Annotated in this window: 50 protein-coding genes, 3 tRNA genes and 2 pseudogenes (1 of these 55 running past the window's edge); 23 read left to right on the top strand and 32 right to left on the bottom strand. The window is 42.9% G+C overall.

The genetic code is table 11. The annotated features are described in order from the left end of the window. The 3 genes from atpB to FTU38_RS04000 all read right to left on the bottom strand — a co-directional run. Positions 1–302, bottom strand: the start of a protein-coding gene (gene atpB / locus FTU38_RS04010) for a F0F1 ATP synthase subunit A (RefSeq protein ID WP_078194024.1). The gene continues 574 nt to the left of window position 1, outside the view; 302 of the gene's 876 nt are visible here — the first part of the coding sequence; its start codon is at positions 300–302; its stop codon lies off the left edge, out of view. A 103-nt stretch (positions 303–405) separates the two neighbouring features. After that, a complete protein-coding gene (locus tag FTU38_RS04005; RefSeq protein ID WP_078194025.1) occupies positions 406–804 on the bottom strand; it encodes an ATP synthase subunit I in 399 nt (132 codons plus the stop codon). A 170-nt stretch (positions 805–974) separates the two neighbouring features. Then, positions 975–1,814 carry a metal ABC transporter solute-binding protein, Zn/Mn family gene (locus tag FTU38_RS04000; RefSeq protein ID WP_180110610.1) on the bottom strand — a complete coding sequence of 280 codons (840 nt, stop codon included), beginning with the start codon at positions 1,812–1,814 and terminating at the stop codon, positions 975–977. Between the two features lie 139 nt (positions 1,815–1,953). Here FTU38_RS04000 and FTU38_RS03995 point away from each other — a divergent pair, with 139 nt between their 5' ends. From FTU38_RS03995 to znuB, 3 genes are read left to right on the top strand one after another with little or no spacing between them, the layout of a single operon-like run. Next, positions 1,954–2,451 carry a transcriptional repressor gene (locus tag FTU38_RS03995; RefSeq protein ID WP_168378806.1) on the top strand — a complete coding sequence of 166 codons (498 nt, stop codon included), beginning with the start codon at positions 1,954–1,956 and terminating at the stop codon, positions 2,449–2,451. A gap of 2 nt (positions 2,452–2,453) precedes the next feature. Next, entirely contained in the window at positions 2,454–3,215 is a 762-nt protein-coding gene (gene znuC / locus FTU38_RS03990; protein ID WP_373683079.1) for a zinc ABC transporter ATP-binding protein ZnuC, read from the top strand. A gap of 3 nt (positions 3,216–3,218) precedes the next feature. Beyond that, on the top strand, positions 3,219–4,019 hold the full coding sequence (gene znuB / locus FTU38_RS03985; RefSeq protein WP_078191483.1) for a zinc ABC transporter permease subunit ZnuB: 801 nt from the start codon (positions 3,219–3,221) through the stop codon (positions 4,017–4,019). 105 nt (positions 4,020–4,124) lie between these two features. Here the strand turns inward: znuB and FTU38_RS03980 are convergent, their stop codons facing one another. Next, positions 4,125–4,745, bottom strand: a complete 621-nt coding sequence (locus FTU38_RS03980) for a LysE family transporter (protein ID WP_180005346.1) — start codon at positions 4,743–4,745, stop codon at positions 4,125–4,127. 159 nt (positions 4,746–4,904) lie between these two features. Between FTU38_RS03980 and FTU38_RS03975 the strand changes: the two genes are divergently transcribed. Beyond that, on the top strand, positions 4,905–5,825 hold the full coding sequence (locus FTU38_RS03975; protein ID WP_180010769.1) for a Dyp-type peroxidase: 921 nt from the start codon (positions 4,905–4,907) through the stop codon (positions 5,823–5,825). A 42-nt stretch (positions 5,826–5,867) separates the two neighbouring features. On the opposite strand, the gene FTU38_RS03970 is transcribed toward FTU38_RS03975, so the two are convergent. From FTU38_RS03970 to FTU38_RS03955, 4 genes are read right to left on the bottom strand one after another with little or no spacing between them, the layout of a single operon-like run. Beyond that, the gene (locus FTU38_RS03970; protein ID WP_180005344.1) at positions 5,868–6,518 is read right to left on the bottom strand and encodes a hypothetical protein; all 651 of its coding nucleotides are present in this window, start codon (positions 6,516–6,518) and stop codon (positions 5,868–5,870) included. After that, positions 6,515–8,827: a hypothetical protein gene (locus tag FTU38_RS03965; RefSeq protein ID WP_180010771.1), complete on the bottom strand. Its 2,313-nt coding sequence runs from the start codon at positions 8,825–8,827 to the stop codon at positions 6,515–6,517. Before FTU38_RS03965 ends, FTU38_RS03970 begins: the two co-directional genes overlap by 4 nt. Further along, positions 8,811–9,392, bottom strand: coding sequence for a hypothetical protein (locus FTU38_RS03960; protein ID WP_180003511.1), 582 nt, complete (start codon positions 9,390–9,392; stop codon positions 8,811–8,813). Before FTU38_RS03960 ends, FTU38_RS03965 begins: the two co-directional genes overlap by 17 nt. Before the next feature lie 11 nt (positions 9,393–9,403). After that, positions 9,404–12,718, bottom strand: coding sequence for a type VI secretion system Vgr family protein (locus tag FTU38_RS03955; protein ID WP_180003512.1), 3,315 nt, complete (start codon positions 12,716–12,718; stop codon positions 9,404–9,406). Between the two features lie 229 nt (positions 12,719–12,947). Here FTU38_RS03955 and FTU38_RS03950 point away from each other — a divergent pair, with 229 nt between their 5' ends. From FTU38_RS03950 to FTU38_RS03940, 3 genes are all read left to right on the top strand, one after another. Beyond that, positions 12,948–14,102, top strand: a complete 1,155-nt coding sequence (locus tag FTU38_RS03950; RefSeq protein ID WP_180003514.1) for a methionine aminotransferase — start codon at positions 12,948–12,950, stop codon at positions 14,100–14,102. 147 nt (positions 14,103–14,249) lie between these two features. Continuing rightward, on the top strand, positions 14,250–15,617 hold the full coding sequence (locus tag FTU38_RS03945; protein WP_180003516.1) for an MATE family efflux transporter: 1,368 nt from the start codon (positions 14,250–14,252) through the stop codon (positions 15,615–15,617). A gap of 254 nt (positions 15,618–15,871) precedes the next feature. Next, a complete protein-coding gene (locus tag FTU38_RS03940) occupies positions 15,872–17,236 on the top strand; it encodes an LLM class flavin-dependent oxidoreductase (protein ID WP_180003518.1) in 1,365 nt (454 codons plus the stop codon). 165 nt (positions 17,237–17,401) lie between these two features. Here the strand turns inward: FTU38_RS03940 and FTU38_RS03935 are convergent, their stop codons facing one another. Both FTU38_RS03935 and FTU38_RS03930 read right to left on the bottom strand, forming a co-directional pair. Beyond that, complete coding sequence (locus FTU38_RS03935) at positions 17,402–18,226, bottom strand: ABC transporter ATP-binding protein (protein WP_078194037.1); 825 nt, start codon at positions 18,224–18,226, stop codon at positions 17,402–17,404. 45 nt (positions 18,227–18,271) lie between these two features. Next, complete coding sequence (locus FTU38_RS03930; protein WP_067765474.1) at positions 18,272–18,487, bottom strand: molybdopterin-binding protein; 216 nt, start codon at positions 18,485–18,487, stop codon at positions 18,272–18,274. 230 nt (positions 18,488–18,717) lie between these two features. On the opposite strand from FTU38_RS03930, the gene FTU38_RS03925 reads away from it, so the two are divergent. Continuing rightward, positions 18,718–19,812: a sigma-54-dependent Fis family transcriptional regulator gene (locus tag FTU38_RS03925; protein WP_078194038.1), complete on the top strand. Its 1,095-nt coding sequence runs from the start codon at positions 18,718–18,720 to the stop codon at positions 19,810–19,812. A 173-nt stretch (positions 19,813–19,985) separates the two neighbouring features. Here the strand turns inward: FTU38_RS03925 and FTU38_RS03920 are convergent, their stop codons facing one another. The 9 genes from FTU38_RS03920 to FTU38_RS03880 form a co-directional block, all read right to left on the bottom strand. After that, the gene (locus FTU38_RS03920; RefSeq protein ID WP_180003520.1) at positions 19,986–20,816 is read right to left on the bottom strand and encodes an ABC transporter permease; all 831 of its coding nucleotides are present in this window, start codon (positions 20,814–20,816) and stop codon (positions 19,986–19,988) included. A gap of 20 nt (positions 20,817–20,836) precedes the next feature. After that, positions 20,837–21,670: an ABC transporter ATP-binding protein gene (locus FTU38_RS03915; RefSeq protein ID WP_180003522.1), complete on the bottom strand. Its 834-nt coding sequence runs from the start codon at positions 21,668–21,670 to the stop codon at positions 20,837–20,839. Positions 21,671–21,672: 2 nt separating this feature from the next. Next, a complete protein-coding gene (locus FTU38_RS03910) occupies positions 21,673–22,728 on the bottom strand; it encodes an ABC transporter substrate-binding protein (protein WP_257225673.1) in 1,056 nt (351 codons plus the stop codon). Between the two features lie 12 nt (positions 22,729–22,740). Then, a complete protein-coding gene (locus FTU38_RS03905; RefSeq protein WP_180110609.1) occupies positions 22,741–23,535 on the bottom strand; it encodes an ABC transporter permease in 795 nt (264 codons plus the stop codon). Then, positions 23,532–24,380 (bottom strand): ABC transporter permease, encoded by an 849-nt coding sequence (locus FTU38_RS03900; protein WP_180073556.1) that lies wholly within the window; start codon positions 24,378–24,380, stop codon positions 23,532–23,534. Before FTU38_RS03900 ends, FTU38_RS03905 begins: the two co-directional genes overlap by 4 nt. After that, entirely contained in the window at positions 24,377–25,630 is a 1,254-nt protein-coding gene (locus FTU38_RS03895) for an MFS transporter (protein WP_180110608.1), read from the bottom strand. The genes FTU38_RS03900 and FTU38_RS03895 overlap by 4 nt, the downstream gene beginning before the upstream one ends. Before the next feature lie 9 nt (positions 25,631–25,639). Then, a complete protein-coding gene (locus tag FTU38_RS03890) occupies positions 25,640–26,695 on the bottom strand; it encodes an ABC transporter substrate-binding protein (protein ID WP_180003529.1) in 1,056 nt (351 codons plus the stop codon). A 33-nt stretch (positions 26,696–26,728) separates the two neighbouring features. Beyond that, the gene (locus FTU38_RS03885) at positions 26,729–28,210 is read right to left on the bottom strand and encodes a carbohydrate porin (RefSeq protein WP_180110607.1); all 1,482 of its coding nucleotides are present in this window, start codon (positions 28,208–28,210) and stop codon (positions 26,729–26,731) included. A 537-nt stretch (positions 28,211–28,747) separates the two neighbouring features. After that, positions 28,748–29,578, bottom strand: a complete 831-nt coding sequence (locus tag FTU38_RS03880) for an SDR family oxidoreductase (RefSeq protein ID WP_180085654.1) — start codon at positions 29,576–29,578, stop codon at positions 28,748–28,750. 224 nt (positions 29,579–29,802) lie between these two features. On the opposite strand from FTU38_RS03880, the gene FTU38_RS03875 reads away from it, so the two are divergent. The 3 genes from FTU38_RS03875 (at position 29,803) to phoR (ending at position 32,808) form a co-directional block, all read left to right on the top strand. Next, a complete protein-coding gene (locus tag FTU38_RS03875) occupies positions 29,803–30,486 on the top strand; it encodes a TetR/AcrR family transcriptional regulator (RefSeq protein ID WP_180003536.1) in 684 nt (227 codons plus the stop codon). Between the two features lie 229 nt (positions 30,487–30,715). After that, a complete protein-coding gene (phoB, locus tag FTU38_RS03870; RefSeq protein ID WP_078194048.1) occupies positions 30,716–31,426 on the top strand; it encodes a phosphate regulon transcriptional regulator PhoB in 711 nt (236 codons plus the stop codon). A 23-nt stretch (positions 31,427–31,449) separates the two neighbouring features. Beyond that, positions 31,450–32,808, top strand: a complete 1,359-nt coding sequence (gene phoR, locus FTU38_RS03865; protein ID WP_078191505.1) for a phosphate regulon sensor histidine kinase PhoR — start codon at positions 31,450–31,452, stop codon at positions 32,806–32,808. Here the strand turns inward: phoR and FTU38_RS03860 are convergent. The 3 genes from FTU38_RS03860 to FTU38_RS03850 all read right to left on the bottom strand — a co-directional run bounded on the left by FTU38_RS03860 (position 32,805) and on the right by FTU38_RS03850 (position 35,048). Next, entirely contained in the window at positions 32,805–33,482 is a 678-nt protein-coding gene (locus FTU38_RS03860; protein ID WP_180003539.1) for a glutathione S-transferase family protein, read from the bottom strand. The genes phoR and FTU38_RS03860 overlap by 4 nt on opposite strands. Positions 33,483–33,633: 151 nt before the next feature. Then, positions 33,634–34,032 carry an OsmC family protein gene (locus FTU38_RS03855; RefSeq protein WP_180110606.1) on the bottom strand — a complete coding sequence of 133 codons (399 nt, stop codon included), beginning with the start codon at positions 34,030–34,032 and terminating at the stop codon, positions 33,634–33,636. Positions 34,033–34,100: 68 nt separating this feature from the next. After that, a complete protein-coding gene (locus FTU38_RS03850; protein WP_180110605.1) occupies positions 34,101–35,048 on the bottom strand; it encodes a pirin family protein in 948 nt (315 codons plus the stop codon). A 393-nt stretch (positions 35,049–35,441) separates the two neighbouring features. Between FTU38_RS03850 and FTU38_RS03845 the strand changes: the two genes are divergently transcribed. After that, complete coding sequence (locus FTU38_RS03845) at positions 35,442–36,617, top strand: GGDEF domain-containing protein (protein WP_180110604.1); 1,176 nt, start codon at positions 35,442–35,444, stop codon at positions 36,615–36,617. A 144-nt stretch (positions 36,618–36,761) separates the two neighbouring features. After that, complete coding sequence (locus tag FTU38_RS03840) at positions 36,762–38,096, top strand: GGDEF domain-containing protein (protein ID WP_180110618.1); 1,335 nt, start codon at positions 36,762–36,764, stop codon at positions 38,094–38,096. A gap of 46 nt (positions 38,097–38,142) precedes the next feature. On the opposite strand, the pseudogene FTU38_RS03835 reads toward FTU38_RS03840, so the two are convergent. The 3 genes and pseudogenes from FTU38_RS03835 to FTU38_RS03825 all read right to left on the bottom strand — a co-directional run bounded on the left by FTU38_RS03835 (position 38,143) and on the right by FTU38_RS03825 (position 41,443). Further along, positions 38,143–39,078, bottom strand: a pseudogene (locus FTU38_RS03835) (restriction endonuclease). A 161-nt stretch (positions 39,079–39,239) separates the two neighbouring features. Continuing rightward, on the bottom strand, positions 39,240–40,808 hold the full coding sequence (guaA, locus tag FTU38_RS03830; RefSeq protein ID WP_180110603.1) for a glutamine-hydrolyzing GMP synthase: 1,569 nt from the start codon (positions 40,806–40,808) through the stop codon (positions 39,240–39,242). A 212-nt stretch (positions 40,809–41,020) separates the two neighbouring features. Then, positions 41,021–41,443 (bottom strand): DoxX family protein, encoded by a 423-nt coding sequence (locus tag FTU38_RS03825; protein ID WP_180003548.1) that lies wholly within the window; start codon positions 41,441–41,443, stop codon positions 41,021–41,023. 194 nt (positions 41,444–41,637) lie between these two features. On the opposite strand from FTU38_RS03825, the gene FTU38_RS03820 reads away from it, so the two are divergent. Then, positions 41,638–42,264 (top strand): DedA family protein, encoded by a 627-nt coding sequence (locus FTU38_RS03820; RefSeq protein WP_180003550.1) that lies wholly within the window; start codon positions 41,638–41,640, stop codon positions 42,262–42,264. A gap of 19 nt (positions 42,265–42,283) precedes the next feature. Here the strand turns inward: FTU38_RS03820 and FTU38_RS03815 are convergent, their stop codons facing one another. From FTU38_RS03815 to FTU38_RS03795, 5 genes are all read right to left on the bottom strand, one after another. Beyond that, the gene (locus FTU38_RS03815) at positions 42,284–42,877 is read right to left on the bottom strand and encodes a LysE family translocator (protein ID WP_168378830.1); all 594 of its coding nucleotides are present in this window, start codon (positions 42,875–42,877) and stop codon (positions 42,284–42,286) included. Positions 42,878–43,184: 307 nt separating this feature from the next. After that, positions 43,185–43,589 (bottom strand): hypothetical protein, encoded by a 405-nt coding sequence (locus tag FTU38_RS03810; protein WP_180003552.1) that lies wholly within the window; start codon positions 43,587–43,589, stop codon positions 43,185–43,187. Positions 43,590–43,602: 13 nt separating this feature from the next. Continuing rightward, a complete protein-coding gene (locus FTU38_RS03805; RefSeq protein ID WP_180003554.1) occupies positions 43,603–44,439 on the bottom strand; it encodes a ParA family protein in 837 nt (278 codons plus the stop codon). A 63-nt stretch (positions 44,440–44,502) separates the two neighbouring features. After that, complete coding sequence (locus FTU38_RS03800; protein ID WP_168378832.1) at positions 44,503–44,895, bottom strand: SirB2 family protein; 393 nt, start codon at positions 44,893–44,895, stop codon at positions 44,503–44,505. An 8-nt stretch (positions 44,896–44,903) separates the two neighbouring features. Then, entirely contained in the window at positions 44,904–45,215 is a 312-nt protein-coding gene (locus FTU38_RS03795) for a BolA family transcriptional regulator (protein WP_180110617.1), read from the bottom strand. A 242-nt stretch (positions 45,216–45,457) separates the two neighbouring features. On the opposite strand from FTU38_RS03795, the gene FTU38_RS03790 reads away from it, so the two are divergent. The 3 genes from FTU38_RS03790 (at position 45,458) to FTU38_RS03780 (ending at position 45,775) form a co-directional block, all read left to right on the top strand. Further along, a tRNA-Gly gene (locus FTU38_RS03790) sits at positions 45,458–45,530 on the top strand. A 47-nt stretch (positions 45,531–45,577) separates the two neighbouring features. Beyond that, positions 45,578–45,653, top strand: a tRNA-Gly gene (locus tag FTU38_RS03785). A gap of 46 nt (positions 45,654–45,699) precedes the next feature. Further along, positions 45,700–45,775, top strand: a tRNA-Gly gene (locus FTU38_RS03780). A gap of 473 nt (positions 45,776–46,248) precedes the next feature. Here FTU38_RS03780 and FTU38_RS03775 read toward each other — a convergent pair. Next, positions 46,249–46,476, bottom strand: coding sequence for a helix-turn-helix transcriptional regulator (locus tag FTU38_RS03775; RefSeq protein WP_180110602.1), 228 nt, complete (start codon positions 46,474–46,476; stop codon positions 46,249–46,251). A gap of 111 nt (positions 46,477–46,587) precedes the next feature. Between FTU38_RS03775 and FTU38_RS03770 the strand changes: the two genes are divergently transcribed. The 6 genes and pseudogenes from FTU38_RS03770 to FTU38_RS03745 all read left to right on the top strand — a co-directional run bounded on the left by FTU38_RS03770 (position 46,588) and on the right by FTU38_RS03745 (position 50,657). Next, the gene (locus FTU38_RS03770; RefSeq protein WP_180110601.1) at positions 46,588–46,797 is read left to right on the top strand and encodes a hypothetical protein; all 210 of its coding nucleotides are present in this window, start codon (positions 46,588–46,590) and stop codon (positions 46,795–46,797) included. A 19-nt stretch (positions 46,798–46,816) separates the two neighbouring features. Further along, positions 46,817–47,998 (top strand): Arm DNA-binding domain-containing protein, encoded by a 1,182-nt coding sequence (locus FTU38_RS03765; protein ID WP_180110600.1) that lies wholly within the window; start codon positions 46,817–46,819, stop codon positions 47,996–47,998. Then, positions 47,991–48,239: a hypothetical protein gene (locus tag FTU38_RS03760; RefSeq protein ID WP_180053788.1), complete on the top strand. Its 249-nt coding sequence runs from the start codon at positions 47,991–47,993 to the stop codon at positions 48,237–48,239. Before FTU38_RS03765 ends, FTU38_RS03760 begins: the two co-directional genes overlap by 8 nt. A 67-nt stretch (positions 48,240–48,306) precedes the next feature. Beyond that, entirely contained in the window at positions 48,307–48,885 is a 579-nt protein-coding gene (locus FTU38_RS03755) for a DUF1376 domain-containing protein (protein ID WP_180110616.1), read from the top strand. A gap of 10 nt (positions 48,886–48,895) precedes the next feature. Then, positions 48,896–49,642 carry an ATP-binding protein gene (locus tag FTU38_RS03750; RefSeq protein WP_180053790.1) on the top strand — a complete coding sequence of 249 codons (747 nt, stop codon included), beginning with the start codon at positions 48,896–48,898 and terminating at the stop codon, positions 49,640–49,642. Between the two features lie 343 nt (positions 49,643–49,985). Next, positions 49,986–50,657: pseudogene (locus FTU38_RS03745) on the top strand (cysteine desulfurase family protein). Positions 50,658–50,939: 282 nt separating this feature from the next. Here the strand turns inward: FTU38_RS03745 and FTU38_RS03740 are convergent. Next, the gene (locus tag FTU38_RS03740; protein WP_373686430.1) at positions 50,940–57,656 is read right to left on the bottom strand and encodes an Ig-like domain-containing protein; all 6,717 of its coding nucleotides are present in this window, start codon (positions 57,654–57,656) and stop codon (positions 50,940–50,942) included. Positions 57,657–57,671 lie beyond the last annotated feature (15 nt).

The raw sequence follows: 57,671 nt of genomic DNA, 5'->3' as shown, positions 1-57,671 counted from the left end.
AAAGTGTCACGGACACTTGAGTCAACGAACTCGATAATCATTTCGATTGCAGACTGGAACTTGGTCGGAACACCAGAGTTTGCAGCTTTCGCCACAACCCAGAACAACAAACAGAAAACAATACCAAGGCCGATAGACCAACCCATTGAATCCAAGTGAATAGCAGTGAACCCCATCTCTTGAGCTTCTTTAGCAGTCTCAGCTAACTTCCAAGTACCATCTGGCATTTTGCCATAGGTCATGTTAGTCAAGTGATGCTGAATGTACTCGGTCGAAGTAAGGGCATGTTCTTCAGCAGCCATAAATCACACCTGGTCAATGTCAAAACTAATAGAGAAAACGAATATCGCGTGCTGCCTGATATCTCGTTACTCTCCAAAAAACTTTTCAATTTTTTTGTTGTGTTTATACTCGTTTTTTTAAGCGTGTTGCCCAAAAAGGAGCGACCCACGACATACTTTGTACGAGCATAAAACCACAAAACAATGCCACCGCTGACAACGGTTTGACATTGATCAAAATCAAAATGAATCCAACAATCACGATTGCAAACTTGCCCATTAAGCCACGATACATGTTTGACAGCACCTGTTTAGAGGCGCGGGCACCAGCCGCACGAAACGACTGCCATGAAAAGTAGCTACTTGCTAGCCAGCATACCAACGCACCCAAAGCTGCACTATATGCTGTGATTGTGTCTTTAAGGACCCAACCAATCAGGGCTGAAACAGGAATCATTACTGCTTGTAAGATGACTAAAGCTTTCGCTAATCGTCGATCAATCATGCGACTAGTTCGACTCATTTTTGTTCACTCACAGCAATTCTGCTTGACAAGTTTAACTGATGATTATTTTTAATCGCAGGCATTATAGAGTTACACCCCTTAACTTGCAATCTTTTCCCGACCTTAGTCGTGTTTTTTTAAATTGGTAAACTGCTTTCAAACTAATCAATAGTTGTTTGTTTTTTACATTACTTTCGCGCATTTAGTGTGCATTTCAGGGTTTTATCAGCCAACATCTTCCATGCTGTTACAAAATCCCCTGCCCCACTCATGGTTTCGTCCACCGGCTGAAAGACGATGCCACCGAGCTTTTGATACTGATTTTGGCTGGCATGTGCTTCTGCAAGTAAGCATACTTTTGGCTGTGCACGATGGTCTTTCAGGTATTTGATTTGTGCCAATGTCGGTGCGACATGTGGATCATCTGTCAACGCACCGGTAAATTTCAAATTCAGTGAGCGCTCAAGATATTGATAGGCATCGTGGTAAGACCAGTAAGGTTGAGCACGGCTCGACACATCTGTTTTTTGGGCTGTGATCAAGAGTTTCTGCGCAAATGCACGCGCATTAGCCCAATATTTTTCACGATGTTCTGGAAACTGTTGTGAACGTAAAGCAGCAATAAAAAAGCCGATTCGAACCGCATTGTTAGGTTCAAGCCAGACATGGGTATCGATTGTGCCTTTTAATGCATTGCCTCGGACATCCCGTAATGGCAAAGCACTGATAATGCCTGAGTCTAAAATAGCGATACTTTTGCCACTTTCACCCAACATTTTTGCTAAAGGTGCTTCGTGTGCATGGCCTAACCATAAAACGAGATTAGCATCTTGCACGGTTTTACGGTGCGCAGGCGTCAAACTCACATCATGTCCAGATTGATGGTCAAGCAATAGTTTTGGCTGCTCTACACCCTTGAGTACATCCTTCGCGATTAGATAAATCGGTTGTGTAGAAACAACGAGGCCTTGCGCCCAGCTCATCACACTAAATAAAGCCAAACCACAAAAAAGAAATACACGGGACATGGGAAGAGAGCACCATAAAATGAATAGTGTTATAATATAACAAAATCGTAAAAAAACCTACGTCTGTTCGTAAGTCCTTACGCTTCATGTTAAGATTTAAAGTCTTTTTCTTTATACAGTTTCGTACTCGAGGTTGGCTATGAGCGCATGTTCACACGAACATCATAATGCTTTGCATGGTGTACACGATCATCATAATGTCGAACAGCGCCTTGCTGAAGCTGAGAGTCTCTGTAGTGCGACGGGTGCTCGGCTTACTCCCTTGCGTAAAGAAGTATTAGAACTGATCTTAAATGCAACAGGACCAATGGGCGCTTATGACCTTTTGGCTAAAATCAAAAGTGAGTCTGACCGACCTGCAGCTCCACCGACAGTGTACCGTACGCTGGATTTTCTGCTTGAAAAAGGTTTGATTCACCGCCTAACGTCGATTAATGCTTATATCCCATGTTGTCATCCGCGCGAAGGACATCAAGCTGCATTTCTGATTTGCACCGATTGTAAATTAGTCAAAGAAGCATCTGCTCAAGGCTTGATGGCGCAACTCGATGAATTGTCTGCATCCGATGGCTTTACTGCACATCACAGTATTATTGAAATTTCAGGGATCTGTCAGCAGTGCCGCAGCAAACACTAAATATGAAGCCCATTGTGGCTTTAGAGCATGTTCATGTCCGAATCGATGAACGTGACATTTTAAAAAATGTAGATTTCGCCTTACACGAAAAAGAAATTGTCACCTTAATCGGTCCCAATGGTGCAGGCAAATCCACGCTCATCAAAGTGTTGTTAGGTATTGTAAAACCTGTATCTGGCAAAGTGATCAGCACACAAAAATTAAAATTTTCATATGTGCCACAAAAATTTAATCCATCACACAGCTTACCGCTACGTGTGTGTGATTTATTGGCCCTAGAAAAATGTGATGCCAGCATTAAGCAAGAAATTATTCGTGATACAGGCATTGCCAAGTTACAACAATCTAAAGTTCAGCAATTATCGGGCGGCGAACGTCAACGCGTTCTGATTGCACGGGCTTTATTGCGTCAACCGAATGTATTGGTTCTAGATGAACCCATGCAAGGTCTGGATATCCAGTCTGAAGCGGAACTGTATGACTACGTGCGTAGCTTGCCTGAAAAATATGGCTGTGCAGTTTTGATGGTTTCTCATGACTTACAGTGGGTCATGCAAGGAACACATCGTGTGGTTTGCCTCAATAAGCATATTTGCTGTAGTGGCTTGCCTGAAAATGTGCAGCAACATCCTGAATATCAAGCGATCTTTGGGACAAACCGTGTGTTCTATCAACACCATCATGATCACTGTGCGCATGGCGATAGTGCAACGCCTTGCCAGCATGACTCTCGTCCTCATATTCACCCTGAACCGGAAGCATAATTCATGATGGAATGGCTACAACTCCTTTTGCCAGCATGGATCATGGGCACTTTGCTGGTGTTCCTGACTGCACCGCTTGGCTGTTTAATGTTATGGCGTCGCATGTCATTTTTTGCGGACACCATGGCACATGGCACCTTACTCGGTGTCGCCATTGCCGGTGCAATGAGTCTACCGCTTTGGACGGGCGTTACATTGATTGCGCTCTTATTGGTTGCAATCTTATGGGTGTTACACGATCCACGCTTGCCCAATGACGCCTTGCTCGCGCTTTGTTCGGCTACACTCCTGTGCTCAGGCTTACTCTTCATACAACATTTGCCAAGCTTAAGACCTGAATTACTCAGCTATTTATTTGGTGATTTACTCACCATTTCTTGGTCAGATTTGCCTGTCTTTGCAGTGGTGATCATTGTGGCACTGACCGTGCTGTATAAAAGTTGGCAATCTCAGATTCAGATTGCCATTGACCCCGATATTGCGGTCAGTGAAGGTGTCAGCGCTAAATGGCAACGTCTGATTTTTATGTTATTACTGGCATTATTTACTGTATTGGCTTTACGTGCTGTCGGCTCATTGCTGATGGGTGCATTGTTAGTGATTCCTGCATTAACCGCTCGTTTATTGGCAAATTCCCCGAAGCAAATGGTACTGTGGTCTTTCATCATTGCCCAAGTCGGTGTAACTGTAGGCTTATGGTCAAGTGCTGGTTTAAACACCTCTACAGGACTGACCATTGTATTAACTATGGCGCTGCTCTTTGCCCTAATTTTTATTATGCAAAAATTTAAGAAAGTGGCTTAAGTAGCAACGTTCATTGTTCAATTCGCGACATATCAAAAAAAAGCCATGCAGTTGCATGGCTTTTTTTGCACGTCAAATACGATACTCAGAATCATCTAACTGGATTTATTGATGCACCAAACTCAATAAGCTCGCCGCACAAGCAAATAATACCGCAAAAGCTCGATTCAAATATTTTTGTTGTTTGGGTGATTTTAACAACCGCAGCACTTTTGCAGCGAGACCGGTATACCCCGCCATGACAATCAAATCGATGCTAATCATTGTTGCAGCCATGATGACATATTGAATCCATTGGGGTTTGGATAAATCTAAAAACTGCGGCAAAACCGCCAACAAAAATACAATCGCTTTAGGGTTGCTCATATTGACCAAAAAGCCATGTACAACTAATTTTAAACGTGATTTATTTGGTAAATCTTGTTGGATTTCAATTGACTCTGTTGGCGCTGTCCACTGTAAATAAGCCAAATACAATAAATAGCCCACACCAAACCATTTCACGATCAGAAAAGCCCATGGTGTCGTCGCAAATAAGAACCCTGCCCCAGCTGCAACAATGACTATCTGAACCAAAAGTGCCAATTGCAGGCCGATGGCATTCCAATACCCATGCTTAAACCCATAATTCAAACCACTCGACATAGACGCAATTGCACCTGCACCTGGGGAAACACTAATCACCCAACATGCCAACATATATGCAATCCAGATTTGATAGGACATCATTAGCTCAAGTTTGAAATGGGTCTGTATTATATGACATTTACTCTATTTTCATGACAATAATGCACGCTAAAAGGCCAAATGAAGGCTACACTCTCAGCGCTGCTTAAGGCACAATACACACAGCCACTCAGAAATTATAATTTTTAGGAGCCATGAATGTCTGCTCAATCTGTAATTTTGCCATTACCCTCAGATCATGCTCGTTTTATTGTTTTACGTTTAAAAGATTTAACGATTAGCGAATTAAAAGAACAACTTGAAGACTTACTTAATACTCGTGATCGTCTGATTACCCAACATCCAAATGCACAGATTAAAACGGCTGTGGCTTTTGGACCAGAACTTTGGGCACAACTTTACAGTCAATCCCCGGCAGGCTTTAAACAACTTGATCCAATTCAAGGTTCATTTAACATGCCTGTAGCCCCAGCAGATGTATTTATCCATATTGCAGCACAGCGTACAGATATTTGCTTTGCGCTGAGCCAAGCATTCTTTGATGGTATTCAAGATAAAGTTGACGTACTGGATGAACGTGTGTGCTTCCGCAATTTTGATGGCCGTGATTTAACCGGCTTTATTGACGGAACTGAAAATCCGCAATTTCCAGATGATCGTGCTGAAACAGCATTACTAGCTGAAGAAGCTGGCGTATTTGCCAATGGCTCTTTTATTTTTGCACAGCGTTATGCGCATAATTTGGATAAATGGAAAAAGCTGAAAGTCGATGCGCAAGAGCATGTAATTGGCCGTACTAAACTTGAGTCTATTGAGTTAGATGAAGATGAACAGCCTGAAAACTCACATGTATCACGTACAGTTGTAGAAGATGGTGAAGGTGAAGAAATGGCGATTTTGCGTCATTCACTCCCTTATGGTGATGGCCGTGGCGATCAAGGCTTGTTCTTTGTGGCATATACCAATGATTTAAGCATTATCGACAGCATGCTAGTACGTATGTTTGGCACCAGTGGTGACGGCATTCATGACCGCTTACTTCACTTTGTCACTCCTATGGATGGCGCTTATTACTTTGCACCGAGTGAAGAGTTATTGGAAGAAGTGCTGGAAGGTTGAATAAATAAAGCCGACGAGAGTCGGCTTTTTATTCTTAGAAAATCAAATTATTTTAAAATAAATTTTCTCTCCCTCAGAACACACTCTATAAAAAATTCCGGAAAAATTGTTTTTTGGATCTAAATCACTCATATAAGAATTACAATCCAATAAGTAAGTATTGTCTTTTTGTTTTTCCAAAATAATTTTTTGCGGTTGCTTAAATGAATATTCATCATAATATTCATTAAGGTAATAAATACTTTCTTTTGATTTAGATGATTCAACATCTTTAAAAGAATCACCTCCTCCTATTGGGTTCATCTTTCCATAGGATTGAAATATTTTATCGACATTAAAAATCAGATTTTCATTATTGTTTAACCGAGTTAACTTGGCCCATCCCATCTCAATATTTTCTATCATAAAAATTTTGTAAAAAATTTCGTAATTTTCACCATTTTTTTTGATAAAAAACTCATCGTTATTTGGTTTGTAAGCATTTAGAAAATAACTTTCATCTAGCACACTAGGCTTAAGAATTCTGCAATTCCGTTTGACATTGCATTGTTTAAACGCATAATAAAAATCAACTCTTTCATATATTTTCTCATTTTTATTACTAACTGCATTTAAATCAATATTTTGTTCGCGATCCGATGAATTACATCCTACTAACAAACTACAAGCTATTATTATATGATAAAAATTCATTGCATAATCTCAATATGCATAGCGCCCTCACCTTTTGCATCACCCGGAATAAATCCAGAAATTTTTCCTTCAGACTTAGCTTTAATACAGACATTTTTAAATTTTTGCCCTAAATTACTTAAGTTTGTATTCGAACCAAATCCATTACTATTTAATCCAATGTCTACTACATTCATCTTTTCATACTGAGTTTGAGATACACAATGCAGCGAAACTCTTAGTCCTTTACCTTGAAACTCAATAATTTTTTCAACCATTTTTTTTATGGTAGCATCTTTAGATAAGCCTTTTTTCTTACAATCATCACGTACTCTTTTTACTGCCTCACCAGGTGCACTGTAACTAATAGTTGTGTTGTACATTGCTCTTGCTTGTGATTCTGGAGTTCTTATAGTACTTGTGATCAGAATTTCTTTCATTCCCGCTTCCTTCGCAAGATACGCTAGTACATTTTTTGTTTTTTGACTAACAATATCTTTCCTCCACTGTTCAGCTACACCATTAAATCCAACATTAACTCCTTGTACTGCCAATGGTATTGAAGGTTTATCTATTTTTAAATCTATATCTTTCATTCCATTTCTGATTACATCATTAAAATGGACTATCTCCTTTTCAGATTCAAGTGTGATAACTTTTATATTCTGACCAACATTAGCTTTATGTATTTTTTTTCCTAATCCATGAGTACCACTTGAATGATTTCTTTTGTTACCTCTATATTCTATTAAATAATTACCACCACTAAATAGCTGATCAGTTTTTTTATCATATGTAAGAACACTGAACTCTGCTTCTTCATTATTGTCATTAACTGTAGTTTTTGGGTGTCCATCTTGACTTGTTGCTTGTGTTTGATCTCTTTTGGGAGTTTCATCTCGAGTTTGTTGCTCTTGGCTAGTATTTTTGGTTTTTGATGATTTTTTTTCAGCATTTATCAAATCTAAATCTTTACTTGCTTGTTCCAACACCTGAGAGTCAACATCTATGAATCTAATAGTTTTATTTTTATCGACTTTTATTGTTAATAAATTTTGACCATTTCTTAATTTATAATTTAAATCAAAACCTGGCATAGCATTTACAATTATCTTACCTTCATCATTAGTTTTTTTAGGGTATTCTTTACCTCTGTACCATTGTACTAAATTTAAATTTTTTATAGATTTTCCACTTTTTTTATGCCTAAAAATTATTTCAAATTTATGTAACTTAATTTGTATATCATATATTTTTTTATCATTTAATACAGTGAAAATTCCAACTTCTTGTTTGGAATCTCTTCCACTAACTAAAACTGCGATTTTTTCTCCACTTTCTGCCTGAATACCTTTTTCAACACCATCATTTTCAGTTGAGTGTTTTTTCTCTTTTCCCTTATATTTTAAAAAATAAGAAATTCTTGAAATCGGTTTTCCATCACTATCTAAAACTCTAAGATCAAATTTTACATCCAATTTATTAGAATTATTTTCTTGATTATTACTATTTTCAGTATTTCCTCTTCCGTCTTTATTATTTTGTGGTAGCTCCTGGTTATGTTTATCTGTTCGTGTTTTTATACCACCCATTCCATTATCTACTACAATTATGACATGATGGTTTTTTCCATCAGCAATCAACATTAATTCTTTATTATTTTCATCTTTCACAGATGAACCATCAACAGAAAATCTTGCTCCCCATCCACCCTTTACTAAAATAGATCTAATAAAGCCCTCTTCATCTATTAACAAATTACTCATTGTTGGAATATATTTTGTCTTCTTATAACTTACATTGACTCTTGATCCCATTAATTTTTTAGCAGATTGATCGATGAATTTAATAAAAAATCGTGAAGTTCCTTTATACCTTATCCAGCACATATCATCATTTTCAGTACCATTTATTTTCACTTCTTCTGTTAATTCGTTGACAAAATTTGGTGGATATTTATAATTTTTTGGGTCCTTATTATTCAAAAATTTTTGAGCTTTTGGGCTATAATATAATACCACTCCATTTGTGAAATCTTCTTCTTCCCTCATGTAAATAGGGTACACAGCATCTATAATATCTTGAGTATCCTTTGAAACCTTATTAGAATTCATTTCAGCTTTAACCTTTTTTACAGCAGCCGTTTGTTCAGTTAAAGCATCAAAATCATCATATAAATATTGTATAATGCTTGGATGACCTACCCACTCACCAAACCCTAATCGATTCATAATACAATGTGCAACTGCTTTTTTTGAAGTAATGCTACAAACACCTGCTTCTCCAGAGATTGTTGCAACAAATGCTATAAATTCATCTGAATACTTCATTATTTTCTCCGCATGGTTTTATTATTGTTTTTTTAATTAATAAACTTGAATAATCATCTGCCAACAATATTAAATTACCATTTTCTAAAAATTTACTTTTCTTTTTAAAATAATTATAATAATCAAATCTTTGATTTAACCCCAAGTATTCCTTATCATTTAAATCAGCAATAATTTTTTTCCTACCAGTGAAAATTATCCTTGCATATATTTTCTTCTTAACACTATCACTTTCTATCAAACAATGATTATTTTCATTAAAAGCAATAAATTCATTAGTAGAATCTTCACTAGTTTCTCCATAAAAAAAGTTTACTTGGCATGGAGATCCACACGAAACTCTAACCCTAAATATATCACTATTAATCTTTGTGATAATTGGAGACTTAACATCTTCTAGCAATAATTTATTGTCCCCATCAACTACTCTGTAAATATTGCAACTTGATTCATATTCGTCTGTGCATTTTGAAACTATTTCAAAATCAGGCCCTTTGGCGTATATTATATTGTTGATAGAAAAGAAATTTATCAAAAACAATCCAATTAAAATATATTTATTCAAGATAATACCTTCTATATTTCTAAATTAATTTCATCACAAAGATGCATTTCGTCATCACATCCGCAACCTTGAATTTCTTCATCTAAAGACTCTGCATCCATTGCTGCATTTTTTTGATATAGAGTTATATAAGCACCTGGTACTAATGCCAGTTCTACATTTTCAATAGCATCACTATAAATACGTGCACTACTTTGTTGCTCAAACTGGTACTCAGCTTCAATTTTTTTAGAATGGTTAATAAGTTTATATTTCATATTTTTTAATATATTAGTATCAAATATTTGACTTAAGTCAAATCTCATACTATACAGCCCACTTTCAGGCAGCTTAGGCAATTGTGCATTTACAGTCGCTCCCCCCACAAAACTATGCTGCCCCGCCTTACTCTCAAACTTGCCGCCTGTTGTTGTAAATATTCCACTGCCATTAATTTTCAGTTGCGAGCCCCCTGCGGTCAGTACGATTTCTTTAGGACTGGTAATTTCAATTTTATCTTCCGTTGAAATGAGCTTAATCACCTTTCGTGCAATTGCTTCAATAGCATCATCTTGGGCTTGTAATTCAACTTTCCCTTTTGCGGCATAAGCACTCAGGCCCTTTTGAGCCGCAAATAAACTGATTTTGTCTTGTGCATGACCAACAATATTCTTTTGAGCACTGAAATTAATCGAACCTTGTGCACTTTCTGCAATATCCTGTGAGGCTTGTAATACAATATCTTCCGGTGTAGTGAGTGCAATACCATTAGGTGATGCAAGCAACATCAACGCTTGGCGGAATAATTTGCCTTGTTCTTGTTTTGCCGCTGTATTGGATTTTTCTAAACCTTGCGCATAGCCTTCCATAAAGCCTTGTACTTTTTCTAATGCTTTTATGGGTGTCATCGCTGGTGGCAAACCAAAACCACCATTATTCAACAAATCATCGGGGTTAAATTTGATGTCCTCTATCAATTTACCCACATCTTTTAATGCTTTTAATGGATCTTCTTTTAGGTTGCTTTTCAGACTTGCGACTCTCCCCTGAATCACATCTTTACCATTTTCTTCAATATGATCTATGACAGACTTTAAGTTATCAAAGGCATCTTCGGCATCATTAAAAAATGCTTTAAATTCTTTTACAGTACTTGTGACATCATGTGCGATTGAGCCCATTTCTTTGACAAAACTTTTGCAGTTCTTTAACGCTGCCAATGGGTCTCGACTTAGCTCCTCCTTGAACAAATTTAAAGTCGCTTTGACACCTTCAGTAGTACTTTTGATTTCTAAAGAGTTTATTAACTTCGGCAAACGGTTAATCACATTCAATGCATCGGTCTGTTGCTTTACGGCTAAACCGCTCAGCATATTCATGCTCTGATGCCCTTGATTTAAAAGAGACTGAGCTTCAGCAGCAGCAAGATGATCGGCAACTGCTTTATCCTGTGCATAGGTACTAATGAGTAAACCTTTACCTGCACGCATTGCCCCCCAAGCATCCGTTCGCAGCTCAAAACCCTCACCACGGCCATGGCTACTGTCTTGTTCTTTAGGATGGCTAAGATTACCTAAATTCAGCTGTGTCGCTGCATGACTACTCTGTAATTGGGTACTGATCTGACCCGTCGTATCATCAAAGCGTAGTTGGTTAAAGCCTGCTCCCGCAACTTCTTGCGAGCGGATACCACTGAGTTTTTTGGTTTTAGGAAGTTGACCTTTGAGGTCAAACATGGTCTGAGAGCGTTCAGCTTCATGTATTCGTCCTACAACAAAGGGACGATCCACATCTCCCTCAAAAAAGTCGATGACCACAATCTCACCAATACGAGGATGGAAACGTGCGCCATAACCTTCTCCCGCCCATGGGGTCAGTACATCAACCCATGCCGAGTCACTGTCATTATCATTACTCCCTGCTCCACCATCATGACTGTGGTCATCACTGCGGGTGAACGTAAACCGAACTTTGATACGCCCCCAAGCATCGACATAAATACTTTCACCTTCTGGACCGACCACTTTGGCACGCTGTGGAAACGCAGGTGGCCGATGTAATAAAGGATCATATTCAGGAACCACGGAAATTTGCCGACGGACCACATACAGCTCGTTGGCCTGCCGTTCATCCCCTAAAGATAGCCAACGGCTTACGGCAAGTAACTTTTCTAATTGAACCAAAATATCTTTGGGTAAATTATTTTGGTTATAAAATGCTTTGCCCAATATGAGAAATTCACGATCTGTCGTTTGATGTTGATCGATTTCAGGATGATTTTCTAATTCAAACCAATACCCAACTTGTGCATCCCTTACGCTACTGCTGGCGGTAAAATATTTGGCTTGTAATTCCTGATATTGATTGAGTTGCCGATTCAACTGATCCAATTGCTGTGTATTTGAAGTGGTCGCCTGATCTGCACCTTTAAGGTCAGTTGTCCAAGCCGAACTTACGGTCCAAGCCTGCTCTAAACTTAAGGTTTCATTGTGCTGTTGCTCACTCTGTGCATGGGCGCTTAAGAGCGGATTACTTTGGTCTTGTGCCAAATGTTGAGCTTGCCAACGCTGCGTTTGAATGGTGGTCGATTGTAAAAAGCGTTCTGCCACAAAACTGGTGATCGTGTCTAAACGTTCCGTGGCATGACTCCGATGAAAGCGAATCTTTTTCCGCTCTAAAGCACTATAAGCCTGATTGGTATCAATTAAACGCAGCTGCTGTGCTTGCATCGGTGCAGCCGAAAATGCGACAAATAACTCCGCTTCATCAATTAACCAATTGATCCCTTCACTGCGCCAAAGGCGAGTTAAAAATGCATAATCACTTTCATTCGCCTGCATGGTGAATGGTCGAACATCATAGTTTCGAGTCAATCCATCCATGTTGAGGCTCAAGCTCGCGGCAAATAATGTGCTTTTTTGCTGCCACTCAGTAAATAGCACTTCGGTAATTTCACGCACCGACTTATTCATAAAGACACGGCTGTTACGACGCTTATGCCAGAGTGCTGTGGCATCCTCAATCACCAGTTTATAAACGGTCAATGCACCATCACTTTGACCTTGGCTTGCACCTGTAATCACACCAGTCAGGCGACTGAGTTGTCCCAAATCTGTCACTTGATCGACAGCCACTCGGCCACCGATAAACTGCTTTAAAGCCAGATGAGCATTGGTCGATAGACAAATAATTTCCGCACGAAAGCCTTGATTGATACGGTGTTGACCTTCAATCCGTTGAATAAAAACTTCTGTGTTTAATGATTCATTTGAAAAATGAATGTGTAGCGCACGTTTCTGTACGCTAAAGCCAAAGTTTTCCACCATGGCGTGAATATTTTTAAGCATTGTTATTATGTATTTAATTTTTTAATGACGGCATTTTAGGAAATGATTATTTTTTCGTCTACCCCATTTTGCAAATAATTTGTTGAATTCTTCTTTTTGGCTTTTGCAACACTTTAGTATTCAAGTGAATAGGAACATCAATACTGGATCATTTTTGCTGAGCTAACTTTTCGCAGCCGCTGAGATGCTGCTACACTCAAAATGCAATCTATAAAAAATTTTAAGCTCCATGATCACAATTGAATCCAAACTGCCTGCCCAAGGTGTGACTATTTTTAGCGTTATGAGTGCAATGGCGCAGCGTCTAAATGCACTGAACTTATCTCAAGGTTTTCCTGATTTTCCTGCACCTCCAGCACTGTTAAATGCGCTAAGTGATGCGACGCAACATGGTTTTAACCAATATGCACCCGGCGATGGACTGATGCATTTGCGTGAGCAATTGGTCCAACTGTTTGCTCATCGAGACCAATTAAATATTGACCCTCACACCGAAGTCACCATTACCCCGGGTGCAACCATCGGTATTTTTAGTGCCATTCAAGCTGTGGTTCATGCGGGTGACGAAGTGATTATTTTTGATCCGAGCTATGACAGTTATGCGCCCAGTGTAAAATTGGTTGGGGCTCATCCCATTCACATTGCCTTAGAGACGCCCCATTTTACTGTGGATTGGAATCGTGTTGCCGCTGCGATTAACGATAAAACCCGGATGATTATTGTCAATACACCGCATAATCCAACAGGTGCTGTTTGGGGGCGTGAGGACTGGCTCAACTTGATCGAACTGATTCGAGATAAAAATATTATTGTGCTGTCGGATGAGGTCTATGAGCATTTAATTTTTGATGGTCGTCAGCATCTATCTGCTTTGTCATTTCCTGAGCTGCGTGAACGCAGTTTTGTCGTGGGTTCATTTGGTAAAACCTTTCACGTCACAGGTTGGAAAACTGGTTATTGCATTGCAGCGCCAGCCTTGATGCAAGTGTTTCGCCAAATCTATCAATTTGCCAATTTCTGCGGTGTTACGCCCGTACAAATGGCACTGGCTAACTTTATGGCAGAACATCCTGAGCACATTGCTGAATTGGCCGATTTTTACCAAGCCAAACGTGACCGTTTCAATGCCGGCTTAAGCCACTCTAGATTTGAGTTGATTCCATCGGCAGGTACCTATTTCCAAAACCTTGATTACAGTGCCATACGCCCAGATTTAAGCGATGTGGAAATGTGTCAGTTGTTGGCAGAACAACATAAAATCGTGGCGATTCCTGTCTCGGTATTCTATCAAAAACCGCCGGAAAATTTACGATTATTACGTTTCTGTTTTGCCAAACAAGATGCCACCTTAGATCAAGCTGCAGAGATTCTCTCCGCGGTTTAAAGCAATATCTGCCCAAACGTTTTTTTAAAACAGACATGTAGAAATAATGAAGCCTTGGTTACTCAAAAACTAAGGCTTTTTTGAATGCCAACATGATAGTGTTATCAGTAACTTAAAATCATAAAAAGCCGCGTCTAGGACCTGAGCATGTCAAAACAACAGTCCCTCGTTACTCAGCAAAATTTATGGAAAACGTTTTTAGTTTTTCTGGTGCCTTTGATCGCCACCAATATTTTGCAGAATTTATCTGGGACCATTAACACCGTTTTTGTCGGTCAGATGCTTGGGGTGCATGCCATTGCAGCGGTTGCGGTATTTTTCCCGATCTTGTTCTGTTTAATGGCTTTTGTGATCGGGCTCTCGGCAGGCGCAACCGTGTTGGTAGGTCAAGCTTGGGGCGCACAAAACCTTGAAAAAGTTCGTACTGTGGTGGGTTCCACCCTTTTTATGACCTTGATTGGTGGCAGTATTATTGCCTTTTTAGGGGTGATATTTGCCAAGCCCATTTTATTGGCCTTAGGCACAGCCCCTGACGTGATGCATTTATCTTTGCCTTATGTGCAATGGATGCTTGCCGGTAGCCCACTACTCTTTATTTATATTATTTACACCTCGATTTTGCGTGGGGTCGGTGACAGTACAACACCGCTGATTGCATCGGGTATGACCATTGGTTCAGGGCTGATCATTACACCCGTGCTGATTGCCGGAAAATTTGGATTTCCAAGTTTAGGCATTATTGCCCCTGCCATTGCCAGTCATATCGGCTTTTTAATTGCCTTGGTATTTTTATATTTCTACTTAAAAAAGAAAGATCATCCGCTCAAACTCGACTTCGAGTTGATTCGTCATATTCGCCATCAACATGATCTCAGCAAAATTATCTTAAAACTAGGCATTCCTACAGGTATTCAGATGGTCACGACCTCTGTGGCCGGTCTCGTGATTGTCGGTTTAGTTAACCGCCACGGTGCTGATGCTACTGCTGCATATGGCGCGGTCAATCAGGTTTTGAACTATATCCAATTCCCAGCCTTGTCCATCGCGATTGCGGCTTCCATTTTTGCAGCACAAGCCATTGGTTCAGGTCATTCTGAATTAATTAATCGCGTGAAACGTACGGCCATCGGGATGAATTTCATTATTACTGGCATTTTGGTGGCATTGGGCTATTTGTTCTCTAAATATTTAATGGCGCTGTTTATTACAGATCCTGAAGTTGTGGTTCTCGGTCAAGAATTACTGTTCATTGTGCTTTGGTCGATTTTATTTTTTGGTGCCAGTGCGATTTTTGCTTCCATTATGCGGGCCAGTGGAACGGTGACCGTGCCGATGATTATTAATATTATGGCGATTATTTGCATTGAAGTGCCGTGTGCCTACCTATTCAGTGAATGGTGGGGCTTAAAAGGCATTTGGTATGCCTATGCTTTGGCTTTTGTCAGCTTATGTATTTTACAAGGGCTGTATTACCAACTGGTATGGAGACGAAAAGCCATCAAAGTATTGCTATAAAGTTTGCTAATAGCGTTCAATGCCAATCCACAGATTTGCATTTCAATATGAAAAATCTTGTGCGGACTCATGCATAAAGTTTGCCGTTAAACTGCTGTTTATTTTTCAACATTTGGTTTTATATCCTGTTGATTTATCTACACCTAGAACCAAAAAAAATTAAAACCCTCTTATTTTCAAACAATTATGGTTTGGCATAGATTTTGTTCTTATCCCTTTTATCTTTTAAGAATAATTGGGATGAAAAATTTTTTATGTTTAAACGTCAAATAAAGCTTGGGGCTTTTATTCCAACTACCTCACAGCATGTCGCAGGTTGGCGTCATCCTGAATCTCGCCCACAAGATCATCTCAATATTGATTATGCAATTGAACTGGCAAAAACCGCAGAACGTGGTCTATTTGATGCCTACTTTCTTGCCGATGGTCTGTCTGTCCGTTGGAGTTCTGCTGTCGAAGGTGAGAAAGGTTTGGGCGATAAAGGCGTCGGCTTTGAACCCGTCACATTGTTTGCAGCCCTGTCTGCTGTGACGCAAAATATTGGCTTTATTGCCACAGCGTCCACGACTTATGAAGACCCCTACATTTTGGCGCGAAAATTCGCTTCTTTAGATCATATTTCTAAAGGTCGTGCTGCGTGGAATGTAGTAACGACAGCCTCTGCCGATGCCGCAAAAAACTTTAACATTCAGCAGCACCCTGAACCCAAAGAGCGTTACGAACGTGCCGATGAATTTATTGAGGTGACTCAAAAACTTTGGGACTCATGGGAGGATGATACCTTCCATTACAACAAAGAAACTGGGCAATTTTTTGATGCCCGAAAACAACATCAGCCCAATCATCAGGGCCAATACTATCAGGTACTGGGTGCTCTCAACGTCTCTCGGCCACCGCAAGGCTATCCGGTGATTGTTCAAGCTGGGCAATCTGAAGATGGTCGTGAACTAGCCGGTAAATATGCCGAAGTGATTTTTACAGCACAGCAGAACTTAGCAGATGCGCAAGCCTTTTATCGTGATGTCAAAAACCGCTTAGTGAAATATGGCCGCCATGCAGATGACCTGAAAATTATGCCGGGGGTTTCGATTTTTGTTGCCAAGACAGCACAAGAAGCCCAAGAAAAATATGACTTTTTAAATAGTTTAATTCACCCAGAAGTGGGTTTAAGTTTATTGTCTGCTTTGGCAGGTGGCATTAATCTGGCCAAATTTGATCTAGATGCCCCTTTCCCGAAAATAGAAGATGCAGACATTAATTTCTCCAGTCGTCAGCAGATGATGATTGATATTGCCCGGAAGCACAATTTTAGTATTCGTCAGCTCTATCAATATATCGCTTCAGCCCGTGGACATTGGACCTTGATCGGCACGCCTGAACAAGTCGTAGATCAACTGCAAGAATGGTTTGAGAATGACGCTGCCGATGGTTTTAATGTCCTACCGCCAACAACACCTGCGGGGTTAAATGATTTTGTCGATCTCATCGTTCCTGAACTGCAACGTCGCGGTCTATTCCGAACGGCTTATGAAGGCAAGACCTTACGAGAAAACTTAGGTTTAAAACGACCTGTAAACCAATATGTTTTAGAAAAAAGACATACCTCCCAAGCCTCATAAACCAACGTTTAATAAAACTGAAAAACAAATGCCCCAACTGGGGCATTTTTATGGACTGATATTAATCCAACTTAAGCGATGATCATACTGACCTATATTTGATAAGCCTAAAAAAAGCCCTGAATTCAGGGCTTTTACATTGTCTAGGTGATGGTCAATTCAGACTTACCATGCAAATTTATAATCGGCAAATCGGTGAGATAAAGGTTCAAGCAACTGATCTTTTACTGGATCACTAAAGTCAGTCAAAATGTCATTTTTAATATTGGTCAGACGGACATCTTCGCGTTTACGCGGATGGGCTAAATGAATATCTACAATACGTTTAATTCGTCCCGGATGTGGCTGCATGACCACCACCCGATCACCCAAAAATACCGCTTCTTCGACATCATGGGTGACAATGATCATGGTGATTTTTTCACTTTGCCAGATTCGCTGTAATTCATCCTGTAAATTTTGACGCGTCAACGCATCAAGTGCACCAAAGGGTTCATCGAGCAGCAAAATCTGTGGTCGATTCACCAAACTCCGGGCAATCGCCACACGTTGATTCATCCCACCAGACAACTGCGAAGGATAAGCATCTTTAAATTGGGTTAATTTGACCAACTCTAAATGTTCATCAATCAATACATCTTCTTCTGCACGGCTAAACTGGCTTTTATGCAATGCAATCCGTACATTTTCCCGTACCGTCAACCATGGAAACAGGCGATGATCTTGAAACACGATACCACGTTCCAAACTCGTGCCCTGTATAGGCTGACCATCAACCAAAATCTGGCCCTGAAACTGACGCTCTAGACCAACCAACAACCGTAATAATGTGGATTTTCCGCAGCCACTACTTCCCACAATACTAATGAACTCACCCGGCTGAATATTCAGGTTAATGTCCTTAAGTACGGTTAAGTCTTCTTGCTTTTGTGTGGGATAATGTTTCGTTAGCTGCTGAATAGAAACCGAACCAGCTTGTTCTACGCTCATATCATTATTCTCTATTTGTGCTGACAAACTTTGCTGGACTAAACCTTAGAGTTTAGCCAGCGACACTTCCGTCGATTTAATTAACACCACCACCTCTGAACCTACTTTTAAATCTAAATCCTTCACCGAACGCGTCGTGATCACGGACGTAAAAAAGCCTGCTTTGGTTTCCACATCAATTTCTGAAACCACAGGACCCTCTACGATTTCATTAATCACGCCTTTGAATTGGTTTCGCACATTTACTGAAGTAATCGCCATTTTAATTATGCCTTTTGTTATTTAGAGAGCTTTACTATAAAACAGTTCAATCACTTGCTATATCTTGATTTATCCTTTAGTTATCCCGATTTTATTTATCTTAAAATCAGATAAATAATCCACGCATGAATTTATAGGTGAAACTGATATTTAAATATCGAATTATTATTTATCTTTTATTTTTAAATCTTTCATCATGATCTGCATTTTCAACAACTATAAGAAACGATATGTCTATTTTGACCCACCCTGCAGTGCCCTCTGCACTGAAACATAAACGGGCAACAGCGACGGTCTTTGCAGACCCGTTATCGCAAGCGTTGTTGTCTCGAATTGAACAAATTGCACCAAGTGAGGCCAATGCACTCATCATTGGTGATACAGGCACAGGAAAAGAGTTAGTTGCACGCCAAATCCACCAATTAAGCCATCGTGCCAAAGGTCCATTTATCGCAGTGAACTGTGGTGCCTTTACCGAATCGTTAGTCGAAAGCGAATTATTTGGACATGAAAAAGGAGCCTTTACAGGGGCAATTAATAGCCGTGTCGGTTGGTTTGAAGCAGCCCATAATGGCACCTTATTTTTAGATGAAATTGGTGACCTGTCCTTGCCTATGCAAGTCAAATTACTCCGTGTTTTACAAGAAAGAGAGATCGTTCGAGTCGGCTCACTCAAATCCATTCCAATTAATGTCCGAATCATAGCCGCAACCAATGTCGATTTAGAGCATGCAGTACAGGACGGGCGTTTCAGGGAAGATTTATTCTACCGCTTACATGTGGCGTTGCTACGCATTCCACGTCTCTCAGAGCGTCGTGGTGACATTTTGCCTTTGGTTAAACACTTCATTCAGGTCTATCAAACCAACCCACATGACACACCATTACGCCTCAGCCCATTGGCGCTCAAGAAACTCCATTTACATAGCTGGCCGGGAAATATTCGCGAATTAGAAAATACCATTCAACATGCGATTTTAGTCAGTGAAAAAGGTGTGATTGAACCAGAAGATATTAGTTTTTCGAGTATTCAAAGTGCATCGTCGTTTTCGCGTGCAGAACCTTTTAACTTACAAAATGCCACCTCTGCTGTAGCCAACATCAAAGATATTCAAGATGCTGGACAGTTACTTGAGCAGACCTTTTTACAAATTTTTCAAGCCGCAAATCAACTTAAGCATGACAATATTAATGAGCTGATTGAAGAAAAATTTATCCGAAGTGCGTATCAGCACTGTCAATACAATCAAGTGCATACGGCTCGTTTGCTTGGAGTGACAAGGAACGTGATTCGCACTCGCCTAATTAAATATGGCTTATTATAAATAAGTCATATTTTTATTTTCTCTACATTAAAATAATAATCCAGAAAAAAACTTCCAATTAAATATTCATCCACATCATTCTTTATTCATTGCATTATTTTAAATATAAAAAATCAGCAATAAAAAACCTCGGTATATCCCGAGGTTTTTATTTAATTTCCATTTCGTCTAGATTATTCCACAGGGTTACGTTTCCATGCTGTAAAGTATTTTTCTAGTCCAATCAAGAAGTAGTTAAAGGATAAACCCACGAGGGTAATGACTAATATGCCCACAAACATTTGTGGAATTTCAAAGCTAAATTGCGAATAAATAATCAGATATCCCAGACCTGCTTTGGCACCAAACATTTCTACTGCCACTAAGGCCAAAATCGAAATCGCCCCTGCCAGACGGATACCGACAAAAATCGTCGGAATCGACGCAGGTAGAATCACTTTTCGGAACAATTGATAGGGTTTTAGGCCCATGGTTCGTGCCGATTTAATCAGTAAGGGATCGACTGTTTGTACGCCTGTAATGGTGTTCAATAAAATCGGCCATGTGCACGCGTAGACCAACAGACTGATTTTTGAGGTTTCACCAATGCCTAAAAATAAGATAAACAGCGGCATTAACGCCAATGCTGTGGTATTTCGAAACAATTCTAACAATGGATTTAAGGTTTCAGCCACGAGCTTGTACCAACCAATGATGAGACCTAAAGGAATTGCGATCGCTAGGGCCAAAATGAAACCAATAATGGAACGCTTTATACTGGCCAAGAAATGGATGCCTAATTGACCGCTTTGATATAGCTGCCATGTGGTTTCCAATACCACAGATAACGGCGGTAAAAAAGCCGGATTGACCACACCACTCCGCGGCAGAATCTCCCACAGCAAGAAAAAAGCCACAATGGCAATGGTGCGTTTAAAGACCGTGTTTAACCAAGTGAATTGTAGTCTGGGTTTAATGTCGTTATACGATTGCGTATAACTGATGGCTTGTTTAGTCGATGACATAAATAAATCCTATGAATATTTTAGTTATGTGCAAGCTGTTTATGTTTTTCGAGGGCTTGCGCTTTAATCACTTCTTCACTGAGCAATGACCAAATTTTATGGCGAATTCGGCCATATTCAGGCAATGAACGGACATCTTCACTGGAGCTGCGCAGGCTTTGCGGAATTTCAATCACTTCCTTAATTCGCCCCGGTCTTGAGGTCATAATCGCCACACGCTGGCTCAGATAAATTGCTTCATCAATACTGTGAGTAATAAAAACAATGGTTTTTTTCGAACTTTTCCAGATATTGATCAGCTCAGCTTGTAAGGTTTCTCGGGTTTGCGCATCTAGGGCAGCAAAGGGCTCATCCATTAATAAAATTTCTGGTTCATAAGCCAAACTTCGGGCAATCGCAACCCGCTGTTTCATCCCGCCGGAAAGCTCATTCGGATAATGCTTTTCAAAGCCACTGAGGCCCACAAGCTGCAAATAGTATTCGGCTTTTTCGCGGCGTTCTTTCTTTGCTAGGCCTTTGGCTTCTAGACCAAATTCAATATTTTCCAGTGCGGTTAACCATGGATAGAGCGCATATTGCTGGAACACAATGCCACGGTCTAAACCCGGTTGAGTAATCTGCTTGCCACTCAGTAAAATCTGTCCTGCCGACGGTTTGGTTAAACCCGCAATTAAGTCTAATAATGTAGATTTTCCGCAGCCACTTGGCCCCACGATTGAAACAAATTCACCCGGCTGAATATCCAAAGTGACATTTTCTACGGCAACAAATTCAGGCTTATAATTTTTACTGCCGACATGGTTTTGTGCAGGAAATACCTTACGCACGTGATCTAAATGTAATGCACTGGTCATTGTTATATTCCTTTTGATTTTTGGTCTTGCGCATAGGGATTAAATTCATTGCTATAGATGTGACTGACCTCAATTTGATTTGGTTTTAATTTGTGTTCTTTTTCTAAGGCACTCACCCATGGGGCAAAATCCTGATCTTTTTGCACACCACCCACTTCGTGGACACCTGTGCCTGTGTAATATGGAATCAGTGCTGTATTTTCATTGCGTTGACGTTTTTCGATAATACTTTCCATACGAGCAATGATTTGCTCTTTCGGCGTGTTGTGTAACCATTCCTGTGCTTTAGCTACGCCACTGACAAAAGTACGAGCCAACTCGGGATGTTCTTGAATAAACTCTCCTCGCATCGAAAAACTACCTGCGGTAAAGGGGCCGTATAAATCAGTATCTTTAAAGATGCTGCGTACACCACCATTTTTTAAGGCCCGTTTTTCCAAAATGCCTGAGAACACCGCAATATCAATTTGCCCATTCCGTAGAGCTTGTTCTGAGCTCACGGGTGGCAACATAATCAGTTCGACCTGACGGATTTCATCATCAGTTAAGCCATGACGGGCCAAATAATCTTTCACCACAAAGTCATAATGTGCCCCATAGGCATTCACTGCGACTTTCTTGCCGATAAAGTCTCGTGGGCCACGAATAGGACTATTTTCTAGCACGTAGAAACCCACGTTTTGTTCAGCATCACTGCCATAAGATGCGACGACTGGGACCACATCTAGACCCGCGGCAATAACTTTCACCACAGCGCCATTAAAGGCGCCAGCGAAATCAACATCTCCTGCCACCAAGGTGAGTAAATCTTGTGGCCCACCTTGTACCGTGCCGACATAACTGAGTTTAATGTCGCCTAAATAGCCCAAGTCTTGTGCCAACTCAGGCAAAGATACCAGTCCCGGATAGCTTTGATAGCGTAGTTCTTTTAAAGCCACTTGCTGAGGTTCATCCACTCGCTGCGTGCTGCAACCAACCAAGGCTGTGCCAGCGACCAATGCTGCAAGGAACATATTGCGCCAGAGTTGAGGAATGTTATGGATTGTCATTTTTTTCATTGTTATGTTCTCCTATCCAACCTGCTGCCAAGCTAAAACTTTACGCTCAACCCAAGTCAGTACCGTATTGAGCAACACGCCCACAATTCCTATCAGCAACATGCCAAAAATAATCAGTTCGACATCAAAAGCCTGACGCCCTTGAATCACGATATTGCCCAGACCATTGCCATAGTTCGCCAATAAAAATTCAGAGCCGATGGTGGCAAGCCATGCGAAAATCAGCCCAAGTTGTAAACCGACAAAAATCTGCGCAGAAGCACCGGGTAATATCAATTTACGAAACGCGTATGTCTTGGGAAATTGGTAGACTTCGGCCACTTCACGATATTTATGCGAAATACTGCTCACGCCTTCAAAGGTATGTAGCGCCACGGGGTAAAACACCGACAAAGTAATAAACAGCACTTTGGCGCCATGTCCCTCACCTAAAAAAGTCGAAATTAGTGGCAACCATGCAAACAGTGAAATTTGACGCAATACATGAAAGCTCGGTGCAAATAACCAATTTGAAAGACGTGAACTCGCGATTAAGATGCCAAACAACACACCCGCTATCGCACCTATGCCATAGCCAATAAAATTACGTGCCAAACTTTCGCCAAAACCTGTCAAAAAGCTCGGTTGTTGGAGCACGGTTACTGCTTTTTGCAGCACGAGCCATGGACTAGGAATCAACTTTGGATCGACCCAATTTTGCTGTGAGGCTACTGCCCACAGTGCGATAAATGTCACAGGTAGAACGAGTGCTTTTGCTGCTTTAACTAAGACTTGGCGCGCTGCCCCGTGTAATGAAAGAATGCTCATGAGTTCCCTCCTACTCGGGTTGCGTGAAAGCGCGCAGTTTTTTCTAACCAAGCCAGCAAGGTATCTAAGACATAGCCCGTAATACCAATCAGAATGATCGCCATGAAGATCAAGTCCATCTGCATTAGCTGACGTCCCCACACCATGAGATAACCAATTCCTTCACTACTCGCTAATAACTCGACAAAAACCAATGCCAACCACGCCTGCATAATGCCTTGACGTAAACCACTGATCACACTGGGTAGTGCAGCTGGGAAAATCACTTCTTTGAGTTTCTGCCAATTGCTGTATTGGTAAACCTCTGCCACTTCCATCAAACTATTCGGCACATGAGTAATGCCCTTATAGGTTGCAATCAACACCGGTGGTAAAACAGCCAATGAAATAGCGGCAATCTTCAAAGCCTCATCGATGCCTAAGAAAATCATCAATAATGGAATCCAGCCAACTATGGGAAATTGCGCAACAAGATTCACCGTCGGAAAAATAAAGTCCCGACTACGCTTTGCTAATCCCAACACAGTACCAAGCAAAATCCCGACACTGGCACCAAGCAAGACACTCCATAAAATACGTTTGGCACTGATGGCAAAATGAAAACTCAATTCACCGCTTTGCCATAATTCGACTGTGCTTTGCCACACCAGACTCGGTGCAGGTAAAATCTGCTCAGGCAACCACTGTTTAAGTGTTGCCACATACCATAGACCCAACAACAAAACTGGCATCAGGAGTCCACACGCCACTTGCAAAGTTAGTTTTAAATAGGTCTTAAAAAAATCCAACGCACTTCGGTCACTTTGCAAGGGAACCGAATGTGCAGATACATCCGTAAGGCTCATAATTCTTGTCCTTTTACGCTCTGTTCTGAGACATCAGGTTTTAAAAATTGAATAAATTCCTGATCTTTGCTGATCAAAATAATCAGACCAATAAACACCAGCCCGATTGGTAAAAATAAATTTTGTAGTCCAACCTGTGCGCCAAATACGGCGCCTATCAAGCCACCCAACAGTCCACCCGAAGGTCCGACGAGGGCTAAAATTGGAGAAATCTTAGCCATCGCGGTTTGCTCACCGACTCGGGCGAAAGACATAAAATTGGCGATATGCAACATACCGAGCCCTAGTCCAAACATGACCGAAGCAGGCCACATCAACAGCGTGATTTTGGTTAAGGCTAAAATCAGTAATGCCGTTGCCATCAGGCTTAGGCCAATCAAATAAAACTTTTGATAACCCATCAGCTCAGTCAAACCGCCCATGCTAAATAGCGATCCCACAAAGACGATGCCTTGTACGGTCAGCAGCATCACCGCCATTGGCTCTGAAAGTGCAAAACTTTGGATAGCAATCACCACAATGAAAAAGCCAAAGTAGTTATTTGCCACGCTGCTCAAAAATTCCAATATGCAAACAATCCGCAGCGAGGCATGGGTTTTGATGAGTGCCAAAGGCGCCACAATATCTCGCCATTGAAAATGCGGGTGATTCGTCGCTTGCGGAGTGCTACGTTGAAAGCACCACGGAGCCAACAGCAAGGTGCCTAAAAAAAGCAAAGACACCACATAAAAACTTCCGCCATAGCCGAAATGCTCGATCAACAACACGCTCAATGCAGGCGCAATCAGGAAATATCCCATCATGTGCGAACCGCGAAACCAACCCGCACGGGCTGGACCTAGACGTTTTAAGTTGCTCAAAAAAACGGTATTGATCGAAACAAAGCGCATGGGTAAGACAAAACTCACCAAGGCTGTCACCGCAAAGAGGTACCATGCACCAGCTTTGAGTGGCGTTAAGCTATAGACCACAGCGCCCAACACACTGCCCATGCAGAATATTTTCAAAGACCCAAAGCGCTGTACCAACACGCCAATCGGCAATGCCATGATCAAAATGCCAAAATTTTGCGCTGCAGAAATTAGCCCCAATTGCAATTCGGTGGCTTCTAAATGCACGGCATACAAGGAAATTAATACCCGTGCGACACCCACACCCAGTCCAGCCAAAATCGTGAGCAGCACAAAACTGCTCATAAATTTGGTGGTTAATGGACTGGTAATTACATTGCTTTCAATCGGACGACTCATGGCTGCGACTTACTTCGGTTGACCTTGAGCATTAAATTGGCGCCAGTAACCCTCTAACTTCAGCTCTTTCAAGGCATTATTTAGATACTTCGGCTCATACCACGTTTTGGTATCCACATCACGACGGATTAAACGAGCGTCTTTGGCAATTTTTAAAGCACTGTCAATTTGTGAACGATGGAATTCATCGAGTAATGGTGTAGTACGGTCTTTTAAATTCCAGCCATCCCACGTTTTTTGATAATCCACCAACGGAATGCCACTTTGTGCCCAAAGTTTATATTGCGCACTACGGTTGGCTTCTTGAGAACTCCACTGCGCTTGTTTAATCAGTGTCGTCACGACACGTTGCACCACCTCTGGATATTGTTTTTCAAAACTTTCTGTCACCCAAAAGTGCGCAATCGGTGCAACTTTTGGATCTTTAATTTCAACTAAAGTTTTCGCCACTCCACGCGCTTGCAAACTAAATGGTGAAGTAATCGTGGCATCAATATCACCTGTCGCTAAGGCCGTACGTGCCGAATAGGCATCTTGCGAAATCACTCGTAAATCACGCTCTGCTAAATTGTATTTCGCTAACACACGGTTAAAGACGATCTGACCATTGGTCCCTTTAAAGACGGAGAATTTTTTGCCTTTGAGATCTGCAAAGGATTTGGCATTTGATCCAGCAGGCACCACCACATAGGTAGGACCAAAACGCCCTGTCGAGAACAACACTTTGGTTTTTAATCCCGTCGAACGTCCAACCAATGAGGGCAAATCGCCATGCAATGCAAAGTCCACTTTGCCATTGGCTAAAGCTTCATTGGTTGCAGGGCCTGCTCCTGGGAAAAAGAGCCAATTCACCTTAATGCCATCTTTTTTAAATTCTTGTTCGAGCACACCTCGTAAATGTGCTGTAGCTACAAAACTACCGCCCACTTTGGGTTTACCCCCCTCACCCGCAGCTGATACTGAAATGCGAATTTCTTTGGGATTGGCAGCATGCAATTGAATGCTTAAACCAAGTGCTGAAAGTGCCAAGAATGTGGCTGCGATTTTTTTAGAGATAATTTTCATTTTAAATGTTCCTTAATGGTTTAAATTTTTGAATTAAAAGGTGTACTGAACCTGAGCTTGCAGCTCATTGGTGTCTTTTTGATTTGCCGTTTCGATATCAAACAGGTAGTGATTCAGCTGTAATTGGAATTTTGTGGTTTGCGCAAAAAATAGGTTTAAACCCAAAGAGTGAATGTCATATTCACCAATACGGCCGCTTGCGGTGTCGAAATAAGTTGCGTTGTTTTTATTCGGGTTATAGCGGTCAAAACGGTAATAGCCTTGGACTGACTTCGGCCAGAAATCATCAAATTTGGCGTTGGATTTAATACTGTTGTAGAACTGATCGCCCAAGGTGTAGAAGGCGGTAAATGTATGCCCTTCCGCTTTGGCTTCTTTGATGTCTTGGGCTACGGTGTCGACATAATCGGTCTTGCCTTGCAGATATTCATAGGTCACACCAAATGGTGCGTGGTTATAATAAATATCGAAACCTAAACGATCACGTTTCGCAGCATTATCAGTGATTCCGCCGGCTGAAATTTTCGATTCGCCTTTGATATAAGAGGCACCAAACTTCAACTCACGGAAAATGCTGGCGTAGTCCACTGGCAAGGTAAAAGCCACACGACCGATATAATCTTTGCCATTGTTGTCATCTGCCTTATTACTGGCGTTCCCATTGGTCAACCCTAAGGCATACTCAAATAGCGGCGCACGGTAGTTCGATGCAAAGTCGACAAAAGGTTTGGCATCTCCACGGACGATAAATCCATTTTGACGATTAAACAGTCCTAAAAAGGTCGAAGCTGCAGCGGTACTAATGGTCGGACGCAAATCTTCAGGAGACTGCACATCTAGACCAAAGGGCAATAACTGCTGACCGAGCGTAAAGTTCAGTTTGGCAGTTTCAGGGCCCGCATTGGTGGCAAAAGCGTTATAGCGAACAAAGGCATCCAGTAAGTTAAAGTTACTGTTATTGGTGCCATCATTGCGTTTGCCATAACCAAAGGACAATTGATAATCGAGGTTTTTGCCTTCGTTATAATCACGGAATAAATTCCCACGCACACCAATCAGCGCATTCCCAATATCAAATGTCGATTTGGTTGCACCTAAGACACCCATTTCATCGAGCGCACTGGCACGCAGTTGAACCGTGCCATACAGGGTTGTATCACGAGTCGATTTGGTGGTTTGACGTTCATATTGACGTGACTGATCGTACTTATAGTTTTCAATATCTGCACGTAAGCCGTCGATATCTTCGGATGTTGCTGTGGTCACTTCTGAAACCTGCGTTTCACCTTCAACATCAGCGGCGTTGCTCGTATCGTCTGTCGTCAACGCGGCCATTTCTACGACTTTACTTTTGGTCGTCCCAGATTCCACTGCATTTAAGCGTTTTTGCAAACTCTCAATTTGTTGTTTTAAGCTGCTCAGTTCTTGCTGAAGTGCTTCATCCGATGCAAAACTCAGCGGACTGGTTGCGGATAAAATCAGTCCGACCGCAACGGTTAATGTGGTTTTTTTCATGATTTGGTTTCACTAACATTTTTCCCAAAGCGCAAAATCCCCCAACCCCATGCAAGGTGCATGAAGTGAATGTACTGCGTGGGTTTTTAAAAATTAATCTGAGTGGTCGTAGGTTTTATTCAACTTATGCACGACCGAAACTCGAAGACAGCTTTTAGAATTTAAGCGCGCATCATCGCGAGTGTCATAGCACAACAACATGCCTGTTGCAGGACACGAAAAGCAGAAAGATATCGATGCGTAAAAGTACTCATAAATGTTCCATACAGTGGTGAGTTTTGTTCACTCTAATATGGCAACAACTGTGCCAACATTTTAAGTATTTATTTTTTAAAGCTTTATTATTTAAACCTGATAAATTCTGTTGGTTTTAACGCCAAAAAACTGTTGGTTATTCAACAGTTGCTTATTTCAAATCATCAGATATCTCCATTTTTATATCTCATTTTATGAAATAAAAAATACACCTTGTGTTTTCCTTTAGCCATAAAAAAAACCCACTGACGTGGGCTCTTTTCAATTGATTTTAATTACCGCTTATTGACCAAATTTAGTCGCCATGGCAGTTAATTTTTGATAACCCGTCGGTAGCAAACGTTGAATTAAATCAATCGCTTTTGCATCATTACCAATCAATAAACGGCGCTTATCTTTTTGTACTGCTGCAATGATTTGACGAGCCGCTTCTTCAGGTGGACAACGCAAGAATTTATTAAACGACTGTGCCGATTTTTGTGGGTTCATGCCTAAACTTTTCAAGCTGTCATTCATTTTTGCGGCATTGGCAATATTGGTACGAATCCCGCCCGGATGTACACATAGCGCACTCACGCCACAGTTTTCAATATCCAATTCTTGGCGTAAAGATTCGGTAAAGCCACGTACTGCAAATTTAGTGGCATTATATGCCGACTGTGTTGGCTGTGCCGTTAAGCCAAACAAGCTGGAAATATTGATGATATGACCTTCACCACTTTGCTTAATATACGGTAAAAACTCCTTGGTGCCATAAACCACACCCCAGAAGTTAATATTGACAATCCACTCCAGCTCTTCGTAGCTTGCGCCTTCAACGGTCGTGCCCAATGCCACACCCGCATTGTTAAAAATCATATTCACCGAACCATGATCTTTAACGGTCTGTGCTGCCCATGCTTTCATTGCCGCAAGGTCTGACACATCGAGTTTTTGCGTGGTTACACGTACATTGCTGGCTTTCACTAAGTCTACGGTTGCCGCAAGACCCTGCTCATTCACATCGCTTAAAGACAGATGACAGCCTTGTTTCGCCAAAAGCACTGCCAATTGCTGACCAATACCTGAACCTGCACCTGTAATGGCAGCCACTTTATTTTTGAAGTTTTTCATTGTGATTCCTTATTCCTTTATGCTGCCGCTTGGCTTTATCACAGCGTGATCTCATTTGCCAATGTGTGCAGTTCGTCGACTTAATATAGTTTTGACAATACATATTGTCAATGTCATCTTAGGACGTGCTAAGCTGTTGAAATCGCCAATGCTTAAACATAGGTTTAAACTGAAATTATTGCTAAAATAAGACAAAATTCTGCTTTAGTTCAGCGTATATTTTCATGACAGATGCAACAAATCACACAGAACAACAACAGGCAAAAAATGTGAAGGAACGTCAATTTAAAGGGCTTTCTCTCAGTGAACGTAAGCAAGCGCGACGTGAAAAACTGATTGAAGCCGGTATAGAAGCCTATGGAACACATGGCTTTTTTTCAGTGACTGTGAAAGATATTTGTTTGGAAGCCAAGCTGACCGAACGCTATTTTTATGAATCATTTAAGAAAAGTGAGCAACTGTTCCAGACCATTTTTTTAAAATTAATCGATGAACTGCAACAAAACGTGATACAAGCCATCATGCAAGCATCTACCGATTCTAAAAAAATGATTGAAGCGGGTTTAACCGCCCTATTGTTAACTTTAAAAAATAATCCTCGCATGGCGCGCATCATTTACATCGATGCCATGTTGGTACAAGAGCTACATAACCAAGCCACAATTCATGAAACCATGATGCGCTTTGACCGTATGATTCATGCCTTTGTCATGCTGATGATGCCGAATATTAATCGTTCAGAACGCGAAATTTCAATGGTCGCAACAGGTCTCAATGGTTATGTCACCCAAATCGCGATTCGCTGGGTCATGAGTGGTTATAAACAGCCGATTGATGAAGTTTTATCGTCATGTAGCGTGGTCTTTTTGGCCTTGTTGGATGCTTTTTCTGAAAAACCCAGCAAATAAATTCTGAGCTCAACACTGATCTTTACAATTTTTTTGAATGATTTTTTGTGACAACAGCATGATGCAAAGCCCATGTTGTTGAATATTTCAGGATTTAAATTGTCACAATTTCTTTCTAAACCTCAATGAAAGATCATTTTTGCAATGATACTGTCATAATTAATCTTTGTAATAAGCCTGTCATAAATATAAAACGGTCTACCGTTTACATAAAATAGGGTATTGCGCTGTGAAAGATGACTATATTTTAATCGTCGACGACGAACTCCCGATTCGGGAAATGATCCATACTTCACTGGATATGGCTGGTTTTCAATGTCAGCAAGCTGAAGATGCCAAACAAGCGCACCAAATGATTGTGGATCAGCGTCCTGCACTGATTTTGTTGGATTGGATGATGCCTGGTGGCGTGAGTGGTGTAGACCTATGTCGTCGTTTAAAACGCGATGAAAATTTGTCAGAAATTCCAGTCATCATGCTCACTGCGCGCGGCGAAGAAGACCATAAAGTCCAAGGTCTAGACGCAGGCGCAGATGACTACATGACCAAACCCTTTTCCACCCGTGAGTTGGTGTCACGCATTAAAGCGGTGCTACGTCGCTCAAATGCCTTGGGTGGTGAAAAAACCATTGATGCCAATGGCTTAATCCTCGATCCAGTCAGCCAACGTGTCAGCTTTGGCAACACCATTTTAGATATGGGACCGACTGAATATCGTCTACTGGCCTTCTTCATGACCCATCCTGAACGTGCTTATACCCGTGCACAATTATTAGATCAGGTTTGGGGTGGAAACGTGTATATTGAGGACCGTACTATTGACGTGCATATTCGTCGTTTGCGTAAAGTTCTTGAACCTTTCCAAGCCGATCGTTATGTCCAAACTGTTCGTGGTACAGGTTACCGTTTCTCTACCCGTGCAGACGCTGTGATGGGTTAGTCATTTTAGGTCTTTAATTTTCTATGTACGAACCGTATCCCGTCCCTGAACTTGCCAGTGAACATAAAAAATTCCGTTACAGCAGTTTATGGACTTTTGCCAAGCAGGATTTAAGACTGCTGGCATTTTTCCTGCTCATTGCTGCACTCATCGGCTTTGGTATCGGGTACTTATGGATCTGCATCTTAATTGCCTTTGCAGTGTTCTTTGCATTGCAAATGCGTTCGCTGTACTTGGTTAACGAATGGATTTCAAACCGTCCCTATGATGTCCCGCCGAATTTAGACGGTATTTGGGGGGCTTTGCTCTTTAATGTATACCGTGCGCAGCGCCAAGAACGCATTGTACAAGCTGAAATGGTTGGTCTGATCGACCGCGCTCAATCTTCCTTGGTGGCACTTGCTGAAGCTGTGGTATTGATTGATGAATTACACCAAATCGAATGGTGGAACCCTGCCGCAGAAAAGCTTTTAGGGATTCAACAGCTGGATCAAGGGCGCAATATTTTAAGTATTTTAAGACAGCCTAGTTTTATCGAATACTTTACCAATATCGATTTAGCCCCCGATGGTTTGAAAATGAAATCATCGGTACTTGAAGACCATTATGTGCAAGTCAAATTGACCCGTTTTGGTCGCGAAAGTCGATTACTGGTGGCCTATGACGTCACACGTATGCATAACCTTGAGCAGATGCGTAAAGACTTTGTCGATAATATTTCACATGAGCTACGCACACCGCTCACGGTTTTAAGTGGTTATATCGAAACCTTTACCGATCAGGAAGATTTAAATCCACGCTGGAAGCGTGCGTTCGATCAAATGCAGTCTCAAACCCGCCGTATGAATGCTTTGGTCAATGACTTGTTATTATTATCTCGTCTTGAAAATGATAAAAAAGTTGCTAAAAATCAAATCATTGAAATGCCTAGCCTAATGAACCAACTGTATGACGATGCACATGCTTACAATGTGGATTATGGACATACACTGAATCTCGAGATTGATAGTCACTGTGACCTAATCGGATCAGATATGGAATTGGCGAGTGCCTTTAGTAACCTCATCACCAATGCGATTAAATACACCCCGAAAGGTGGTACTGTGACCATTGGTTGGCATGATGATGGTACGCATGGTTATTTTACCGTTGAAGATACCGGTATCGGGATTGATCCGAAACACTTACCCCGTTTGACTGAACGTTTTTACCGTGTGGACAGCGCCCGTAGTCGCCAAACGGGAGGAACAGGTTTAGGTCTTGCCATCGTGAAACACGTTTTGATGCAACATCAGGCACACCTTGAAATTGAGTCCAAAGAAAACCGTGGTTCGCTGTTTAAAGTAGTCTTCCCTAAAGAACGCTTGTATCATGTGAGCTAAGCAGAATCATCCCGCCGGTCTTGCTGTGCTTCCAACTGTTGTTCTTGTTGTTTGGCACGGCGATATGCAGGACGCTGTTGCATCCGTTGTAAGAAAGCCTGAATTTGTGGATATCGCCCTTGCGTTCGGGTCATGACGGCTTCTAATGGAAACGTCATCTGAATATCCGCAAAGCTAAACGGTCCCGCAAAATATTCATTTTCCGCTAAATGGTTTTCTAAAAACTCGATATGTTCTTTTAAGCGAGGTCGTACAAAACCTTTTTTGACCCCATCACAAATGCGATTAGCTACGGGTTTGATGACCCAAGGTACATGGCGTGGCACATTGCTCATGACCAACTGCATCACCAATAACGGCATCAGAGAACCTTCGGCATAATGCATCCAAAAGCGATATTGTTGTTTTGAATGTTCCGCCTTGGCTGCAAAAAAATCATGCCGATCGTACTTCTCTTGTAAATACTCCAAGATCGCTGCAGATTCTACCAAGACCAGTCCATCATCCTGCAATATGGGCGACTTTCCTAAAGGATGGATGACTTTAAGCTCAGGGGGAGCAGACAAATTTGGCTGGCGCAGATAAAACTGAACCTGATAATCCAGTCCTAATTCCTGCATTGCCCATAAAATACGAAATGAACGAGATTTTTCTAGATGATGTAGCACCCGCATGGGTTCATCTCCTATATGAAGTCTAAAATTTTCTTATTTCTGGCAAGCCATTATTATTTTGAATTACTTAAATCATAAAAAGTGTCAGATCACTGCTTAGGGCTATATCAAAACTAAATTTTGCACAGTACAGCAGCGACCTGCTTTTAAATTAAACTAGAGTGGTTTTAATGTCTACACTGCGCAATAAAGTTTTTGTCACTGGGGTTTTTTCACAAATGGACAAGATTTTTTGCTCTAATTCTGCATCCAAGGGCGTTTGAAAATGTAGACGTCGCTCAACCCATTCAGCACCTTCACGGTTCGCACAAAAGTCTGCCTCAATACGAAACTCACCCAATTGAATTTGTTTATGTGCTGCATACATGCGCAAAGTAATCATGGTGCATGAAATTAAGGAGGCACACAGTAAATCATACGGTGCTAAACCTAAATCCCCGCCACCAAATGATTCGGGCTTATCGGTAATAAGTTGATGTTTTCCACTCTGAATTTCACCTGCCCACGGTGCTTCTAAGGTGTTTACTGTTGCCGTTGCGACGATACCCATAATGACTCCCTCATGGTTATGCCGCACCATTTTCACCACAGGTACGGCTGTTCATTTTGATTTTTAAGTTAACGTGATGGACGCATTTTATCAGGGAAAGCCGGTGCTTCTAGTCGTGGACCATCATAGTCAGGAATAGAGCCAAAGCGTTCGTCCTGATTAATCCACTGCTCACGGGCAATATTCAATTCTTCTTGTGTGCGCCCCACAAAATTCCACCACAGCAGAATCGGTGATTCAAAAGGTTCACCTCCTAATAATAAAACACGGCCACCTGCATGTAGGTCAATTTTGACTTGGGTTAAGCCCGGCTCAAGTACCACCATATTGTCTTCATTGAGCTCATGACCATTGATACTGGCAGTCCCTTCGAGGGCCATAAAGCCATATTCAAATTTTGGATTGAGCAGCAGGACGGTACTTTGACTTTCCGAACTACGCAGATCGACACCTAATAATTCACTATGTACTTTTACCGGCGATTTAGTCTGTAAAAATTCACCCACCAATACCGTCAATTCAATCACGTCTTGTGTCACCACAGGCAACTCTGGGTAATGGTCAAACTGGGGCGCCATATTTATTTTGTCATCTGGCAATGCAATCCAAAGCTGCGCAGCATGCATTTGCGTTTCAGACTCTGGAGCAACCTCAGTATGCGAAATACCATAACCTGCTGTCATGAGATTGACTTGTTTGGGCTGAATTAACTGATGTGTGCCCAAACTGTCGGTATGCATCATGGTGCCATCAATCATCCAGGTAAATGTTTGCAAACCAATATGTGGATGCGGCCCAACATCTAAGCCATCACCTTGAGGGAAATGCACTGGACCAGCATGATCAAGGAAACACCATGCACCAATCATTCGTTTATGACGACTTGGTAAAGCTCGTTTAATCACTGTGCCTTGACCAATTTCAGCACGGCGCAGTGGAAATTCTTGAATGAACTGATTGACGTATTTTTCACAATCGTCGGAATGAGATATTTCTGTGTAATTGGTATTGGTCATATTCTTACCCTAAATTTGGCTAAGCCGATGCAAGGACTATCGGCTAGAGCTATGCATTTTTTTCCATTATATCTGCATTAACTCAATCTTCTTCAGCTGTCATTAATACGCTGAATCACAGAGATAGGACAATCGTTTTTTTGTTGCCTAATATGACATACAGCATAACAGTTATTGATGCTTATTTAGACAATACCCAATGCAAAATTACTTGTTCAAATCACGTGAAATGTTAATTTAAGCAACACAAATTAACACTCATTTTTGACCAAACAATACCAAATAATTCACAAATCATTGAAATAACGTGTTTAATTTTAAATAAAAATGATATAAATTATTTGAGTTACATAAATTTACATACAAACCATGCTCACCCGTCGGTCATCTTGCATGATCAATGAGTATAAGAAAGAATCACGTACACTGATCCAAAATGCCTTGAAAGGAACCTTTATTCGCGTTCCTGCTCAATTTCGTCAAGAATTTTTCCACTACCATCGTCGTCAACTTTTTAAATTCTTTTTCCAAGTCAACATCGTGGCACAATTGGCCTATCTCTCTTATGCCATAGCGGATTGGTTTATGTTGCCCGATGTGGGCTTGCTCGCGATAGGCTTAAAAACGGCCTATACCTTACTGATGATGGGCATCACATGGGTCATTTATACATATAGCAAGAGCATTTTACTCTTTGACTTGATGCTTCCCCTATCGATCGTTGGCGCTTCTGCCCTGTGGTTTAGTCTACTCAATTTATCCAATAGCCCTGATGTGCCGATTTATTTATATGCATCCTTGGTTTTTATCGTGTTAGCCAATTTATGTGTGCAAATCCGCTTTAAAGCTGCTGTGCTCATTTCTCTGTGTATCAGTCTAATCTTGCTGATTGGGGTGTATTTCGCCGTTTCTGGCAATATCCATCAACTGCAACTGTTTATCTTGATCTATTCCCCTGTGTTGTTATTTAGTTTGTATATCAGTTGGAATTCAACGCAAAAATCCAGAATTGTTTTTTTACACAGTAAACTCGATCAGTTGAACCGTGAAGCGCTCAATATTATGGCGCATACCGACGTGCTGACCGGCTTAAACAATCGCCGTCAATTTATTCAACTTGCCAATTATCATATTCATCATCAGTCCAAACCGTTACAGCCGCTTTCATTACTGATTTTTGATGTCGACAAATTTAAAAATATTAATGATCAATTTGGGCACTATATTGGTGATCATGTTTTACAACAAATTGCAGAAACGTGCCGACATACCTTACGTAGCCAAGACATCATTGCCCGCTTCGGCGGTGAAGAATTTATAATTCTTTTACCGCAGACACACCTGCGTCAGGCTCAAGATATTGCCGAACGTCTACGACGGGCAATAGCCGATGATTATTTAGAACTTGATACACTACAAAAACTTAAATTTACCGTTTCAATTGGTGTTGCCGAATTTGGTCAAAAAAACCGAGATTTACAAAGTGTCATTCGCATGGCCGATCAGGCACTTTACCAAGCAAAATCTGCAGGACGCAATCAAATTTCAACTTATAAAACAGCAAGTTAATAATATATTTTGTAACATTCATCAGACGATTTTTTATCATTCATTCGAAAAATCCCTAGTTTCAGGTAGATATTTTTGTGTGTTTTTTGTTCATAATTTGTCCTAAGCCATTTATGGAGAAGGGACATGTCTGTTGATGTACGAATGAGTTCTTGGACTAATTCGTCTGCTCAGGAAGTTCGTAAAAATCATACTCATACTTTGAAACTTTCTGAGTGTGATCTTGCCAATCGTGCCGAGATTGAACAAGCCATTGCAGATCCCTTTGCACGTATTCCTACGCAGTTTAGAAACTATTTTCTACAACATCAGTATGCCCATCAGTTACCTTATTTGCGTCAAGTAAACTACATGGCGCAGATTACGTTTCTTCTTTATTTTTTTGCTGACATTTTTATTATCCCTGACATGTTCTTTTGGTCAGGTCTTTCTCGAGTGGCCATGATTGTTGCTGCCTTATTGGTCAGCTTCTATCTGTTTAAATACAAAAAAGATATTCGTGTGCTCGACATGATCTTACCGATTGGGACAGTCTGCAGCACCGCGATTTGGATTGGCTTATTACTGGCTTCAAATAGCCCAATGGTCTCGTCCTATATCTATGGTGCAGCGATCTTTATCTTGATTGCCAATGTCTGCGTACAAACACAATTTAAGCCAGCCTTGTATTGTTCGGGCCTCATTTCGCTATTGGTATATTTTGCGGTGAGTCAGCTTTTATCATGGCAAGAAGCACTGATTTTTGTGGTGGTGTCTATTCCTGTTTGGATGATCAGCCTGCATATGAGTTGGAACAATACACTCAATGCACGTCGTCATTTTTTACGTACCCTGCTTGATGACTGGAATATGCATACACTGAAAAATTTAGCGCATACAGATGAGCTCACCCAGTTATACAACCGTCGTCAGTTTGTTCAGTTGGCTGAGCATCGCATCCATGAATGGCCAACGCCTGCAAGTACTTGCTTATTGATGTTTGATGTCGATCATTTTAAACATATTAATGATAATTACGGTCATGATGTTGGTGATCAGGTACTGCAATGTATCGCTGAAACCACCCGCAAAGAAATGCGCCAAAAAGATGTCTTGGCTCGTTTTGGTGGCGAAGAATTTATTGTGCTTCTGTCGGAAACGCAAATACAGGATGCAATGTTGATCGCGGAACGTATTCGTTTAACGCTTCAAAATCAATCTTTGCTGAATGTCGCAAATCACCCGATCCAATTTACCGTTTCCATTGGTGTTTCACAGCTCAAATCACATAAGCAAAATTTAACTGAACTGATTAAGCAAGCGGATATTGCGCTGTATCAGGCAAAAGAAAATGGCCGTAACCGTGTAGAGCGCTATGATTCAAGCATGAAACCCGAACGTAAATCGACGAAATCTTGGCAGAGCTTTACCCATAAAGCAAAACCCAAAGCTGAACCGAATAATGAAAGCGATAGTAGTTGGTCAATTGTTTATAAATAGAATGTTGAGATATAAAAAAGGACGCCGAGGCGTCCTTTAAGTTTATTTAAAAACTATCTTCATCAAAACGGTCTTGATCTATTTTATAAATATGGAAACTTCTTTCAATTTGAATACCCAAGCCAAATTCAATCATGAGAGATGTAAGCTTGTCACCATCAATTAAAACAATGCCTGATTTCTTTGCTGACTCAATTGCTTCTTTACTAAAACAAGAAGTAGTAATAAATACGCCCTTTTTCGCCACTTGATCAGCCAAAGCTCCCTTAAACTATTGAATGTCAGGGCGCCCCACCGTATTTTCCCAACGTTTAGCTTGAATATATATTTTATCTAAACCTAAACGATCTTCACTGATAATACCGTCAATGCCGCCATCACTGGTTTTACCTATTGCTTGGGCTGCGTCTTGATGTGAACCGCCATAACCCATTATTACCAACAAATCGACAACTAATTGCTCAAAGAATTTGGGTGAATTACTTTTAATTTTATTTAATAGCTCATCTTTAATTGTTTGATTAAGCTCCTTTGATGATTGTTCGATTATTTCTGCAGGCGTCAAATGTTCTGTTTGAATAGATGTAGCATGCTCTTCTATTAGAACTAGATTTTGAATATTTTTATTATGGTTAGAACCAATTTTATAATCAGAAAACCCTTCAAACTGCATCAAATACTGATTAGTTATATTGGATAAGCTGGACAAATCAATAGACCAACCTAAAGTACTTAATTCGCAAAGACCACGTGATGGTTGTTGTATCAAACCTGCTTTAACCAAATATGTTTTCGCCCAGCCAACACGATCATAAAATACTGTTTTTGTACCACTAGATAGCCTTAAATTTAAATCAGCTTCAGATAACCCAGATCTTTCAGCTAAAATTTTTGTGGCAGAACTTAATTTTATTGCCTCTTTTTGTTCTGCTAAAAGTTTCATTAATGGAAGCATCAACTGATCGTATGTAGGCAATGACATTTAACTTGCTCTTTTAAAATAGTATTTTTCATAATTATAAATAAAAAAAGGACACTGAAGCGTCCTTTTTTTATTAGAAATATTTAGGTTTCCCTAAATAGCCGCGAGCATAGCTCTTGGCGTAAAACTGGCACGAAGCAGTGCTTCGTGAAACCCCAGTTTTACTCCCATTCAATCGTAGCAGGTGGTTTAGACGATACGTCATAAACAACACGAGAAACTTCAGCAATCTCGTTCATGATACGTGTAGAAATCTTGTCTACTAAGTCGTATGGAAGATGTGCAAAACGTGCAGTCATAAAGTCCACAGTTTCTACAGCACGAAGCGCGATCACCCATGCATAACGACGGCCATCACCTACGACACCCACAGATTTCACAGGTTGGAATACAGCAAATGCTTGTGCAGTTTTGTCATACCAGCCGCTTGCGCGAAGTTCTTGCATGAAGATGTCATCTGCTAGACGAAGGATATCTGCATATTCTTTTTTCACTTCACCAAGAATACGTACACCTAGACCTGGGCCTGGGAATGGATGACGGTAAAGCATTTCAAATGGAAGACCAAGAGTTGTACCTAAACGGCGTACTTCGTCTTTGAACAAATCACGGATTGGCTCAACCAATTCGAATGCTAAATCTTCTGGTAAACCACCCACGTTGTGGTGTGATTTAATCACGTGTGCTTTACCTTGTTTGCTTGCCGCAGATTCAATTACGTCTGGGTAAATGGTACCTTGAGCAAGGAAGTTCACACCGTCAAGCTTACGTGCTTCTTCAGCAAACACTTCAATGAATTCACGACCAATGATTTTACGTTTTTTCTCTGGATCAACTTCACCAGCAAGTGCTGTTAAAAAGCGATTTTCAGCATCGGCACGAATCACGCGGATACCCATGTTTTTCGCAAACATGTCCATCACTTGCTCGCCTTCGTTCAAACGAAGTAAACCGTTATCTACGAATACACAAGTCAATTGGTCGCCAATCGCACGGTGTAAAAGTGCAGCTACAACAGATGAATCTACGCCACCTGAAAGACCCAATAGAACTTTTTGATCACCAATTTGCTCACGAAGTTGTTCTACGCGAAGATCGATGATGTTTTCTGAGTTCCACAAGTTACGGCAACCACATACGCCATGTACGAAGTTAGACAACAACTCAGCACCTTTCGCAGTGTGTGTCACTTCTGGGTGGAATTGGATACCGTAGAAACGACGTTTTTCATCAGAAACCATCGCCACTGGGCAGCTTGGTGTGCTTGCAGTGATTTGGAAACCTTCAGGAATTTGAGTCACTTTATCGCCATGACTCATCCATACTCTTAATTGGTCTTTGGTATCTTCAAGATCACCAATTAAAGCGTCACGGACTTTAATATCAACTTCTGCATAACCAAATTCATGCACAGTACCTGGCTCAACTTTACCGCCAAGCTGTTCTGACATGGTTTGTAGACCATAGCAAATACCTAAAACAGGTACACCAAGTTCAAATACAACTTGTGGTGCGCGCGGACTACCTTCTTCATGAACACTTTCTGGACCACCTGAAAGAATGATCCCGTTTGGGTTAAATGCACGAATGTCTTCTTCAGACATATCAAATGCGTACATTTCTGAATAAACACCAGCTTCACGTACACGACGTGCAATAAGCTGACTATATTGAGAACCGAAATCCAAAATCAGGATACGGTCTTCAGTAATTTGGGTATTGGTAGTCATGGCAAACAACTATGCAGGCAACGAATATAAGCGCCGTATTCTAACATTTTTCTTGGACTTTCGCACACTATTCGGACAGGGGCAAAAATCCCAAGCCAAACGGTGTTTTTTACAACACATTTCAGGACTTTACCCATCCGCTTTCAATCAGCGATAGACATGAAAAAAGCGGCAGAACGCCGCTTTGATGGATGCTCGGACTCATGACAACTTTATTTTGATTTTTCAATCCAATGATCAAAACTGAATTTACCAGCACCATGCAGCATGAGAAATAATAAGCCGCCAGACATCGCCAAGTTTTTCATAAAGTTAATGCCATCTTCAGCACCACCATGGAATAAAAATGCAGTGATTAAACTAAATACGGTTAGACCCAATGCCGCAAAACGTGCTTGAAAACCAAACAATAAAGCTAAGCCACCACCCAACTCAACTAAAATGGTGATCGGAAGTAGCCCTGCCGGTACACCCATTGACTCCATATAACCTGCGGTTGCAGTGTAAGCCGTAATTTTGCCCCAACCTGCCACAATAAAAATATAAGCCATTAATATACGTGCAACGAGACTGATCACTGCATTGATTTGAGGCTGTTGACTAAGATTTTTCACCATCAAATTTGGGTTAAGCATACTGAAACCTATTCTTAATACTGTTCAAAAGATGTGCTTAGATTAGGTCGTTTCTTATTCTCTTTAAATATGCTTTTATAATACTCATCATTCCATATATAGAACGATTTTACTGATAATTAATTACGTTTTAATACTGACTTTACTGCCCCAGACTGATAGCATCAGACCACTATTTTACGCATATAAGCCCCATGGAACTGATTGATTTTATACTACATGTTGATGACCATTTACTCGAGTTCATTACCAATTATGGCGTATGGATTTATGCAATTCTGTTCCTGATTATTTTTGTTGAAACCGGTTTAGTCGTCATGCCCTTTTTACCGGGTGACAGTCTTCTGTTTGCAGCAGGCGCGCTCGCTGCGTCAACAGGTGCCATGGATCCGTGGGTTTTGGTGATTTTGCTGTTTATCGCTGCGGTCTTGGGCGACACGCTGAATTACCATATTGGTAAATATATTGGCCCACGTGTCTTTGAAATTGAATCACGCTTCATTAACCGTCAACATTTGGTGAATACGCAAAAATTCTTTGAAAAACACGGTGGTAAAACCATTATTTTTGCCCGCTTTATTCCTTTTGCACGAACCTTCGCGCCTTTTGTCGCAGGTGCAGGCAGCATGAACTATAAGTACTTCCTGACTTTTAACATGATTGGTGCGATTTGTTGGGTTGGCTCATTTATCACTTTGGGTTATTTATTTGGCAATATGCCCATCGTGAAAGATAACTTCACCCATCTGATCTTCGGCATCATTATTATTAGTATTTTACCGGGCGTGATTGGTTTTATTCGAGCAAAATTAAAAAAGTAAACTGATGTGGTGAACGCTTTTAAGCAAAAAAGCGTAAAACCACAGGAAACATACATAAAATCAGCATCAGGGCCGATCCTTTATACAGAAGATCGGCCTTAATTTTTTGGGTCTTACCCGCCAAAATCGTCCGTCCAAATGACATCCAAAACAACGCAACAGGCAACAAAACCACACTAAATACAGCGAAAACCAAAATAAAATTTAATGGGCTTGCCCAAGTTTCTATCGGGAAAATACCTGCAGCAAAAAGCAAGGCTTTCGGATTTTTTAATGAGGAAATGAATAATTCACGTGGTTGAATTGAAGGATGTTTTTGATTGTACTGGTGTAAATGCGTCGATTTCCACAAATGAAAAGCCAACCATAAAACATAGGCAATACTGAGAAAATGTAGCAAGTGAATTAAATTCGGCCACACTGGAGCGCTTAAATGAATAATCAACGCCCACAAATTTATGGCATAGAAATAGCCCAATAATTCTGCAGGAATCAGCATGCACGTCTTTGCAATGCCTTGTTGATGCGCAGAGCTTGCCATTAGTGCATTGCTAGGTCCCGGCGTCATCATCACCGCAATCATTGCCAATACAAAAAGCCAACTCTCAATCATAAATACCCAGACAATGTTTCAAAGCGCACACCTTAGCCGAAATGAATTTAAAAAAACAAGTACGCGCTAGGTCAGTTTTATCCTTGTACAAGTCAAAGTGATCACGCTGAATATTCAAGATCAGAAGGAAGTATTGAAATACACCAATAATATTTAATTTAATTTTTTCATAGATTTAAATATTTTATTGGCTCTAAATAGTGCAGTTTATTTGGCTCAAAAAAAATGCCAGTAGACGCGTCGCCTACTGACAAATTTTATTACACTTTTCTCATAGCACAGGCCTAAGCCTCAGCTCATGATCCGCTTATGATTTTGCTGCGGTAGCCGAATTTACGCGAACGATAATCGGACAACCTTTAAATTTTGCTGCCTGTACAATCGCTTCTTGCTCACCTAGAACGCGTGAAAGTTCGGTACGTTTGGTATTTGAAGATTGTCCCATATTGACCGAAATACTCGGACCAATGCCCCAACCTCCACGGCTGCCCCAGCCACCACCAAGGCCTACACCCACACCAACGCCTGTACGCTTCGGTGTTTCTACACCATTTTGAATATAGTCGTGGATTCGGTTGTATTCGCTTTGCAATTGTTGGCAACTCAAAGACTGATACTGTGTAGGTGAAACATAGCTTGGTTTTGGCGTACTTGCACATGCACCCAATACAACAGCAGTGAAAGCAACTAGACCACATTTAAGTGCATTCATACTTTTCTCGATACTACTTTTGCTCAATTTCATTGAACAATGATTGATAGGCTTGCGTCAATTTATGATCTGCAGCCAAATGGATTAAAGGTTGATTTTTATGATGAGATTCTTTCATCAGCACCGAAGGCGGTAACATGCTGTCCAATACAGGAAGTCCTTCATCTTTGAGTTGTTGTACAACTTCGCGCGGCAACTTCGCCTGTGCCTGAAATTGATTGACCACAATGCCTTCAATTTCCAAATGATCATTATGATCATCCTGCGTTTCTAACACATTTTCGATCAGGGTCTGTAAGGCACGTTTTGAAAACACATCGCAGTCAAATGGAATCAGCACGCGATCTGCCGCAATCAACGCAGATAAGGTAAAAAAGTTAAAGGCCGGCGGTGTATCAATAAACACTCGATCATATTGACCGCTCATCTGCTGCAAAGCATCGCGGAGTTTGTAAATTTTATGCTTAGATTCTAAGGCATGTGCCAACGCGCCTAAATTTGGACTGGCAGGAATCACATCTAAGCGTGGATAAGGTGATGCATGCACATAGCTTTCCAAACCTTTGGCACGACCTTTCAAAATCGAACCGATGGCATTTCCCAACAAACCTTTACTTTGTTGTGTCCCCAAGACTTCTTCAAAATAATTTTCAATATTGGGTTCAAGTGCAGGCTTATCTGCCGAATACGTCGCATCATCCCCCAACAAATATTGACTTGAATTGGCTTGAGGGTCGAGGTCAATCACCAAAGTTTTTAAACCTTGGTGCGCGCTTATCGCCGCTAAATTGACCGTAATACTCGATTTCCCCACACCACCTTTTTGGTTAAATACCACACGCGTACGCATTCAAAACCCTCTAATCTTTGTTTTTCTACTCAAGCCTTGAAATCGGCCATGTGGATAAGCCATTTATCCAAAAACTGGTTTGATTATAACCAATGTAATGATGAAAATAAGTGCAATAGCTGCAATAAATAAGCCCGCACGGCGCTGAACCAATAAAATACTGTCATCTTTTTTATACGCTTTAGATAAAGAAGACAGCAGCACCAAAAACAGCACAACTTTGGCATAGAACCATGGCTGCACATCAAAGTTCTTCATAAACAATAAGATAATTCCAGTCACGGCAATTAATGTCATTGAGCCATGTTGCAAAGCAACAAAAAACTTCCGCCCTGCCGGATTGGGTAAATTGCCCTGCGTCCCTTTAAACAACGTAAAAGCACGAATGAAAATGGCAGCACAGCCTAAAGCCACACCACACATATGAATGATTTTAATGATTAATTGCGTTTCCATGGCTCACCTTAAGATGACTTAGGTGCATGCGCACATTCAGGGCTAGTGGTGTCTTGACCTTTCCATTCTTCGAGTAAAAACGCATGAATGGCCAAGGCATGAATTTGCCCCGGACTAAGTAAATCACCGGCTGCGGCATAGACTTTTTGATGACGTTGCACCAAACGCAAACCTGCAAATGCCTCACTCACGATCACTGCTTTAAAATGCGACTCTTTACCTGGGAAATAACCTCCATGACCTGCGGACTCATTCACCACTTCAAGATGTGTAGGCGCTAATGTCTGTAGACGCTCAATTAATTGCTGTTCTAAACTCAAAACGGCTCTCCCAAATTCAAAAAAAGGTTCAACTGGTCTTAGTATAGCCTGTATTTGTTGAAGTTCTTGTGTCGCAAACTTGCTGAAACCATCTGAATTGCATGATTTCATCAAAATGGAAGCCTTCGACCTGCAAAAATCTTCCGAATTTCAAACAAATTGTTTTTATTTTATGCAAACGATGCACAGATTTTCATAAAGTTATTGACCTGAAAAATCCTTAATGTATTATACGTGGCTATGCGGGAATAGCTCAGTTGGTAGAGCATAACCTTGCCAAGGTTGGGGTCGGGAGTTCGAGTCTCCTTTCCCGCTCAAAATTTTTTCATTCGGTTTTTTATTTAAAAAATTGGATAGACTCCGCGGGAATAGCTCAGTTGGTAGAGCATAACCTTGCCAAGGTTGGGGTCGGGAGTTCGAGTCTCCTTTCCCGCTCCAAATTTTTTTCGATTCAGTTTTTTAGTAAAAAAACAGGATAGACTCCGCGGGAATAGCTCAGTTGGTAGAGCATAACCTTGCCAAGGTTGGGGTCGGGAGTTCGAGTCTCCTTTCCCGCTCCAAATTCAAAAAGCCCTCATCGAAAGATGGGGGCTTTTTTTATGTTGATTTTATTATATTTTTTAAAAATAACTCTTCATTAAAAGAGCTATACTTGCAGCAAAGCTAAACATAACTTATATCGTTTGTGACCAAGATGTGACCATTTAGTGCCATGCTCTATATAAATCACCTTAAATGACACCATATTCCACCAAATCACATGCTTGTTTTTATTTTATCTACAACCAAACAGCTTAATATTAGCTTCAGATTTCATCACATAGATTTAACTTTTTTTCTTAAATTTACGACTAACGCTTTTCTGATGTGACCATTTGTGACCAAAAAAATTTCCGGAAAAGCTTATTCTCCGATGTTATTCGACATTAAAAATATTTCACAAAATATATCAAAATAAAATTTGAACGATCATTCAAATTTTATATCTAATTTTGTGACCAATTCATTTTTAATGTGACCACTTGTGACCAAATCAACCTTCACCATTTTGATTATTAACATTTTTTTTAAAAATCAATAAATCTCCTACTTCGATATTTAATGCCGTACAAATCTTATCTATAGTTTCAAAATCAATTCGAACAGACTCATCGTTATAAAGCTTATGTAGTGTAGATTTATTTATCCCTGTACTTCTCACCAAATCAGCCACCTTCAGCTTCCGCTCAGCTAATAGAACTGCCAAGTTTGAATTAATCATAAAATTTCCCAGTTAAATAATAAAAAGTACTTGCAAAGACATAAAAATATGATAATTTACGTCTTAGGGATAATTTTTCCTAGTTACCTAGTAAAAACATGAGGTTCTATTATGTCATACACCTATCTCACAGCCCAACAACTGGCTGAAAAAATTCAGTACGATGCTCGTACCATTCGCAACCAATTAAAGGACAGTGTCTTTATTGAAGGTGTTCACTACATCCGCCCTTTTGGTGGTCGCAAAATTCTTTTTGTTTGGGAACGTATTGAAACTGAAATGCTTAAGTTTACTGGACTAAGCATGGATGCCCTACATTAAGTTTCAGGAGGTTTAACTAATGGCTACCATCCGGGAACGAAGTGGCAAACTAATTGCCGATTTTCGCTACATGGGCATTCGTTGCAGAGAAACAACCAGTCTTGAAGACAATGCTTATAATCGCCGCATTTTAAAAAAACGTCTCGAGCAGCTTGAAGCTGAAATCACTTTAGGAACTTTCGAATACGAAAAATACTTTCCTAGAAGTAAACGCATTGAGGAATTTAAAGAAAAAAGAAGCCAACAAATTGCTGTCCAAACCAATGTTCCTCTATTCAAAGATTTTGTGCACATTTGGTTTAAGCAAAAACAAGTTGAATGGAGAAGTTCCTATCAGGAAAAAATTCAAATTGTCATGAAAAAATATTTGATTCCTGCTTTTGGGAATCAGGTAATGACAAAAATTAAGAAATCAGACCTGCTGAACTTCCGTGCCTCTCTCGCCAAAGTGACACACGGAAATGATCAAACAAGTCTGAAAGCATCGAGGATTAATCAAATCATGACGCCTTTACGTATGATACTCAATGATGCGGCTGAACGATATGAGTTTGAGTCGCCTTATAAAAATATTAACAATCTGAAAGAAAGTAAGATTGAAGTCACACCTTTTTCTCTGGAGGAGGTACATAAAATTATCACCACGGTACGTGAAGACTTCAAACCTTATTACACCATTCGCTTTTTCACAGGTATGCGTACCAGTGAAATCGATGGTCTTCAATGGAAAAATATCGACTTACAACGTCGTGAAATCCACATTAGAGAAGCGCTAGTAAATGGTGTTCTTGGCGGAACCAAAACTTATGGTTCTGACCGCACGATCCAAATGAATGATCGGGTTTATCAAGCCTTTTTACAACAGAAAAGCTTAAATAATGGTAAATCAGAGTTTGTTTTCTGCAATCGTGATGGTGGACCTCTCGATTATCGTCTGGTGAATAAACGTGTTTGGCATCCCCTACTACGCTTTTTAGGGCTAAAGCCCCGTCGTGCTTATCAAACACGCCATACCGCAGCAACACTCTGGTTGTCGGCAGGCGAGAATCCGGAATGGATCGCACGCCAGCTGGGACATTCAACCACTGAAATGCTGTTTCGGGTCTATAGCCGTTACATCCCCAATGTTACGCGCCGCGATGGCAGTGCATTTGAAGCCATGCTGGAAAAACTAAATACAGAGGAGCTTGCACATGAATAGTAAAGCTTTCTTTGGTGGTGTGGTCGTCAGCCCTGAAGCAGATATAGTCGCTCGTGAATTAATCCATGAGCTACACATTCCCAAACTGCATAATCTGGCCTTTTTGCTGGAAATCAATAAATGCTTCGATGATCACCAAGCATTGAGACTCTGGTTACAGCGAATGCTGGATGAAGGGGAAGCCCATTACGATGACCTGGCCCAACAGGCTCGTCTCCGGTTAATGAGCTTAGCTTCCTGATCAAATAAATAACAAGGTCATCTAATTGATGACCTTAGCTCTCTATACCTATAAGAAAGGTGGACACATGCATAAAGATATTTCAATTTGGATGCCACTCTATATTGGCGACTTACAGGCGAAATTTGCACGAATGACAGCAGAACAAATTGGTGCAGCACTGCTGTTAATGATGGATTTCTGGAAAAATGGTGCTATTCCTCATGACCTAGCGACAGTATGTAGCATCACAAAATTATCGCAACATACCAAGGCTAAAACTTTGTTGAATACGCTGTTGGCCCTGGAATTGTTTGAAATCGAATCTGAGCAGATTCATTCAAGTTTTTTAACCAGTTTAAAAAGCCAGGCATTGCAAAATCAGCAAATGAAATCTGATAAAGCTAAAAATGCAGCTCAAGCACGTTGGGGGAAATCCGCAAGCAATGCTCAAGCATCAGCCAAGCAACGGAAAGTAAATGCTCAAGCAAATCATAAGCATAGCCCGAGTATTACTCAAGTCATGCTTGAACCATGCCCTTCATCTTCATCTTCATCTTCATCTTCATCTTCATCTTCATCTTCATCTTCATCTTCATCTTCATCTTCATCTTCAAATTTTGAAGAAAAAAATGAGAGTTTTTTAGAAAATTCAAAATGGATTTAGGAGAATAATCATGAATACCATGCTTAAAACGCTCCAGTTTCGCGCAGAAACAACAGAAACACTCTGCCCTACCCATCACATACCCCTGATGGAAATTGCCGGTCATAGGCTCTGTAAATTATGTGCGAAAGAAACCGTCCATCACTCACATGCAACCTATGCAGATGAGCTGCAACAGCGATTTCTACAACAGAAAATCAAAAACTCAGGGCTCAACAAACGCTACCTGGATCGTGGCTTCAAGAATTATGTAGTTGCATGTCCTGCACAAGACAATGCCATCAAACTATGTCAGGCTTTTGCACAGCAGATTATTTCTGACAATTATCCAAACCTGCTGCTCATTGGTACACCGGGTACAGGAAAGACTCATCTGAGTGCGTCAATCATTCGCAACATTCTGCATAACAGCACAAAATCTGCACGCTACTATACCAGTGCAGAAATTGCTCAAAAAATGATGGACACCTGGTCAGATGCTTCACGCTCTGAAAAGGAAGTTATCAAACATTTCTCCAGTTTTGATTTATTGGTGATTGATGAATATGGCTTACATGACCGACATGAGAAACGTCTGGAGATGGTACATAAAGTTCTGTATAGCCGTTATGACAATATGAAGTCCACACTGCTAATTTCCAATTTCACACTTCAGAATATACAGCGGGATTTAGGTGTCCGATTATGGTCGCGGTTGCATGAAAACAATTTGATTGTAGTGCCATGTTATTGGGAGGATAATCGGATAATCGGATAATCGGATAATCGGATAATCGGATAATCGGATAAGAGTAAAGTCTAATTAAGCCAATTATCTTACTAAGATAATTGGCTTTTCAGTTAGTAATGTTACCAAAGTAATGGCCTTTAGCATGTGGAAAAAAATTCCAGAAGAGGGTGTGAAGTCCTCTCATTTTTAAGTTGAAGCTCACAGGGTCGCTTGCTAAGTTGCATTTATTAAAATTTATACCAACTGGCTAAACTATTAAAATAAAGCGCAAGTGATTCAACGACATAATTTGACGTATACCATGATTTTTTTTTGAAAACTAAGACGTCCAGATGTATTATCAAAACATAATCGTGGATTTATGTAGAAGATGGTTTATTTAGACTTTGCTGCTTCGACCCCGTTGCTCCCTTCTGTTAAAACAGAATTGTTTCGTTCTTTTCAAGAAGATTACTCAAATCCTTCTTCTGTTCATCAAATGGGCCAATCTTCTGCTGATAAAATAGAAATTGCCCGTGGAAAAATTGCGGAGTCAATTGGAGCATATAAAAGAAATAGTTTTTACGAGTGGAGCATCTGAGTCAAATAATTTAGCAATTAAAGGTTATCTACTCGCTAACACAAAAAAAGGCAAGCATATTATAACAAGCACTATCGAACATAAATGTGTCTTATCTATTTGTAATTTTTTAAAAAAAGAATTTGATTATGAAATCACTTATATTGCACCACAAGTAAATGGCATTGTAAAAGCACAAGATATTATTTCACATATGCGTGAAGATACAGTACTTGTTAGCATTATGCATGTAAATAATGAACTAGGATCTATTCAACCTATCAAAGAAATTGGCGATGCTTGCTTCAAAAAAAATATCAAATTTCATGTTGATGCCGCGCAATCTTATCTAAAAGTAAAATTGATGTGGATGAATTAAATATTGATTTTCTTTCCCTTTCTGCACATAAAATTTTTGGCCCTAAAGGTATTGGAGCTTTATACATCAGAGAGGCTTTGTTGCATAAATATGTAAGCATCTGATTTAAATAAATTTAATTTTGGATCAAAAAATAATCAAAACTTTTAAAATCATATAGTTATGAAATCTTTGTGCAACAAAGCCCTTTAACAGTAATACTTCTAAGTAATGAAGAATAAAGAAATTGAATACGACATTCCCTGTCGTATGACTTACGCCAGTCGCGTATAACCTCGTGCTAAACCACAAGGTTATACGCTCCAATGGATAAATAACTCAAAGCACAGGGATGATCCACATCCCTGTACTTTGTATGTGACTCGAAAGCCACCCTTAATATGATATTAACCGATGATGATTTGACCGTTTGCCAATAACTGCTCCAAAGTTAAACCCGCTTGATTTTCAAGCACCAGTAATTCTGTCGAATGATAGGCGGTTGCCGAACCATCACGATCTACCGACACTACGACATTATCGCCATCCTCAGTTACAGAGATATAGTCTGCGATATTTGAGTGATCCTCTAGCAATCCGGTAAAGAAGTCTGCGCTAAACTCAATTTTGTCAGCTTCGCTATCCGTAGCAGTGTCACCAAAATGGAAATCTTTCCATGTATCGGTAGCATTGCCAGCAGTCGCATCGGCAGCATTTAAGACCACATAGATCGCTGTGTCTGAACCCAAACCACCTATCAAGGTATCGTTACCTGAACCACCATTGAGGATGTCACTTCCTGCACCGCCATTTAGGCTGTCATTCTCGAAACCGCTTATCAGCAGATCATCATCGAACGAATCGGCAACGAAGCTTTCGGCAGATGCACTCCTGCCGGTAATGCCGGATTCGCCGTAATCGAACTCGCCGATGGTGTAGGTGTTGGTCGAACCCTGCACCTCCAGTCCATCCACCAGGAAGTTGCCGTCGCCCGCCTTCACGACCAGGTAACGGAAGTCGTCGTCGATACCATTGAGGTCGAAGGCCCGCCGGGTGGTGTTCTGACCATTGTTATTACCATTGCCCGATCCACTCACCGATCCGTTGGCAACCAACACCCCGGCAGCGTCATAGGCATACCACTGCGCGGTTTCTCCATTGGTGAAGTTGGTGAAGGTCAGGCGTGCGGACTGAACGTCATAACCGATATCGATCACCAGGCTTTCGTTGCCGGAGATACGGGCATCGGTACCGCCTGTACCGCCGGTCACGCCGATGCCATTGCCACGCGTATTTGCGGCGTCCAAAATCCCATTCACGTTCCTGGCACCTACACCCGTCGATGCCGCCAACGCCACATCCAACGTCTCGCCCACCTGCAACCCATTGGTTGGCTGCCCAGCGAAGAACAGTGCCGTGTTGTTGGTGTAGCCCGCCACCTCGAAACCGGCTTGGGTCCACTCGGTCACGCTTGCATCCCCGCTTGCCGCAAGTGTCGTGGCCCCCGCGCTCACGCTACCGCTGAGCACGTTGGACTGCGCCCCGTTCGGATCGGTCAACTGGATCTGCACGGTGCGCTCGCCACCCGCCGCGCCGGGCTGGAACATCACCGAGCGGATGGCATCCTCGAAGTCGGCCAGCGAGGCCGGGCCGGTCAGAGTCAGCACCTTGTTGCCGTCGACGGTGGTTTCGCTGGCAGTGATGCCCAGCGGCAGCACCGTGATCAGCTTGTCGCCGGTCTGGGTGCCCAGCAGAGTGATGGCGGCGGACTGGACCTGGCCGTTGTCCCAATCGCTGATGCTGAAGGTTCCACCGGTGGTGACCTTCACATAACCGGAAATCAGGTCCTGGCCCGAGCCATTGGGATTGACCACGGTCACCGTGTTCCCGCCGGGCACGAAATCCGGTACGCCCAGCCCGGGGTTGGTCAACCCTTGCGGGAAGATCGTTGCGAAATTCGTGCCGTTTCGGGTACCGATGAAGATTTCCTCCAACTCGGTGGAGTTCATGTTGCGGGTGGCATAGAAGCGCACGCCGTCCTCGGTCATGATGATCTGGAAACGCGGCAGGCCGTTGCTATTGGCAGTCCAGGGATTGCCTACACCCAGCCAGGTGCCATCGGCAAAACGCAGCGTGACGACATGCTGCCCCGTGCTGGTGGTGGTTTCGTTTTCCAGCTGGAAGATGGTCGTGGAACCCGTTCCGTTACTGAAAATATCCTGGCCGTTGACCAACAGGCTGAAGGTGTTGTCCACCCGATCGAGGTTAATCACCGCGCGCACCGTGGACGGGTCCACACCAGTGCCGACGTTGAAGGTCATGGTGTTGGTGCTGGCATTGTTGTCGCCTGCCGTGCCAACCGAGGAGAACCGGCCATCGCCCAGATTGCCGCCGCTCACCGGCGGCTGCTCGCTGGCGGTATCGATCGCAATCGTCGGTGCGTCATTGCTGCCGTTGACGGTGATGTTGAGGTTGGCGGTGTTGGTGTTGCCCGCCGCATCCCGCACCGTGTAGGTGATCACCTCGACAGGATGATCGTTATTGTTGAGCGCCTGGGTGACCTGGCGGCCGTTGTCCAGGGTGTAGGTGTAAGCACCGTTCGTGCCGATGGTGATGGTGCCGTAGGTGGTGGTGATCGACCCACCCGGCGCTGCGGTGTACTCGACACCGCCCACGGTGACCTTGAACCCGGTCACCGTGCCGGCTGCACTGCCGTCGTTGCTGAGCACGTTGCCGCTGGCCGAGCCAACGCCCGGCACGGTGTTGCTGGTTTCGGTGACCGAACCGCTGTCATCGGCGGCGCTCGGCGGCCGGGTATCGATCACCACATTGTCGCCGTTGCCACTACCGGCGTTGCCGGCGTTGTCGTAGTAGCTGCCGTTGCCCACGGTCACGGTGGCGCTGCCCTCGTAGTTGGCATTCGGAGTGAGGGTGCCACTCCAGGTCAGGCCGCCGTTGCTGCTGGTCAGGTTGCCGATGCTGACATTGGCAGGGTTGCCCAACAATGCACGGACTTCCGCCGCCGTCAGCGGCTGGCCCGAAGCGTTGTGCGGCACTTCGCTGAAGGTCAGGGTCACCGTGGTGGTTTCACCGGCGATCAGATCGCCATCCGCAATTTCGACAGTGACCATCGGAGCCTGGGTATCCACACGCACACTGTCGCTGTCGCCGCCACCGACATTGCCGGCACGGTCGTGGTAGCCGCCCGCATCGATGCTGATCGTGAGCGTTTCATCCGCCATGCCCGACGTCGGGGTGACGGTGCCGGTCCAGGTGTGACCGCCATCGCTGGTGGTCAGATCACCCACGCTCACGCCCGTCGGCAAGTTCAGCAATGCCTTGACCTGCTCGGCCGTCAGTGCGGTGCCGGTGGCATCGTTGTACGGTACTTCGCTAAACTTGATGCTCAGATCGGTAGTCTGGCCAGCCAGCAGCTTGACCGCGTCGATCTCGACATCCACGGTAGGCGCTGCGGTATCCACGGTCATAGTGAAGTTGCTGGAGACCTCTCCACGCAGGCCGGTGGCATCGTTGTAGGCACGCGCCGTCACCGTGACGGCGCCATCGGCTAGGGAGCCAGTGGTGGTGATCGGCGGGCCCAGACGCTCAGGCGGTACTTCCCAGGTCACCGTACCTGTGGCCTCGGCGAGCGGAGTGCCGTCCGCCGTAGTGCTGATCATAATTGGGTTGGACAGGTTGTATAGGTACACCAGGATGTGGGTAACTGAATGCCCTTCCTCCAGTGTGATGCTGCCCTTAATTGTGCCCTTGTTGTCGTTGGTCACACCGCCGTTGATCACATCGGCGTTGTGTATGCCTCCAGAAACGGCATCTCCATAGCCCGTCACCATGACCGGTGGCAGATCAAGCAAGTCCTCTGGGTCAATGACAAGGTCATTGCTGATGCCGATATTGCCTGCACTGTCGGTGATGTGAACCTTGAGCTTCGACCTGTCGAACGTTTCACCGTCCGCTAGACCCAGCCCGCTAGAATTCAGATCCACCTTGATCGACAGGTAATCGGTACCGGCAATCCGGTCGCCCACCGTACCCGTACCAACCACGTTGCCGTTATAAGTGACGGTCACAAAGTTACCAGTATTGGCGCCTTGTTGATCACCGAACGGACCAGCGTATTCCGATACCAGTGCCGTGACTTCGTTCTGACCTTCGACGTAATCCACGCTGGTGGCTTCCGGCGCGACGGTATCGGTGACGAAGGTGTATTTCTGCGAGGCCTCGCTGGCCTTGCCAGTCACTGGGTCGACCGCCTTCACCTGTAGGTAGATGTTGTCGTTGCGAAGGTGGCCAGCGGCCCAGATGGTTTGTAGCACGTCGTGGAACTGATCCGCACTGATGGTCCATGCGCCAGTGTTCGGGTCCACCGTTACGGTCACGTCAGCACCATTAGGGAAGCCAGGCACGCCCTGTATCTCATCTGAAGTGGTGAACTTGTTGGCGTACAGACGCAAGGTGACCTCACCATTCTCATTGACCAGCGCCGGATCCACCGTGCCAGTGATGTCCCCAAGCACGTCATTGCTGTAGTTCACGGTATTGGCGGCGGTGGTGATGATCTGGCTCTGCGACATACCACCGACGGTGTATTCCACCACGATGTCGGTGTTGTTGCTGTACGGCTCCAGGGTGTAGCTGCCATCGGCGTGGATGGTGATTTCACCGGCTGCCACGCGAATGGCCTCGCCGATCGCAACCGGCGCGCCGTTGACGGTGACGCTGCCGGAGTCGATCGTCTGGCCAGCGGCCACGCCATCAAGCTGGCCGTCATCGATGTAGCTGTTGCCGACCGAACCGATGTTTTTCAGCAGTACGGTGGTGACCTCCACCTGCGCATCGTGGGTGGAAACCTGGACCTGATAGTTCTTGCCGTCTGCGCCCGTAACGGTGAAGTAGTCCATCAACGGACCTGCCGAAGCGGTCAACTCGGCTTCGATACCCGTGTTGAGCTGGTAGCTCCAGTGGCCGTTTGCATCGATACTGAACACGCCGTGTTCGCCAGCTTCATTGCTGACAGGCGTGAAGCCCTGCGGCTGGTGCCAATCGCCCAGCACCTGCCCAGCAATGGTGGTGGCAGGCGTTGGTGCGCCGGGGACGACCGTGGTGCTCTGCACGCTGTCGATGTTGTCGCCATAACCAGTGATGACCGGCGGTGGCGGCGCAGCGACGGTGTAGGTGTGGCTGGTGTTCGCGCTGTTGCCAGCGGCATCGCTGACGGTGGCGCTGGCGCTGCCGTCCTTCAACAAAGCAGCTTGTGCTTGGGTGACCGGAGCCGTCCAGGTGCCGCCTGCAGCGACCGTGCCGGTGACGACGATCGGGCTGCCATCCACATCGTTGAAGATCACGGTGACGGTAGTGCCTTCGGCCACGCCAGTGACCGTACCGGCGACGGTGATGCCGCTGCCAGTCTTCTCGCCCCACTGCACGATGTCATCGCCGCTCGCCACCGTGGTGATGGTGATGGTCGGCGCGGTCAGGTCGAGGGTGGCCCCCTCGCTGTCATTGGCCGGGTTACCCGCCTTGTCGGTGACTTCGGCCAACACGGTGATCGGGCCATCGGCCAGACCGGTGAGGTCGGCGGTGGTGCTGTAACTACCATCGGTACCGACGGTGGCGGTGACCACGACGGTGGCACCGTTCCCATCGGTCACGGTCACGGTGACGGTCTGATCCGCCTCGACACCGGTGGTGGTGCCGCTGAGGGTGATGTTGGTCGCCTCATCGCGCGACAGGTTGCCGTCGCCGATTGCAGCCTGGTCGATGGTCGGCGCAGTGGTATCGACGGTCACGCTGTCGCTGTTGCCTGTACCGGCATTGCCCGCCTGGTCGTAGTAGCTGTTGGCCGGCACCGTTACCGTCAGGTCAGTCGCATTGACAACGCTGTCGGCGGTGAGAGTGCCGGTCCAGGTCAGGCCGCCATTGCTGGTGGTCAGATCACCCACGCTCACGCCCGCCGGCAAGTTCAGCAGAGCCTTGACCTGCTCGGATGTCAACGCGACGCCCGTGGCACTGTGCGGCACTTCGCTGAAGACGATGGTCAGGTCGCTGCTGGGATCGGCGATGTTCAACACCGCGTCGGTGATAGTCACCGTCACGCCTGGCTGCACGGTATCGACCGTGACCGCATGGTTGTCCGAGGCTACGTTGCCGGCCTCGTCGCTTACCGTTGCCGTGACCGTCAACGGGCCATCGGCCAGGTCACCCACGTTGTCCGCAGGCACCGTCACGGTCCAGTTGCCATCAGTACCCACCGTTGCGTAGTGGATCTTGCCGCCCACGACCACCTCCACCGGCTGGTTTGCTTCCACGCCCGTGGTCGTGCCGGTGATGGTCAGACTCTCGTCCGATTCCAGCGCGTTGATCACATCGTCAACGGCCAGCGGGCCGGTGATGGTGATCGTGGCTTCAATGTCCACCGAGTAGGTGCGGTTGGTATCGGCCGTGCCCGCATTGCCAGCGTCATCATGAGTGGTGACGCTGGCGGAGATGGACGTACCAGCCGCCAGATCAGCCCCCGGCACATTGATGCTGAAGCGCAGCGTGCCTTCGTCGTCGTAGACCTCGCCGGTGAAGGTTTTGCCATTGACGGTCAGGGTGACGATATCCTCCACCTTCGCATCGCCCCCCACCGTACCCGTCACCGGCACGTTGTCGCGCTCGGATTCGGACTTATTGATTACGTTGTCCGCTGTAACCGCATCAATGCTAAGCGTCGCTGTCGGTGCTGTGGTGTCAACGCTATAGACTTTATCAGCTGTCACTGTCGCAGGGTTGCCTGCCACATCATGCACCACCACACTGCCTGCGATTGATTGGTCGCCATCAGCCAGCAAATCACTACCTGCTACATCAACACTCCAACTACCGTTTGCTTGAACTTCAGCAGTGTACTGTTGATTGTTGATGGTCAGAGTGACGATATCGCCCTCAGTAAATTCACCGGTCACGTTACCAGTCAACGTCACAGTTTTTCCTGCTTCCGCAGCATTCACAACGTTGTCCGCTGTAACCGCATCAATGCTAAGCGTCGCTGTCGGTGCTGTGGTGTCAACGCTATAGACTTTATCAGCTGTCACTGTCGCAGGGTTGCCTGCCACATCATGCACCACCACACTGCCTGC

The sequence above is a fragment of the Acinetobacter sp. YH12098 genome, from assembly GCF_013419235.1.
Lineage (GTDB): Bacteria > Pseudomonadota > Gammaproteobacteria > Pseudomonadales > Moraxellaceae > Acinetobacter > Acinetobacter amyesii.
The sequence above is the reverse complement of the archived record's forward strand: the minus strand, read 5'-3'. Positions and strand labels throughout refer to the sequence as shown.

Excerpts from the sequence above, each read along its gene's own strand:
- FTU38_RS04005 (WP_078194025.1), bottom strand. The coding sequence starts at position 804 with ATGAGTCGAACTAGTCGCATGATTGATCGACGATTAGCGAAAGCTTTA.
- FTU38_RS04000 (WP_180110610.1), bottom strand. The coding sequence starts at position 1,814 with ATGTCCCGTGTATTTCTTTTTTGTGGTTTGGCTTTATTTAGTGTGATG.
- FTU38_RS03995 (WP_168378806.1), top strand. The coding sequence starts at position 1,954 with ATGAGCGCATGTTCACACGAACATCATAATGCTTTGCATGGTGTACAC.
- znuC (WP_373683079.1), top strand. The coding sequence starts at position 2,454 with ATGAAGCCCATTGTGGCTTTAGAGCATGTTCATGTCCGAATCGATGAA.
- znuB (WP_078191483.1), top strand. The coding sequence starts at position 3,219 with ATGATGGAATGGCTACAACTCCTTTTGCCAGCATGGATCATGGGCACT.
- FTU38_RS03980 (WP_180005346.1), bottom strand. The coding sequence starts at position 4,745 with ATGTCCTATCAAATCTGGATTGCATATATGTTGGCATGTTGGGTGATT.
- FTU38_RS03975 (WP_180010769.1), top strand. The coding sequence starts at position 4,905 with ATGTCTGCTCAATCTGTAATTTTGCCATTACCCTCAGATCATGCTCGT.
- FTU38_RS03970 (WP_180005344.1), bottom strand. The coding sequence starts at position 6,518 with ATGAATTTTTATCATATAATAATAGCTTGTAGTTTGTTAGTAGGATGT.
- FTU38_RS03965 (WP_180010771.1), bottom strand. The coding sequence starts at position 8,827 with ATGAAGTATTCAGATGAATTTATAGCATTTGTTGCAACAATCTCTGGA.
- FTU38_RS03955 (WP_180003512.1), bottom strand. The coding sequence starts at position 12,718 with ATGCTTAAAAATATTCACGCCATGGTGGAAAACTTTGGCTTTAGCGTA.
- FTU38_RS03950 (WP_180003514.1), top strand. The coding sequence starts at position 12,948 with ATGATCACAATTGAATCCAAACTGCCTGCCCAAGGTGTGACTATTTTT.
- FTU38_RS03945 (WP_180003516.1), top strand. The coding sequence starts at position 14,250 with ATGTCAAAACAACAGTCCCTCGTTACTCAGCAAAATTTATGGAAAACG.
- FTU38_RS03940 (WP_180003518.1), top strand. The coding sequence starts at position 15,872 with ATGTTTAAACGTCAAATAAAGCTTGGGGCTTTTATTCCAACTACCTCA.
- FTU38_RS03935 (WP_078194037.1), bottom strand. The coding sequence starts at position 18,226 with ATGAGCGTAGAACAAGCTGGTTCGGTTTCTATTCAGCAGCTAACGAAA.
- FTU38_RS03930 (WP_067765474.1), bottom strand. The coding sequence starts at position 18,487 with ATGGCGATTACTTCAGTAAATGTGCGAAACCAATTCAAAGGCGTGATT.
- FTU38_RS03925 (WP_078194038.1), top strand. The coding sequence starts at position 18,718 with ATGTCTATTTTGACCCACCCTGCAGTGCCCTCTGCACTGAAACATAAA.
- FTU38_RS03920 (WP_180003520.1), bottom strand. The coding sequence starts at position 20,816 with ATGTCATCGACTAAACAAGCCATCAGTTATACGCAATCGTATAACGAC.
- FTU38_RS03915 (WP_180003522.1), bottom strand. The coding sequence starts at position 21,670 with ATGACCAGTGCATTACATTTAGATCACGTGCGTAAGGTATTTCCTGCA.
- FTU38_RS03910 (WP_257225673.1), bottom strand. The coding sequence starts at position 22,728 with ATGAAAAAAATGACAATCCATAACATTCCTCAACTCTGGCGCAATATG.
- FTU38_RS03905 (WP_180110609.1), bottom strand. The coding sequence starts at position 23,535 with ATGAGCATTCTTTCATTACACGGGGCAGCGCGCCAAGTCTTAGTTAAA.
- FTU38_RS03900 (WP_180073556.1), bottom strand. The coding sequence starts at position 24,380 with ATGAGCCTTACGGATGTATCTGCACATTCGGTTCCCTTGCAAAGTGAC.
- FTU38_RS03895 (WP_180110608.1), bottom strand. The coding sequence starts at position 25,630 with ATGAGTCGTCCGATTGAAAGCAATGTAATTACCAGTCCATTAACCACC.
- FTU38_RS03890 (WP_180003529.1), bottom strand. The coding sequence starts at position 26,695 with ATGAAAATTATCTCTAAAAAAATCGCAGCCACATTCTTGGCACTTTCA.
- FTU38_RS03885 (WP_180110607.1), bottom strand. The coding sequence starts at position 28,210 with ATGAAAAAAACCACATTAACCGTTGCGGTCGGACTGATTTTATCCGCA.
- FTU38_RS03880 (WP_180085654.1), bottom strand. The coding sequence starts at position 29,578 with ATGAAAAACTTCAAAAATAAAGTGGCTGCCATTACAGGTGCAGGTTCA.
- FTU38_RS03875 (WP_180003536.1), top strand. The coding sequence starts at position 29,803 with ATGACAGATGCAACAAATCACACAGAACAACAACAGGCAAAAAATGTG.
- phoR (WP_078191505.1), top strand. The coding sequence starts at position 31,450 with ATGTACGAACCGTATCCCGTCCCTGAACTTGCCAGTGAACATAAAAAA.
- FTU38_RS03860 (WP_180003539.1), bottom strand. The coding sequence starts at position 33,482 with ATGCGGGTGCTACATCATCTAGAAAAATCTCGTTCATTTCGTATTTTA.
- FTU38_RS03855 (WP_180110606.1), bottom strand. The coding sequence starts at position 34,032 with ATGGGTATCGTCGCAACGGCAACAGTAAACACCTTAGAAGCACCGTGG.
- FTU38_RS03850 (WP_180110605.1), bottom strand. The coding sequence starts at position 35,048 with ATGACCAATACCAATTACACAGAAATATCTCATTCCGACGATTGTGAA.
- FTU38_RS03845 (WP_180110604.1), top strand. The coding sequence starts at position 35,442 with ATGATCAATGAGTATAAGAAAGAATCACGTACACTGATCCAAAATGCC.
- FTU38_RS03840 (WP_180110618.1), top strand. The coding sequence starts at position 36,762 with ATGAGTTCTTGGACTAATTCGTCTGCTCAGGAAGTTCGTAAAAATCAT.
- guaA (WP_180110603.1), bottom strand. The coding sequence starts at position 40,808 with ATGACTACCAATACCCAAATTACTGAAGACCGTATCCTGATTTTGGAT.
- FTU38_RS03825 (WP_180003548.1), bottom strand. The coding sequence starts at position 41,443 with ATGCTTAACCCAAATTTGATGGTGAAAAATCTTAGTCAACAGCCTCAA.
- FTU38_RS03820 (WP_180003550.1), top strand. The coding sequence starts at position 41,638 with ATGGAACTGATTGATTTTATACTACATGTTGATGACCATTTACTCGAG.
- FTU38_RS03815 (WP_168378830.1), bottom strand. The coding sequence starts at position 42,877 with ATGATTGAGAGTTGGCTTTTTGTATTGGCAATGATTGCGGTGATGATG.
- FTU38_RS03810 (WP_180003552.1), bottom strand. The coding sequence starts at position 43,589 with ATGAATGCACTTAAATGTGGTCTAGTTGCTTTCACTGCTGTTGTATTG.
- FTU38_RS03805 (WP_180003554.1), bottom strand. The coding sequence starts at position 44,439 with ATGCGTACGCGTGTGGTATTTAACCAAAAAGGTGGTGTGGGGAAATCG.
- FTU38_RS03800 (WP_168378832.1), bottom strand. The coding sequence starts at position 44,895 with ATGGAAACGCAATTAATCATTAAAATCATTCATATGTGTGGTGTGGCT.
- FTU38_RS03775 (WP_180110602.1), bottom strand. The coding sequence starts at position 46,476 with ATGATTAATTCAAACTTGGCAGTTCTATTAGCTGAGCGGAAGCTGAAG.
- FTU38_RS03770 (WP_180110601.1), top strand. The coding sequence starts at position 46,588 with ATGTCATACACCTATCTCACAGCCCAACAACTGGCTGAAAAAATTCAG.
- FTU38_RS03765 (WP_180110600.1), top strand. The coding sequence starts at position 46,817 with ATGGCTACCATCCGGGAACGAAGTGGCAAACTAATTGCCGATTTTCGC.
- FTU38_RS03760 (WP_180053788.1), top strand. The coding sequence starts at position 47,991 with ATGAATAGTAAAGCTTTCTTTGGTGGTGTGGTCGTCAGCCCTGAAGCA.
- FTU38_RS03755 (WP_180110616.1), top strand. The coding sequence starts at position 48,307 with ATGCATAAAGATATTTCAATTTGGATGCCACTCTATATTGGCGACTTA.
- FTU38_RS03750 (WP_180053790.1), top strand. The coding sequence starts at position 48,896 with ATGAATACCATGCTTAAAACGCTCCAGTTTCGCGCAGAAACAACAGAA.